The organism is Rhodococcoides fascians A25f, from assembly GCF_000760935.2.
Classification (GTDB): domain Bacteria; phylum Actinomycetota; class Actinomycetes; order Mycobacteriales; family Mycobacteriaceae; genus Rhodococcoides.
This window is the reverse complement of record NZ_CP049744.1, coordinates 1438202-1494480: the sequence shown is the minus strand read 5'-3', so window position 1 is coordinate 1494480 and position 56279 is coordinate 1438202. Positions and strand designations below refer to the sequence as shown.

Sequence of the window (56279 nt, the reverse complement as noted above, 5' to 3'; positions counted from 1 at the left end):
GTCGTACTCGGCGTCGACGCCTTTCGACCGAAACCCGCGGAGCCTTCTGCGGCGATCACCGGCCCACCGGGCACCCTCGGTGCCTACGAGCAGGTCGCCTTCACCACGAGCGTGCCGAACGTGGACATCGAGGGCGGCCTCGTCGCCCACACGTGGGGCACCGAGACCGTCCTCGACATGGACGGCATCTCCGATCGGGGCCCGTACGAGGTCGTTCTCGTCGATCGGTCGGGCACCGAACTGACGTCCGGCACGTTTCTCGGTAGCGACGTCACCATCGAGTGCCGCATGAACGCAGCCGTTCTTCGCGGCGACGTCACCGAGATCGAGATCCGCAGTTCCGACGGCTCCGTGTTGGCGTCGTCTCAGTTGCCGACCACCTGACGATCCCGCGAACCGGGCCACCAGTTTCGCGCGCCGAACAGCTTCATCATCGCGGGCACCATCATCATCCGAACCAACACGGCATCGAAGAGCACAGCCACGGCGAGCGCGAAGCCGAACTGTTGCAGCTCGAGTACGTCGGCCGTGAGAAAGCTAGCGAACACGGCGATCATGATCGCGGCTGCCGCGGTGATCGGCCTGGCAGTGTGTTCCAGCCCGTCGACGATCGCAGTGTCGTTGGCCCTGTCGGTGTCGGTGCCGGTTACGTCGTTGCGCACGAACACTTCTCGCATGCGTCCGATGAGGAACACCTCGTAGTCCATCGAGAGCCCGAAGACGACTGCGAAGACGGTGACCGGCAGGTACACCTGAATGTAGCCCGGGCTCTCGAATCCGAGGAGCGACGAACCCCACCCCCACTGGAACACCGCCACGGTGGCCCCCAACGCGGCACCGGTCACCAGCACGTTCATGGCCACTGCCTTCACCGGAATCACCACGCTTCGGAAGACGATGCCCAGATACACCAGAGAGAAGGCCAGGACTGCGGCGACGACCCAGAGAAATTTGCTCGATATCTCCGCAGAGGCGTCGACCACCAACGCGGTGGTCCCACCGACGGACACGTTCGTCCCGTCACGTTCCGCCGCCAGCAGCGCCTGCGATCTGATCGACGTGACCAGGTCGGAAGCGTCGGTCGAATCGATCGGCACCGACGGAACCACGATCAGCAGCGTCCGACCACCGTCCTGCTGGGCGAGTGCGTATTCGACGCGACCATCGGAGCGAACGTCGTCGGCGAACGACGCGACCGTTGCCGTCTGGACCGGATCGAGTGCGCGGTCGTCCTCGCCGGTGAACACGATGGTGATCGGCGAGATGGTGCCGGGAGCGAACTTGTCGGTCAGGACCGCGTTGGCTTTGCCACTCGGTTCGGCGCTCAGCGCGTCGGCTCCGAGGTCGACGCCGTACTGAATGGAACCGATCGGTGCGAGGCAGGCGAACAGGACGGCCGCGGTGACGGCGGTGTAGCGCCAGGGCCGTTCGATGACGTGCCGAGCCCATCTCGACCACCACGTGGGGACGGCTGCAGCGTGTTCGCCGACCGACGGTGGTTGAAACCGCTGTGGGAGCGACAATCCGGAGATTCTCGAACCCAGGACCGCCAGGATGGCGGGCAGCAGAGTCCACGCCACGACGACGACACACGCCACCGTGAGGGCGACCACGAACGAAATACTCTGCACCGCAGGAACATCGACGATAGCCAACGCGCCGAGAGCAATGAGTACCACCAAGCCCGAGATGACGATCGTGTGCCCGGCCGTTCCCATCGCGGCACCGACGGCCGCGTCCGTGCGGGCACGGCCATCGGGCTCACCCGGAACTGCTCGGTCCATCTCCTCGCGGAATCGGCTGACGATGAACAGCGCGTAGTCGATGCCGAGGCCGAGCCCGAACATCGACGCCACCGTCGTCACCAGCACGTCGAATGTCATGACGTTGGACAGGAGTGCAAAAACTCCGAAGGCGGCCAGCACTCCGATTCCGGTGGTGACGAGCGGAACGATGCCGGCGACCACCGAACCCAGAGCCAGGACCAGCAACACGAATGCGAGGGGCAGTCCGATGCTCTCGGCGCGCACGGCGTCGTCGGATTCGACCTTCGTCAGGTCCACCGTCATCGGGGAATAGCCGGTGACCGCCACCTCGATGTCGTCGCGGGATGCGCCGCCGATCAGCTCCTGGATTCGTTCGGCCACGGCGATGCGATCACGCGGATCGCCGCCGACGCCGACGAACGCCAGCGCCGACGTCCCGTCCGCGGAGATCGTCGGGACGAATCCGGCGCTCTCGTAAGGATCGACGACACGCAGTACATCCGGTGACTGCCGCAGCGAGGAGACGACCTCCCCCACCCGTTCGCGAAAGGCCGGGTTCCGGCTGTCGACCGTATCGGAGGTGAACGTGACGACGAGCTGTTCGGACCCGAAGGACGCGAAGTGCTGTTCGACGAGTCGGTCGGCGCGGCTGGATTCGGTTCCGGGTACGGAGAAGTTGGCGCCCACCAACGAGTTCTGCAGCGCGGGATACAGAATTGCGGACCCCACTGCGAGCAGCAGCCAGACGGCCAGCACCGCCCACCGATGACGCGCGACCGTTCGGCCCCAACGGTCGCCGATACTGCGCCGGCGTCGGCTGGATTCCAGCACTGCCGACCCGGTCATGTCTGCGGGAGCTCGCGGCTGAAGATTCGGTAGGTCCGGTGCGGTGATTGCTCCATCCGAGTGAGCACCGAACCTTTCATCCAGGGACTGTCGTCGAGTACCGGCGCGGCCTCGACCCTGGTGAATCCGAGATCGCGCATCCGCACCGACATCTCCATGATGAGCAGCGACGACACGGCTCGGTCGGGGCAATCGGGATCGACGAACAGCATGTCCACACGGACCCCGTCGATCACGTCGGTTCGACCGGGCCGTTTGACGTGCCAGAGCGTCACGAGGTCTCGCAGCCACCTGGACTTCAGGTGCGCCGCCTTGGCCGCGGCCTGATTCACGTCCGGAATGCCCATCAGGAATCCGACGGGCTTGCCGTTCAACTCCGCCAGGAGAGTGAGGCGGCGATCGAGGACGGGCAACATCATCTTCAACAGCTCGAACAGTTCGACGAACGACAGCGGCGAGTAGCCCCAGAAGTTCACGAACGTCTTGTTGTAGAGGTCCCGCACGATGCGTGCGTCGCGGCGCAGCGTCCGATACTTCATCGACCGGAACGTGACCTCGGACCGTGCCTTGATCTTCTCGAAAATCTGCATGTGCCTGGCGTATTCGGGACGGTTGTAGATGACGCACGGGTCGTCGAACAGGTAGCTGTAGAAGTCCTTGATGCCCACCAGACCCCACTTCTCGAAGTGAGCGGCGTAGTACAGCGGGTTGTGCGGCATTCCCACCAGCGGCAGGACGGGTACTTCGTCGACGACGATGCCCGCGCTGTAGAACATCGACGGCCCGAACGGCCCGGATACGGTGGCCAACCCGCGCGCGGACAACCATGCCGCTGCGGCATCGAGCAGACCTGCCGCGATCTCGTGGTCGTCGATCGCCTCGTAGAACCCGAAGAATCCGATCGACTCACCCGTGTACTCGGTGAAGCTCTTGTCGTGAATGGCCACCACCCGTCCGACAGCGACGCCGTCCTCACGGGCGACGAAGGCACACGTGTCTCGCGTTTGTGCGATGGCGGCGGGCGGCGAGATCAGGATGCGATCGAGATCCATCGGCTCGTCGGGCAGTCGGTGCGGGTCGCCCCGGTACACCAGATCGGCGACGGCCTCGAATTCTTTCCAGTCTTTTCCTGATACGACCTGTTCGACGGTGATCATCGTTCCTTCTCACGAGATGGTGTGCCGGACACGGAAATCGGCGAGCGAGCAACGACTGACTCCCCCGCGAACACGTACTGCCCCGGCCTGGCGGAGATGCTCTCGACGAGTGCGTCCGGCACGAACACGTCGCACTGAGAACCGAATTTGATCATCCCGTACTGCTCGCCGCGTTCGACGGTGTCGCCTACCGCGATGTGCGCGACGATGCGGTTCACCCACAGATCGGCAATCTGCGTCACCGTCACCACGGCTCCGGACGCGTGCTCGACCGACACGGTGAGACGCTCGTTGGTGAGCAGATAGTCGCAGCCCTCGTCGTACGGAGTTCGCCGCGTCAACAGATTGGCTCCGACCCTGGCCATCGACTTGTTGAACGGTGCCGCCGACCGGTGGCGGCGCATCCCGACGGTGCCCGAGATGGGAATTCGATTGCGGTGCACCGAGTATTCGGACATGTAGATGCCGATGAGATAGCCGCTGTCGGCTGCAGCGACACCGGCGATCTCGTCGAGGGCGATGGTTCGCCCCTTCTTGACTGCGAACGCGGTACTGCCTGCCTCCACCCGTTTCACGTACGTGACGAAGCCGTCTGCAGGAGCGACGACCGCCCGCGGATCGGCGGGCGGTACGCGATGCGGATCGCGAAAGAAGAACCGCGTGCGCCAGTAGACGAACACCGCGAACGGAAGAGCCGTCACCGTAGCGACACCGCCGACCCATCGAGCGACCGACATCAGGTGTGCCGCTGTTCGTCGATGCTTTCCGACCAGCCCACGAACGCGTCGGCCGCCCTCGTTCTCGCTGCGCCGGGCAAGAGTCCGATGAGACCGCAGACGACGTAGAAGCCGAGCGAGAGAACACCATTGGTCACCTCGCGGTGCATCGACACGTCTCGCAGACGTACCGAAGTCGGCTCGAATCCGTCCGCCACGTCAGTGAGCGACAGCGGGCGTGAGCGTCTTGAGCTGCGCCTTCTCGAAGTACAGCTCGAACAGTCGGCGGTGATCGCACCACGAGATGTCGTGATCGACAGGCAGAATGGCCTCGGGCTTGTGCACCAGGCGCATCAGCTGATCTATGTTGTCGGCCAGCATCGTCTCGGCGAATCGAGGCGAAATTCGAGAACTGACGCGCTCTTTGAACTCGTCCCAGCTCACCAGGTCGAGTCCGAGCAGCTCGGCGTAGAGGTCGTGTCCGTAACCGGTGGGGTTGCTCGGCAGTAGCCGCGTCAGAGGGTGACTGCGCAGCGCATTGCCGGCCATGACATCGCACATCACGTCCACCGGAACGTAGTTCATTCCCGGGCCGTCCCAGATGGCACCGGCGGCGATGGCCAGTTCGATGATGCGCCAGAAGCTGTACACCCGTCCGGGATCACGGCCGAGTTCGGTACTGCCGAGAATGTAGGGGGCCTCGCACAGGGTGACGGAGTAGGTGTCCGACATCGAGAGCCACCCGAGAAGCGTTGCGTTGACCCACTTCATCTGCGCATAGCCGGAGTACCACCACGAATCCGGTCGGCGGAAATCCTCGGGCTTCTGGTAGAGGTGAGCACCGATGCTGCCCACGTAGGTGAGGTGCTTGCGCGTGGAGGTGATGCTGAATTCGAGGATGCGTAGCACGCTGACGAACCAGTCGTCGCGCAGATCGGCATAACTCTCGGTGTAGTCGGTCGAGCTGGCGCAGTTGAAGATCTGCCCCACTCCCGCTGCCAGATCGAAGTAGGCAGCCTTGTCGAGACCGAAACGGAATGCCGTCGGGGTGCCTTCGACGATGCGAATCTTGTCGGTATCCACCGCGATCTCGTACTGGTCGAACGTGCGCTGAAGACGCTCGAGAGCAGACTCCTCCTCGGTGGGGCGCACCATCGCGTAGACGACCTCCACCGCCGCATCACGCGTCAGTCGACCGATCAGGTGGGCACCGAGAAAGCCGTTGGCACCGAACACCAGCGCGGTCTCGGTGACCGGAGGTGCCATCGCCGCTACCCGGCGGCGGGTTTCCTCGTCGATGTAGGGCCGAAGCGCAGTAGGGTCGCCGTTGCTCAGGGCGACGACGTCCGCGTACTTACCGCCGAAGCGAAGCCCCGGGCATTCATTGGTGATCAGTGCATCTGCGTGCGGCCAGATCGGACGCAAAGATCCGTCTCCGAACAGTGCTTCTACGTGCATTCGCGCTCCCCTGCAACGATCGGTGTCCCATGTCACTTCGGACGGGCTGACGTTAGCAATCGCGCGGGTCACTGACTCGATGACCAGAAAAGTCTGGTACGCCCCATAACGGCGCTCAACTTATGTTGAGAGGGTTCCCAACAAAACACAGGACCGCGCTCGTTTTGTTGGAGCTGATGACGACCGATCGGTGTTCCTCAGGACAAATGGGGTCGTTCGAGGGTCTAATCGACTTTCATGACTGCCGTGCAGCCCCACCCCCTCCTGCAACCCGTACGCGATCCCAGCGGCGGCGACGCAGCAGCGGCGTGGGCGGAAATAGTGCGCGAGCAACCGCGCTTTCCGAAGGTCTCCATCTCGGCGAACGTTCGTATCCCGATGAGCGACGGCACTGCGCTGCGTGCGTACGTCATCCGCCCCGCGGACGCCGCGGGGCAGGCGGTGGAGGGCAGTTTTCCCACCGTCCTGAACCTCACGCCCTACAACAAACTGCTGATCAAGGGAATCGACACGATCCTCGAGACACCTGTTCTCGGCCGTACCATCAGAGCCTTCTCGGCCGCATTCGATCTCACCGGAACGAGATTCGACGGCATCACCGAAATCACCCGAGTGGTCGCCGGCGGGGCGGCCGATCTGCTCTCGGTCAACCGCCACCTGGTGCGCAGCGGGTACGTGCAGATGATCGTCGACGTCCGCGGCACCGGTAGTTCCTCGGGCACCTGGGACGTGCTGGGCACCAGGGAACAACTCGACTCGCTCGAGGTGATCGAGTGGGCCCGACGCCAGCATTGGTGCAACGGCAGGGTGGGAATGGCCGGGATCTCGTACTCCGCGATCAATGCGCTGCAGGCCGCGGCCAAGCAACCCGCCGGGCTCGACGCGATCTTCGCCGTCGAGGGCTCGGTGGATATCGTGCGTGAAATCTTCGCCACCGGAGGGGCCACCTCGGCGTTCATCCCGCTGTGGCTCGCCGCCGTCAGCGGATTGAAATGGGCACCGGCCATCGGCGGAGTCGATACGTTCACCTGGCTCCGCGATCGCGCTCGATCCCCCGCCACCAACATGTTCGATCTGGCCAAAGGCTTTGTCACAGGCCAGGATCCGCGAATCTACGACAACGATTACTACGACACCATCGACGCCGTCATCGAGGACATCTCGGTACCGACCTTCCTGTACGGCTGCTGGCACGACATCTTCGGCGGATCCGCTCCCGACATCTACAACCGGCTCCCACTCGAACGTGGATCGAAGCAATTGCTCGTCGGCGACGGATACCACGGCAACCCCGGCATCGGGTTCGGCGAGCCCGGATTTCCACCACGCCTCGACGTGCTCGAGCGAGCCTGGTTCGACAAGTGGCTGCGCGACGTCGACAACGGGATCGAGAACTACGGTCCCGTGACACTGCGTCAACAGGGCGGCAATTGGACTGCGCACGGGCGCTTTCCGGCTCCGCAGGCGCAGCCCCGGAGGCTGTACCTGTCGGCTGAGCCCTCGGGCACCGCAGCCCATGCCGTCGCCGACGGCAGCCTCACCGCCGCACCCGCCACCACCCGCAACGTCCTGACGGTGCGGCCCTCGCTGCGGGCCGTCGTCTCGCGAGACACCACCCAGGTACTCGCCGGCGTGACGGCCGTGTTGGGTGGTGGATTCACCTACGACAACCGATTCGCCGAAGGCGCCGCCGTCACCTTCACCACTGGTCCGGCCGAGTCGGACGCCGTCGTGTCCGGTCCGATGAACCTGCATCTACGCGTGGTCTGCCACGCGCGGGAAGCGTTGTGGGCCATCATGATCTGCGACGTCGCTCCGGACGGGACTTCGACGGTGCTCAGCAACGGCGCACTTCTCGCCTCGCGCCGGGCCGTGGACGACGAGCGTTCGCTGTTCGCCCCGAACGGCGACTACACCCGGCCGTACCACCCGCTCACCGAGGCGGCGCTACTTCCGGTGCCCGTCGGCAAACCCATAGTTCTCGACATCGACATCCTCACCACCGAGGCCGTCATCGCCGCGCGGCACCGACTGCGGGTCGACGTATTCGCCACCGACACACCACGGTTCATCCCGATCTTGCCGGACCTACTGCGTACGCGGCTGCGCAAACAGGACATCGCCATCGACCCGGAGAGTCCGAGCTACCTGGTGGTGCCGATACTCGGTGAGCCGGGCTGGTAGGAACGACATCATGAGAATCGAACAAGGCATCGCGCCGGCGAACTCCGTCGAGATCGCGTACGAGGACATGGGTTCCGTCGAGGATCCCGCGGTCCTGCTCATCATGGGCCTGTCCGCTCAATTGACGTTGTGGCCCATGGACTTCTGTACCCGCCTCGTCGATGCGGGATACCGAGTGATCCGGATCGACAACCGCGACATCGGACTGTCCACGAAGATGACCGGGCAGAAGGTGCGGGGATCCCAGATCCTTCGGATGATCCGACACGAGCTCGGGATGTCCTCGGACGTGCCGTACACGATCGTCGACATGGCCTCCGACGCCGTCGGAGTACTCGATCACCTCGGCATCGACACCGTGCACGTCGTCGGTGCGTCGATGGGCGGGATGATCACTCAGGTCTTCGCCGGTAGCTACCCCGAACGAACGGAGTCGGTGGGCATTCTCTTCTCGAGTACCAACGAGCCATTCCTGCCTCCGCCGGACCCACGCGCCCTGCTGCCCCTGCTCGGTGGCGTCGGGAAGGACGCCACCAAGGAGCAGATCATCGCGCATTCGGCAAAGACGCTGTCCACCATCGGCTCTCCCGGATTTCGCACTCCACTCGAAGAGCAACTGGAGATCGCGCAGGTGATGTACGAGCGCAACTACAACCCGTCGGGCGTCGTACGTCAGATGGCTGCGATCACCGGCACCGGAAGCTTGCGGCCCTACGCGAAGAAGATCACCGCACCGACCACCGTCATCCACGGCACCGCCGACAGACTGGTCCGACCGTCCTGCGGCAAGGCCATCGCCCGCGCCGTCCCCGGTGCCGAACTGACGCTGATCGACGGCATGGCCCACGATCTACCGGCCGCGTTGCTCGACCGCATCAGCGGCATCATCCTGGCCAACTTCGCTCGCGCGAACGCGGCCTAGATCTTCGGCGAGACATACGACGAAGGCCGGCCTCCCACAGGGAGACCGGCCTTCGTTCGGAGCTGAAAGAATTACGCGTTAGCGTCGTCCTCGAGGAGGTTGCGCGTACGGTTCGGATCGACCTGGACGCCAGGTCCGGTGGTGGTCGAGACGGTGACCTTCTTGACGTAACGACCCTTGGCCGACGACGGCTTCGCACGCAGGATCTCGTCCAGCGCTGCGCCGTAGTTCTCCACCAGCTTGGTCTCGTCGAACGAGGCCTTGCCGATGACGAAGTGCAGGTTGGCCTGCTTGTCGACGCGGAAGTTGATCTTGCCGCCCTTGATGTCGTTGACAGCCTTGGTCACGTCGTTGGTGACCGTGCCCGTCTTCGGGTTCGGCATCAGGCCACGCGGTCCGAGGACACGGGCGATGCGGCCGACCTTGGCCATCTGATCGGGGGTGGCGATCGCAGCGTCGAAGTCCAGGAATCCGCCCTGGATGCGCTCGATCAGATCTTCTGCTCCGACGACGTCGGCTCCTGCTGCCTCGGCCTCTGCGGCCTTCTCACCAGCGGCGAAAACAATAACCCGAGCGGTCTTGCCGGTGCCGTGGGGAAGGTTGACGGTGCCGCGCACCATCTGATCCGCCTTGCGGGGATCGACGCCGAGTCGCACTGCAACCTCGACGGTGGGGTCGAACTTGCTCGACGCGGTCTCCTTGGCCAGCTTTGCGGCTTCGAGAGGCGAGTAGAGGTTGTCCTGGTCGATCTTTGCGGCCTGCTCGAGGTAGGCCTTGCTGCGCTTTGCCATGTCTTGCTGTCCTTCGTTCGAGTTCAGTGTGGTTGACGAGCCTGGCCGGCTCTCCCACGTGTATTGCTTGAGGGCTGAGAATCAGCCTTCGACGGTGATGCCCATCGAGCGAGCAGTGCCGGCGATGATCTTCGCGGCCTGATCGATGTCGTTGGCGTTGAGGTCTTCCTGCTTGGTCTTGGCGATCTCGCGCACCTGATCCATGGTCACCTTGGCGACCTTGGTCTTGTGCGGCTCGCCGGAGCCCTTTGCCACGCCTGCGGCCTTGAGCAGCAGCTTGGCAGCGGGAGGAGTCTTGAGCTTGAAGTCGAACGTGCGGTCTTCGTAGACCGAGATCTCGACCGGCACGACGTTGCCGCGCTGCGACTCCGTCGCGGCGTTGTACGCCTTGCAGAACTCCATGATGTTGACGCCGTGCTGGCCCAACGCGGGGCCGACGGGCGGTGCCGGGTTGGCGGCACCGGCCTGGATCTGAAGCTTGATGATCCCGGCTAGCTTCTTCTTCTTCGGGGGCATTTCTTTTTCCTTGTATTCGCTCGGGTTTCTTGCGGTTGCTACTGCAAGTCTGTGCGCGCGGCTTCTAGATCTTGGAGACCTGGGTGAAGCCGAGCTCGACCGGGGTTTCACGGCCGAAGATCGATACCAACACCTTGAGCTTCTGCTGCTCTGCGTTGACCTCGCTGATGCTGGCGGGGAGAGTCGCGAACGGGCCGTCCATGACGGTGACCGACTCGCCGACCTCGAAGTCGACCTCGATGGTCGGCTTCGACGTGGTGTCGCCGCTCTGGTCGCTTGCGCCCGCGGTCGCTTTCGCGTCCTTCTTGGCGCCTTCCTGCGGCATGAGGAACTTGACGACCTCGTTGATGGTCAACGGTGACGGACGCGACGTCGCGCCGACGAATCCGGTGACGCCGGGGGTGTTGCGCACCGCGCCCCAGGACTCGTCGTTGAGTTCCATGCGGACCAGGATGTAGCCGGGCAGAACCTTGCGGTTCACCTGCTTGCGCTGACCGTTCTTGATCTCGGTGACCTCTTCGGTGGGAACTTCCACCTGGAAGATGTAGTCGCCGACGTCGAGGTTCTGCACACGGGTCTCGAGGTTGGCCTTGACCTTGTTCTCGTATCCGGCGTACGAGTGGATGACGTACCAGTCGCCGGGAGCGCGGCGCAGAGCCGCCTTCATCTCGGCGACGGGATCCTCGGGCTCTGCCGTGACGTCGGCGTCAGCTGCGGCATCGGCCGCCTCGTCACCTTCGGCGGGAACGTCGTCCCCGGCGGCAGCGGCCACATCGGCCTTGATTGCTTCGTCGGTCTCGCGGTCCTGAGCGGCCTGCTCCGCTTCGAGGCCCTGCTTGGTCGCCTCGACATCGGCGTCGAATGCGGCCACTTCGGTGGCGTCGTTGTGCGGCGTGCTCACGTCAGCACCCTTTCTCTAGTTTCCTGCTCGGTTCGATCGTCGAAAAGTCAGCCGTGTCGGTCAGCCGAACAGCCAGCCGATGCCCTTGAGGAACAACACGTCGAGACCGCTGATGTACGCGACCATGAACGCCAGGAAGACGAGCACGACGGTGGTGTACGTGACCATCTGCTTCTTGTTCGGCCAGATGACCTTGCGCAGCTCGGCGACGACCTCGCGGAAGAACTGCAGCAGCCGCAGAAAAACGTTGGGACGCTTGTCTGCCTTGGTCTTGCCCGAACGTCCCTTGCCGGACTTGGCTTTTGCCGGCGTGGTGGGAGCCTTCGTGACAGACACACCCGCGGCACTGCCGCGTGACCTGCTCGACGATCGCTTACCGGTGGGCACCACTGCATCTGCAGCGGTTTCACCGGCGGACGTGTCAGCATCGGAGAGACGGCCCTCGGAGCCAGGTACGACGTCGTCTGGGGTCGAAGAGTCCTCGAACTCCCCCGATCGACCGTCGCGCTTACCGCGCTCCTCGCTCACGTCGTTCCTCTCAGTTGCTGACACCTTGGGCAGGGGCGACAGGACTTGAACCTGCAACCTACGGTTTTGGAGACCGTTGCTCTACCAATTGAGCTACGCCCCTTCGGCCGAAACTTCTCGGCCGCTCTGGTGTCCATCCGACTCACGCTCAGGCCCACGCACCCTCAGGAAGAGGACGCAGGCAGCGCAGAGCGCCGGATTACCCCAGAAATCTCAGTGTACTGCACACCCTTCGGAACAGATAAATCCCGTCGTCCCGGCCACGAACTGGCTCAGCCGGATCGACATGCTCAGGCCAAACGTACCGTTGCGGTCGCTCGCCCGAAAATCTTCTTGCCCGCGGACTTCGCGACGATGGCAACGGTCGCAGTTCGCGCGTCGGCGTCCATCGATTTGATCTTGCCGGTGAACTCGACCTTCGCTGCGGAATCTGCCGAGACGTATACCGGGGTGGAGAAGCGCACGTTGTACTCGGTGACCGCACCCGGGTCGCCGAGCCACGATGTGACGAAGCCTGCGCCGAGACCCATCGTGAGCATGCCGTGCGCGATCACGTTGTCCAGTCCGGCCATCTCGACTACTTCGTCGCTCCAGTGGATCGGGTTGGGATCGCCGGACACACCGGCATAGTTCACCAGGTCGCCGCGGGTCAGCGACACGATCCGCTCGGGCAGGTCGTCGCCCACCGAGACGTCGTCGAAGCTACGAAGCGCCATGCCTGATCACTTCCTTGACCGCGTGAGCGATGTTCTCGTCGATCTCTCCACCGGTACGAGCCACAATGGTCGTCCACGTGGTCTGCACGAGGTCGCCATTCTGGTCGGTGATGATGTTCTTGGTGGTCATGATGTCGCTGCCGCTCATCTGCCGGAACGACTCGAGATACACGTCGCAGAAGATCCGGTCGCCGACCTGGAGCGGGCGATGGAATTCCAGCCGCTGATCGGTCTGCAGAATCTGGCTGGGGTCGTAACCGGTGATGACCTCTTGCAACATCCGGGTCTGCGACATGATGCCGAGCAGCGAAACGAAGGTCAAGGGCGCGAGGAGACCGTCGTAACCGAGGCCCTTCGCTGCGTCCTCGTCGTGGTGCGCGGGATGAGAATCTTGGACGGCACGCGCATACTCACGAATCTTCTCGCGGCCGACCTCGTAGAAGTCGTCGACGCGGAAATGAGAACCGACCATGGACGCCGCGTGTGCGGACGCATCCATGGTCGGGACGACATGTGGAGCTTGTGACACGGTGGAGACCTTTTCTACCCTGGACGCAAGAGCCGTTAGGGTAAGAAAATGCGACCTAACGCCGGGCGCCGATTAGAGATCGGAACTGCGAACCAGCGAGCCGTGCAATCTAGCGAGATTCGCGGTGAGCCCGGTGTGTTCCGCAGTTGGAGCAGAACTTCTTCAGCTCGATACGGTCGGGATCGTTCCGACGGTTCTTCTTGGTGATGTAGTTGCGGTGCTTGCAAACCTCGCAGGCCAAGGTGATCTTGGGCCGCACATCGGTGGAGGAGGCCACTGGACGCCTACTTTCGGGTAAATCTGATCTGGGTCAATCAGGACTGTTCATGGGTGCTACTGGTCGTGCTTGCCTACTGTGTAGCGGTGACCGGACTTGAACCGGCGACGCAACGATTATGAGTCGTTTGCTCTACCAACTGAGCTACACCGCCTCAGGTGCTCATCGTCTACCATCCCACGTGAGGAACGCGACGTCGAGCAATCCAATCCAGCGAGCCCCCTAACGGAATCGAACCGTTGACCTTTTCCTTACCATGGAAACGCTCTACCGACTGAGCTAAGGGGGCAGGATCAGTTCACGTTGCCGTGCGCTGAAGCCTTCAAGAGGTTACACATTCCGAGCGCCCAGTACCAAATTGCGTGGTCAGCGACCCATCCATGTCCTCTTCACATGGAAACCCCAGCGAGAGAAACACTCGCCGGGGTTCCAGGTGTGGCAGATGTAGGATTCGAACCTACGTAGGCATAAGCCGACGGATTTACAGTCCGCTCCCATTGGCCGCTCGGGCAATCTGCCGTGCTGCGATCGAAGCTCGTACTGCTCTTCGGCGCGGTGAGAAGAATACAACGAACGTCCCCCCGGAACGCAAACCGGGTGGATACGGTCGGTAGCGGGCCGATAAAGTCCCTGCAGGATGTGGGCCGACACCATCGCCACATCAAATATTTCGATTCGACTGGAGAGTGTGAGAAGTGGCTGATTCGTCCTTCGACGTAGTGAGCAAAGTCGACCGCCAGGAAGTGGACAACGCTCTGGGACAGGCCGCGAAGGAGCTGGCGACCCGCTTCGACTTCCGCGGCTCCGACACCAGCATCGAATGGTCCGGCAGCGGCGAGTCCGAGACCATCGTCATCACGTCCGAATCCGAGGAGAAGGTCAAAGCTGCCCTGGACGTGTTCAAGGAGAAGCTGATTCGACGTGACGTCTCGCTCAAGGCCTTCGAGACCAACGATCCTGCCGCGTCGGGCAAGGTCTACAAGGTCACCGGCAAGCTCGTACAGGGCATCAGCACCGAGAACGCCAAGAAGATCTCGAAGAAGATCCGTGATGACGGCCCCAAGGGCGTCAAAGCGCAGATCCAGGGCGACGAGCTGCGCGTGAGCAGCAAGAAGCGCGACGACCTGCAGGCCATCCAACAGTTGCTCAAGAACGAGGACTTCGGCATCGCTCTGCAGTTCGTCAACTACCGCTAGAGCGGCTTTCCACCTGGGTCGTTCCGCAGGCTCCACTCCTGCGCCGCATGTGAGTGCTGAGCCTGCGGTCGTTCCGCAGGCTCCACTCCGGCCTTCGTAGCAGGGGTCGAAGTTTCGCTCACGTGCGCCGCTCAATACGGCCGGTGGCCGGCCATCCGCTCGAGCCGCTCGATGCGGTCGGCCATCGGCGGGTGGGTGGCGAAGAGCGCACCCGCCTTGTCACCGATCCGGAACGGATTGGCGATCATCAGATGTGACTCCGCCGCCAGCCGCGGCTCGGGCGGCAGCGGTGCCAGCTGCACACCCTGCTCGAGCTTGCGCAGCGCCGACGCCAGCGCCAGCGGATCTCCGGTCAGCTCGGCACCGGACTGGTCGGCCTGATACTCACGCGAGCGAGAGACCGCCAGGCGAACCAGGCTGGCCGCAATGGGCCCCAGCATCGACACCAGCAGCAGCGCGAACGGGTTCGCTCCCCCGTTGCCGCGTCCGCCGAAGACGTTGGCGAACAAGGCCAGGTTCGCCAGACCCGAGATGACCGACGCCATCGCACCGGCAACCGACGAGATCAGGATGTCGCGGTTGTAGACGTGCGACAGCTCGTGGCCGAGCACCGCACGTAGTTCCCGCTCGTCGAGGATCCGCAGAATGCCCTCGGTGCAGCACACGGCCGCGTTGCGCGGGTTTCGCCCGGTGGCGAAAGCGTTGGGATTGTTGGTCGGGCTCACGTACAACGCGGGCATCGGCTGATGAGCGGCCGTCGCCAACTCGCGCACGATGCGATACATCGCCGGCTGCTCGAGCTCGGTCACCGGCACCGCATGCATCGACCGCAAGGCCATCTTCGCGCTGTTGAAATACGCATAGCCGTTGACCCCGACGGCCAGGACGATCGAGCCGATCAGAATGGTCGCGTTACCGAACAGCGATCCGATGAAGACGATGAGTGCAGACATTCCGACCAGCAGGCCGAAAGTCTTCGCGCCGTTCGCATAACCGTTCATGTCTGAAGTGCCTCCTCGTACCGGGTGTTACTACCCGATTCAACGAAAAGACCCCGAGCTGCGGTTCCCGGGCCTTGCCCAGGTCGTCAGCCCACGCGTTCGACGGTGTAGTTCACCAACCGGCCGAGTGCATCGTTGGCCGGCCCCTGCGGCAGCTGCGCGAGCTCTGCGTGGGCCCGAGCTGCGTATTCACCCAGCGTCTTCTTGGCCGAGACCATTCCCGGCGAGCGCTGCAACAGCTCGAGGGCCTCGGTGACCAGCGCGTCCTCGGTGACCGGGCCGGCCAGGATTTCGCGCAGCCGGTCGCCGTCCGCACCCTCCTCGCGCAGCGCGAAGAGCACCGGGAGAGTGTGTACGCCCTCCCTCAGATCGGTGCCGGGGGTCTTGCCGGACTGCTCGGTGGCCGAGGAGATGTCGATGATGTCGTCGGAGATCTGGAAGGCGGTGCCGACTGCGTCACCGAGGCGCTCGAGGCGTCCCACGTGCTCGGCGTCGCCGCCGCTGAACGTTCCGCCGAAGCGTCCGCACGACGCGATCAGCGATCCGGTCTTCTCCCACACGACCTTCAGGTAGTGCGCGACGGGATCCTCGGTGCCCTTGGCTCCGATCGTCTCGCGCATCTGACCGGTGACGAGCTCGGCGAACGTCTCGGCGATGATGCGAACGGCGTCGGGACCGAGGGTGGACACCAGCCGCGACGCATGCGCGAACAGGTAGTCGCCCGCGAGAATCGCCACACTGTTGCCCCAGCGTGAGTTCGCGCTCTCCGCACCTCGGCGCATCGACGCCTCGTCCATGACGTCGTCGTGATAGAGCGTCGCGAGATGAACCAGTTCGACAACCGTGGCGGCGGTGACGATCGCGGGGTCTGTCGGTGACGGTCCCAGCTGGCCGGTGAGCACCGTGAACAGGGGCCGGAACCGCTTTCCGCCGGCCTTGGCCAGGTGCAGCGCGGCCTCGGTCAGGAACTCTTCTCCATCGGAGAGTTCGCTGATCATCAGCTCTTCGACGCGTGCGAGGCCGTCGGCGACGGATCGCGCGAGCTCCGGGTCACCCAGGTCGACTCCGGCAACGACCGTTGCTACGGCAGCGTCGTCTGTACTCACGATGTTGGTCCCTGTCCTGTCGTCGACATGCCGGCGGCAGCGGCTTCAGCGCCGCTGCTCGCCTTCTACCGTAGTGAACCTAGCGTGCACACCGGTGCGACGGTGTCACCGACCACAGGTGACGCTTCACTCACCGAGATTGCCGGAAATGACTTCGAGCGTGGCGGCCATCGCTGCGGACGCCTTGTCTCCCAACGCGTCGGTCAGCGCGGCCATCAGCCCCTCGAGCAGGATCACGTGCGGAATCCGGCTGGTGACAGCAAGTTCGCGCTGAAAACTGAGATCTCGCATGCCCACCACCAAGGCGATGTCCGACGCGGCCGCGAGGGTCGAGCGAGCGAACGACGTCACCGACACCACGGTGGCTCCCCGCTCCCGGGCGGCCTGAGCGGCTTTGGTCGATGCACTCGTCGCGCCGGACCCGCTGATGATCAGGGCGACATCACGGTCGGTGAGAAGCCGGACGGCAACCTGCTGGGCGATGGAGTCGGTGGGAGCGTGCGAGCGCAGACCCAGCGAGCGCATCCGGGCGTCGGTATCGGCGGCCAGCGCAGCCGAGAGTCCGTTCCCGATGACCACGATGGACTCGGCACCGGCGAGGGTGGACACGGCCCGCGTGACGTCCTCGGTGGTGAGTAGGGCCGTCATCGCCGCGATGGACTCACCGACGTGGGCGAATGTCTCCGTGACGATCGCGAAGGGGCCGTCGGCCGAACGCTCCTGGGTGGGCAGCGCGCGCGCCGCGTCACGCGCGAGCAGCACCCGCAACTGCTGATACCCGCCGAAGCCGAGACTCTGGCAGGTACGCACCACCGAGGCCCGCGAAGCGCCCGCCGCGTCGGCGACCTGCTGCGAGGACATCTCGACGATGTCGGCGGGACGTTCGAGAAAGACCTCGGCGACTGCCCGCTCGGCCGGCAGCAACGACGGAATGATCGATCGGATGTGCGGGACGACTCCACCCGGCGCGAGATCCATGCTCATATCTTGCTCATACTTTTCCCTGCCGGCCCCAGTGTCCGTCGATGATGCGGCGACGCACCCGTCCGGAGATCTGATCGATGATCACGGTGATGACCACAACGACGATCAGCAGCATGCCCACAGCACCCCACTGCCGGTACTGCACGTTGTCGACCAGCATGCTGCCGATACCACCTGCACCGATCAAACCCAGGATGGCCGACGCACGAACATTGATCTCGAAGCGATAGAGCCAGAACGCGAACACCTCGGGGGCGACATCGGTCCACAGTCCCCACCGCACGATCTGCGCCGTCGAACCACCCGCAGCCCGGGCTGCTTCGATCGGCCCCTTCTCGGCACCTTCGATGGCCTCGTATCCCCATTTGCCGAGCGTGCCCACCGAACCGATGGCAATGGCGAGCGCTCCGGTAAACGCGGTGAGCCCGGTGACCGACAGGATGAGAATCGCGATGACCACCTCGGGCACCGCCCTGATGACGGCGAACACCACGCGCAGCGGCCACCGCAGCCAGAGCGGCCCGATGTTCGCGGCCGCGAGGAAGCTGAGCGGAAACGACACGACTATGCCGAGCACCGTTCCGAACCACGCCATCTGCACCGACTCGATGGTGGCCGAGACGGCCTTGCCCAGCGCGGAGACGTCCGGCGGGACGAACATCAGCCCCGCGTAACGCACCAGGTTCTGCGGTAGCTCCAGCAGCCTGTCCCAGCGAATCTCTATGCCGTACAACGACAGTGCGAACAGTGCGACGATGCCGACCCACACCGCGGTGCGTAGGGGGTTGCGTGGTTTCCGCGGCCGAGCCGGGGTGACGCGGGCGGTGCGGTCGATGACGCTCATCCGACCAACTTTCGACGGGCCCAGGAAGAGATCAGTTCCAGCGCCAGGACGATGACGAGAATCTCGAGGATGATGAGGCTGAGCTGGTGATACTTGTAGAAGGTGCGGACGTTGTCGATGAGCATGCCGAGGCCACCTGCGCCGACGAGTCCGATGACCGCCGAGGCTCGGACGTTCAGCTCCAACGTGTAGAGACTCTGCGAGACGAACGCCGGAAAGATCTGCGGCGCAACAGCACTGCGATCGGCCGCGATCCAGGTTCCTCCGGCAGCGAGGGCGGCTTCCTGCGGACCGCGATCGACGGAGTCGAGTGCCTCGGAGACGAGCTTGACGATGATGCCGACGTTGAACACGATCAGCGCCAGAATTCCCGACAGCGCGCCGGTGCCGACCACCGCGACCAACACCGCCGCGTACAGCAAATCTGGCACTGCGCGAACGACATTCATGATTCCGCGCACGACCGTCAACAACGGTCGATTCGGATTGGTGACATGTGAGGCCGCAAAACTGAGTGGAAAGGAGATCGCGGCTCCGATCGCCGTCGCGATGACGGCCATCTGCAGCGTCTCGAGGATCGCGTCGACGGTGTCGGGGAAGAACCAGTAGTCGGGCTGCATCAGCTGCACGAGTTTGCCGGTCGCGTTGCCCCAGTTGTCGATGATGTCGCCCACGTCGGCACCGACACCGATCCCGGCCCAGACCGTGATGCCGGCGATAATGGCGAATGCCACAACGGTTTTCCAGGCCGACCGCGGCTTGACCGGGCGAGTTGCCAGCGGCGCACTCACAGTTCGGCCTTGGCTTCCAGCACGTCCTCGGCGGTCAGCGACCGGCCGTAGATACTCTCGAACACCGCCTCGTCGGCGTCGCGGCCATGGCCGTCGAACACGACCTTCCCGTCGCGCAGTCCGATCAACCGGTCGCCGTAGCGCCTGGCCAGATCGAGGAAGTGCAGGTTGACGACGACGGTGATGCCGAGCTCTGCGTTGATGCGCTGCAGATCCCGCATGACGACGTGCGAGGTCGGCGGATCGAGCGAGGCCACCGGTTCATCCGCGAGGATCACCCGCGGTTGCTGTGCCAGTGCTCGCGCGATGGCGACCCGTTGCTGCTGACCACCGGAGAGGGACGACGCCTTCTGGTACGCCTTGCCGACGATCTCGACTCGTTCGAGCGCCTGCATTCCCAATTCGGTGTCTTCGGCGGACCACGCACCGAGCAGTGTTCGCCACATCGGCGAGCTGTGCAGCCGGCCCATCATCACGTTGTTCAACACGCTGGTGCGCTTGGCGAGGTTGAAGCCCTGGAAGATCATGCCGATGTCGCCGCGCAGATCCCGTAAACCTTTGCTGCTCAAGCTGTTCACAGCGCGATCACCGACGGTCACGGCGCCGGAGGTGACCGGAACGAGGCCGTTGATGGTGCGGATCAGCGTGGACTTTCCTGCGCCCGACAACCCGACGACGGCAACCATCTGTCCCGCCGGAATCTCCAGCGTCACGCCGTCGAGCGCGGTATGGCCGCCCGCATAGGTGACCGAGACGTCGTCGAATGCGATGCTGTCGCCGCTCATCCGAATCAGTTCCCCAGGCCGATGGAGTCCGCCTCGGTCTGCGCCTGCTGGAGCGCAGCGGGATCGGCCTTGTCGAGTCCGGTGATCTGGTAGATCGCCGTCAGAGCCTCGACGCCTTCGGGGGTGGACGCGTAATCCTCCATCGCGTCCGAGATGCGCTGCTGCAGATCAGGGCTGAGCGAACTGCTGATCGAGACACCGTCGTTGGGGATCTCGTTGGTCAGCGCGAAGACCACCAGATTCTTCGCCACATCAGGGGTGTCCTTGACGACGGTTTCGCGGGCGTCCCAGAACGACACACCCACCTCGTCGTCGCCGTTGTTCACCGACAGCACCGCCGCCGGGTGCGAGGTGACCTGCGTCAGGTCGAGGTCGGTGGTGGAGTCGATGCCCACCGCCTTCAGCGCGGCGGAGGGGAAGACGAATCCGGCCGAGGACGCGGACTGCAGCATGACGGTCTTGGCATCCTTCATCTTGCTCAGCGAGTCGAGTCCTGCTGGGCCCGTGCCACCTTCGGTTCCGTTGCAGTACAGCAGGCCGTTGGCTCCCGTAACGGGTGCGTCGTCGCAGTACTTGTCGGGGTTGTTGGTGTAGAACTGCGCCGCGTACGTGGTCTTGCCCTTACGCACCGTCTGCAGAGCCGGCTCGGCACCGTACTTGTTGCAGGCCTGCACCATCTGCAGCGGTGGCAGCATGCCGATCTGCGCCTGGTTCGCGCCGATGGCCTCCACCGCCGCCTGGTAGTCCTGGGTGATGACGCCGCGGACGGGGATGCCGAGGCGCTCGGTCAGTGCGTCCTGCAGGGGCTTGACGGTTTCGACGAGCTTGTTGGCATCCCCCGAGGGGACGAGTGCGAGCGTCAGCTCGGACGGGTCGGCAGCGTCTGCAGCGCTGGACCCGGTGCAGGGCGACGCAGCCGAGGACTCGGTGGTGGACTCGTCGCGGGCACCGCACCCGGCGAGCGAGGCAGTGAGCAGTCCGGTGGCAACCACCGCGAGCAAGGGCGTACGAATTCTCATGACTGTCCTTCATGGGTGAGTGCGAATGCTGCTGGATCGGTGGACCATTCGAGGAGTTCGTCGTACATCGCCTGAAACGTCGTGGCGCAGAACGTCGCCTCCGGCCGGGGATGACCGTGGCGGTCGATGTAGGCGGTGACGGCGCCGCGACGATGCGGCGCGTCGAGATCGTTGCGCCAGATGTCGCCGACACTGGCCAGCAGGTGCGGTGGCCGCGTGTCCAGTAGCGACTCCACCAGCTCGGGCATTTTCTCGGGCTTACCTGCATCGGTGAACACACGGTCCATGAGCCCGGTCAGACCGAGACGCTCGAGGGTTTCCAGCACGCCGCGCTGTGGGGCATTGGTAGCCAGCACGACCTCGGCGGACACTCGGCCGAGGAATGCCGCGAGCCCGGCGGGAGCCCACACCTCGAGCTCGCCCGCCGCCAGGCGTTCGCGGGAGTGCGCGTACGCCGCGGCAAGGGTGGCAGCATCGACGCCCATCGACAGGTGCTGGACGGCGGAGTAGCCGTCGAGGTACTCCCCCGCACCGGTCTCGAGGAAGGCCGTCAACCCGGCGCGCAGTGTTTCGGCAGAGGCCCTGTCGAGGCCGTCGGCGACAGCGTCGGCGTACGCCCGCACGGGGTCGTCGCCGAGGCAGACGGTGCCGTCGAAGTCGAGTAGGAGGATCGGTCGTTGCACGTGAGAGACGCTAGACCCGTCATGAACGATCCGTCCATAGATTCTGAATCTATGAAACAAGCGTTCACACGGCGTTAACCGGAGGCCCTCGACACACCCGGTCGTGTAAATCCGGATACTGGAGCACGTGAGCACTCCCCAGCCGGCCCCTCCCACCTCGACCGATGTTCTGGTCGTGGGCGCGGGCCCTGCAGGATCGTCCGCGGCGGCATGGGCAGCACGATCGGGCCGCGATGTCGTCCTCGTCGACGCAGCCGTCTTTCCTCGCGACAAGACCTGCGGCGACGGCCTGACGCCTCGCGCCGTCGCCGAACTCGATCAGCTCGGCCTGGGTGATTGGGTGCGCGGCAAAGCACGCAATCGCGGTCTGCGGTTGAGCGGATTCGGCCAGGAACTGCAGCTCGAGTGGCCGAGCAAATCCCTGCCCACTGTCGGAAGTGCCGTTCCCCGAACCGAATTGGACGACCGGATTCGCGCGGTTGCCGTCGAATCCGGGGCGGTCATGGCCGAGGGAGCCAAGGCTGTCGCCGTCACCCGCGAGGGCAACTCGGTGCGCTCGGTGACCCTGCAGACCGCGGCAGGGACCCACGAGATCTCCTGCCGCACACTGATCGTCGCCGACGGTGTGCGCTCCACCCTGGGCAAGCAACTCGGGCGGCAGTGGCATCGGGACACCGCATTCGGCGTCGCGGCTCGCGCGTACATCACCTCGGGACGCAGCGACGACGAGTGGATCAGCTCGCACCTCGAATTACGTGATGCCGCAGGCACTCTGCAGCCCGGCTACGGCTGGGTCTTCCCGCTGAACGACGGGAACATCAACATCGGCGTCGGCACCCTGGCCACCGCCAAGAAACCGGCACCCGGAGCCTTGCGTCCATTACTCGACCTCTACACCCAGCAGCGGCGTCCGGAATGGGCGCTGACGGGCGAACTGCGTGCGGTGGCGTCGGCGCTGCTGCCGATGGGCGGCGCAGTCTCCGGAGTCGCCGGCACCAACTGGGCCATCATCGGCGACGCCGCAGCATGCGTGAACCCACTCAACGGCGAGGGCATCGACTACGGACTCGAGGGCGGCCGCATGGTGATCGACCTGCTCGATCACCCCGACCTCACCGACGCCTGGCCGACCCTGCTGCGCGAGCACTACGGACAGGCGTTCTCCATCGCGCGACGCCTCGCCGGACTGTTGACCGTGCCGAGATTCCTGCCCGCAGCGGGACCGGTGGGCATGCGCTCGCGGGCACTGATGAAAGTCGCCGTCCGCTGCATGGGCAACCTGATCACCGAAGCCGACAGCGACCTCATCGCCCGCACCTGGCGGGCATCGGGAACCGGGTCACTCAAAATCGATTCTCGGCCGCCGTTCACATGAGTCCAGTCAGGGGCGAATCGCCTTGTGCAGCGCGACGATTCCACCGGTGAGGTTGCGCCACTGCACGTCGGTCCAGCCGGCGTCGGCGATGCGCTGTGCCAATTGTTCCTGCGTGGGCCAGGCACGGATGGACTCGGCGAGGTAAACGTACGCGTCGGGGTTACTGCTCACGGCGCGAGCGACTTTCGGCAACGCCTTCATCAGGTACTCCATGTACACGGTGCGGAACGGGCCGAACACCGGGGTGGAGAACTCCGACACCACAAGGCGTCCACCAGGTTTGGTGACGCGGGCGATCTCGCGCAGTCCGGCATCGAAATCCGAGACGTTCCGGAGGCCGAAAGAGATGGTGGCGGCATCGAAGCTGGCGTCGGCGTAGGGCAGGGCCATCGCGTCACCTGCGACCATCGGAACGCCCCGTTGCAGTCCCGCCTGCAACATGCCCTTGGAGAAGTCGGTGGCCACGCACCACGCTCCGCTGCGTCCGAGCTCGACGGTCGAGACGCCGGTGCCCGCGGCGAGGTCGAGCACCCGCTCGCCGGGTTCGAGAGCCAACGCTCGACGAGTGAGCTTGCGCCAACTGCGGTCCTGCCCGAACGACAGAACCGTATTGGTGATGTCGTAGCGGCGGGCGACGCCGTCGAACATCGACGCCACCTCGTGGGGCTCTTTTTCCAGGGTTGCGCGTGATGTCTGGGCCACGAGGTCCAGACTACTCAAGCAACGTTCGCTGCCTGCGGCGCTGTGATGCCTTGCACGTCGTAGTAATGGGAGATCAGCTCGTCGCAGATGGCCGGCCAGGTGCGGTGCAGTACCGACTTGCGGGCGGCGTCGCCGAAGCGGGCGCGAGTGGTGGGTTCGGCGAGAGCTCCGACGGCGCTGGGCAGCAATTCGGTGAACTTGTCCACCGGCAGCAGGTAGCCGTTGCGGCAGTGCGAGACCAGATCGCGCGGGCCGCCGGCATCGGGCCCGATGACGGGGACGCCGCTGGCGAGTGCTTCCTGTACTGCCTGGCAGAAGGTTTCGTGTTCGCCGGGATGGACGAAGATGTCGAAGCTGGCGTAGGTCTGCGCGAGTTCGGCTCCGCCGAGTTGGCCGGTGAAGATGGCGTTCGGCATCAGCGCCTGCAAAGCTGCCGTGTCGGGTCCGCCGCCGACGATCACCAGCTGGATCGACGGATCCGTGGCCAGGACTGCAAGCCGCTCGACGTGCTTCTCGGGGGCGAGCCTGCCGACGAAGCCGACGATCAGCTTCTCGTCTGCTCCCCACTGGCTTCTGAGCGTCTGCGACTTGGCAGAGGGTGCGAAGCGGACGGCGTCCACTCCCCTGGCCCACCGGTGCACACGCGGAATTCCGTGCAGCTCCAGTGCGTCGACGGCCGACGTCGACGGCGCCAGAGTGCGGGCCGCGCCGCGGTGCAGTCTCCTGGTCCAGCGCCACGCAGCCTTGGACGTCAGGCCCAGGCCGTAACTCGCGGCGAAACCGGCGACATCGGTCTGATAGACGGCAACAGCAGGCACGTCCAATCGGTTGGCGGCGGCCAGGCCGCCTGCCCCGAGCAGGAACGGCGAGGCCAGATGGACGACGTCGGGGGCGAACGCGCGCAACGCCGACACCATCCCGAGCCCCGGCACACCGACGGGCAACGAGCTCACCTTCGGAACCATCACGGACGGCACCCGGTGCACCGGAACGTCGTCGTGCCACGTCGCGGCCTTCGGGCCGGACGGATTGTCCGGGGCGATGACGATGGCCTCGTGCCCGGTCTTGTCGAGGTGTTCGAGGACACGGATCACCGAGTGGGTGACGCCGTTCATGTTGGGTAAGAACGATTCCGCAACGATGGCTACTCGCACGATCCTCAGTGTGGGTGGCCTCGCCGTCGATCAGATGTGGACAGCGTTACGTGTGGGCCAACGTCACACGAATGGTCGGCGGTAGTCGACCAACTCGATCATCTCCGACGTTTCCTGGGTGTTGCCCAGAATGTGGCTGGCTCCAGGGAGGTACGGCAGAACGCGGAGGAGGCTGTTTCTGAGGCCGATTCCTGCCCGCGTTGCGGGCAGGAATCCCGCCATCGCCGCGAACGGCCGGACACTGTTGCGATCGACATACGCCTGCAGGGTTTGTCGATAGCTGCGAAATGCTTTCTCGTGCGGGTCTCGCGAGAGCTCACCGGCCAACACATAGGCCTGCACCAGCGCCATGGAAGTGCCCATACCGAGCGAGCCGCCGGAGAGTGCGTCGCCCACCAGCGCGACGCGGCCGATCGACCAGTCGTCCACACGTACGCCTGCTACTCGCGCGAAGAACAGCCGGTCGGTTTGTTCGAGTTGATCCATCAACTCGTCGACCTGCCAACCTGCGCCATCGAACACCTCTGAGAGCAGTGCCTTCTGAGCACGAACATCGTGCCGGTGTATGCCGACGTCGGGGCCGGCGAAGTTCAGCATGACCCGCACCTCACCGGTGCCGCGAATCGGATACACCATCACGGACCTGCCACGCATTCCGTTCCCCGCCGGCAGGTTGTAGGCGACCTCCCACCCGTCCATCCCGATATCCGATCGGGCGGTGAAATAAGCCGAGTAGTAGCCGAGATCCCGCACGCTCGAGCTCGTATCACCCACGGTGGCAGCTCGTACGGTCGACCGGACCCCATCGGCACCGACCACCAGGTCGAAATCGCGGTCCGGTCCGTGCTCGAACGTCACCCGCACCGAGTCGGGACCGTTGTCGAGCTCGGTGATGGTGTTGCCCCACACGAACTCGACGTTCGACCCGGCGGCCTCGACGAGAATGTCGACGAGGTCGTCCCGCAGGATCTCCAGGTCCGCAACGACACCGCCAGAATGCCCGAACATGTTGCTGCTCAATCGAGCTCGCACTCTGCCACGATCATCGACGTAGGCGATTCCGTGTACACCGGTGTGTGCTGCGCGCACGCGCTCCAGCACCCCCATTCGATCGAGCACCTCGCGTGCGGCACCGCGTACATCGACAGCTTGGCCTCCGGTGCGCAGGTCGCTCGCCCGTTCGACGACGGTCACCCTGAACCCGTATCGAGTCAACCAGTACGCGAGCGCCGGTCCCGCGACACCCGCCCCCGAAACCAGTATTCGTTGTCCGGACATCTGACCTCCCGCGTCGACTACAGTGCGTACACGGTAAGCAAACTGGACCCGAGTGCGCCAGATGCACTAGCGCAGTCCTGATCGAAGGACGACACCAATGGACGTAGCGGGTAGAGCGCACTACCTCCGAATCGCATCGGACATTCGCGACCGAATCTCCGGCGGTGACCTAGGTCCGGGTGACCGAGTCCCCTCGACTCGCGCGATCATGCGCGACTGGGGCGTTGCGATGGCCACTGCGACGAAGGTGATAGCGATCCTCAACAGCGAGGGCCTCATCAGTACGCGCCCCGGCTACGGCAGTGTCGTCCTGCCGACCTCGGCAACGCGGCCGCTCGGGCTGGATCTCGACCGAATAGTCACCACCGCGATCCATCTCGCCGACAACGAGGGACTGCCGTCTCTGACCATGCGCCGCGTGGCAGTCGAACTGGACGTCGCGACGATGTCTCTCTACCGGCATGTCAGCGGCAAGGATGCACTGGTCGAGGCAATGGTCGACCGCGTGCTGCGCGAGCATTCCCTGCCGAGAACCACAGGCCACTCGTGGAGAGCCGATCTGGAAGCAATTGCTCGAAGTATGTGGTCGACGTGCCGTCGCCACCCATGGGTCGCGTCGAGCATCTCCCTCACGCGTCCTCAGCTCGTACCGAGCCTCCTGCTGTACGCAGACCGAACGCTGGCCGTCCTCCGTCCGCTCACAGGCGACGTCGATGCGGCGATGAATGCGCACCTCACGCTGTTCGCGTATATCCGATCTGCCGCTAGCGGATTGGAGGCCGAGGCTGCGGCATTTCGCGATACAGGAATGACCAACGAGGAATGGCTGAACAGTCGGGACCGCGCCGTGAACGCGGTGGTGGCTACGGGCCGTTATCCCGCCTTCGCCTGGGTAGTCCGCGAAGGCTACGACTACGACGCCGCCGCATTGTTCACTTTCGGCCTACGGAGCCTGCTGGACGGCTTTGCCGTCGGACTCGCTACGCGCGCGGCCGATCACGCTGCTCTATCGGGGGAACTGCCCGATCACCCATGACGGATTCGGGTTGGTGCGGTGCTCGGACGCGGCGAACACCGTCGGAACCGTTTCGTTGCCGTCGTTGACCGACCGAACCCGCGCTGCCGCAGCCGGATCCTCGCGGATGCTCGTCCACACCGCCTTCTTCCCACGCAGCAGCAGCGCCACTCGCAGCCGAAGGCAGAAGATGCATCCCGGACGCCAGTAGACCAACGGCACCGAATTCTGGGCCGCGAGCACTCGCGAGGCGTCGTCGGACAGAGAACGCGGATACAGCACCGGAGTCGTCAGAACGAGAAGGAACACCACGGCAAGCACGATCACGACAATCGACGACGCGATGTTGCCGAAATTCACCAACGCGAACCCGGCCACCGCGGCGAGAGCGGCGATGCCCCACTGCTTGGCGTTACGCATACTTCGCCTCCTTGCGACGGAGCCAGAACAACACAGGCCCGGCTATCAACCACGTGACGACGATGACCGATCCGGCCGGAACGACGGCGACGGTGGCGTCACGGCCTGCGACCCGCACCAGCAATTCGACGTCGTCGGGGTCGGCCTTGTAGTACTCGACCTCGATGCGTTGGCCCGCGACGAGGTTGGTGGGATACAGGACGCCGAGCGCCGGGTTGTGCGTAACGCCGTCCGGCGTGATGAAACTGACGGCCGACCGCAGCTTGCCTGCCGACAGTACTTCGGCGGTGGCGGTGCCCTTGTCGGAATCGATGGTGACGTCGTTTCGCCAGGCTCCGACCACCAGCAACACCGCCAGCACCGAAATCGACGTGGCGACCACGAGCACGACGAGCCGGGTCCTGCGCAGGGTTCGGCTGCCTCGGGCTGTGTCGGTCACTTCGACAGATTACTTCGCAGCCGATCGGGCTCGGCTCGGGTAGCGTCTGCTCTCATGTCTCGCAGCTTCGAATTCACCGTCGAATCGCCCAATCCTCCCGCTGAAGTGCACGCCGCACTCACCAGCGAGGACCAGTGGGCAGCCCGCTTCGCCAAGGCGAAGAAGACGGACGGGTACGAGATGACCAAGCACGCCGACGGCGGTCTGACGGTCGACATCACCGAAGAGGTCGGCACCTCCGAACTCCCCGGATTCGTCACGAAGGTCATCAAGGGCAAGCTGATCGTCTCCCGCACCGATCACTGGGGTCCGCTCGAGGGCGACCACGCCGAGGGAACGCTGATCGGCGGCACCACCGGTCTACCGGCGAAGGTGAACGGCACGCTGTCTCTTCGACCCGACGGAACCGGTGCGAAGTTGATCGTCAAGGGCGAATCGACGGTGAAGATTCCACTCGTCGGCGGCAAGATCGAGGACCTGATCAACAAGATGATCAAGGACATGATCGATCAGGAAACCGGCGAAACTCTCGAATGGGTTGCGGCGCAGAAGGGTTAGCAAGTCCGGCGGCCTCGGCCTGCAATTCACGCTCCACTTCAGGACCCGAAACCGAGGAACCCCCGGGCCGCAATCTGGAGTGGAGCATGCGCTGCGACAGGACGTCGGCGCATTCGGACCGCCGTATACTTGGATGACCTCGGCTGTCGCGGCCAAAACCGATCCCGGCGTCATCTATCGATCCAGGTCCACCGAAACCCTCAGGACTGAGGTGGCTCAGGCTGCTCTGCGACTCGTTTCCACTCCGCAGCCGTGATCTCGTAGAGCGCCTCGCCACGGTCCGCGCCGGGCAGCGGGTCAGTCCATTCGCGGACTTCCGTACGGACGTGACGCATCCCGATCCTGCGCATCACCCCTCGTGACGCGAGGTTGACCGCCATCGTCTCCGCCCAAATATGCTGCAGCCCAATTGTATTGAATCCGTGGTCCAGAAGTAGCAACGCACCTTCGGTCGCCAGAACCTGCCTCCAGCGTCGGCGCATCACCCGCCAGCCGATCTCGGCCTGATCATCGCCGGTGAGCGCACCAGCAGTCGACGGATCACGGCCGAGCATCCACCAGCCGAGAAATTCGTCGCCGTCGAAGCCGACCCACCAACCGAGGCCCGCCGCGTCTGCCGCAGTGTCTGCGCAACGGGGTCCCCAGAATTCATCGACCTCGGCGGACGTCCGGGCTCTACCGAGAAGAAACTCCATCACCACGGGGTCCGAGTCCAGGCCATGCATCAGGGGCAGGTGATGCGCTGCCATCGGGTGAAGCGCGATCCTGATAGATCTCAGCACGGAGCGCGATACCACCGTCACGACAAGGACTTTCGAAACACGATCGCGCCCCGGATATGTCCGGGCGGAGTCTCATCGACATCGACGATCCGGTAGCCGGCTCGCTGGTACAAATCGATGTTCCGGCTGCTTCGCGCGCCAGTGAACAACTCGAAGGTCGATGCTTCCGCGGGCGCGAGTCGCTCGCACTCGTCGAGGAGTCGCCGACCGAGGCCGCGCCCCGCGAGGTCCGGTGCCACCATGACTCGGCCGATCTCCCAGGTGTGGCCAACCAATCGGCCTCGAACAGCGCCGACCAACCGATGGCCGTCACGCACGATCGAGACGTTCCATTCGTCGATCCACAGCTTCACTTCGTCGAGGGTCTCGCGAAGCGGCGGGATGTCGAGGGTCTCGTTCGCAAACGCTTCCTGAACCCAACAACAACGCTGCAGAACAAGCAGTTCGGCCGCATCTCCCCCAGTGGCGACACTTACCGGCAGCGAACGAATCGGTGCATTCACAACGCTATTGGAACAGATCGACTCGACACCCGTCGACTGGACCGGTGACGCCGGCCAGTTACTCGGCGTAGGAAGGACAACGCTCAGCGAGAACCATCAGCCACTGCTGCCCACCGCCGGACATCTCGGATGTAATCGATACCGACTCCCACACAGTCGGATCGAGGCGTGCGCGAACGTCCGGTTCCCGCCAGTACTTGAAGTAGCGCGGAAGATCGAGCTTTTCGTTACTCCATTCCTCGCCGTCGCCTTCTTTGAGGGTGAAAGCAAGCATCCCGCCGGGACGCAATGCCGCGGCTGCCTTGGCGATAACGGCATCGAACTGAAGCGAATTCAAATGCAGGAGGACAGCGTTGGCGAAGATTCCGTCGTACATCCCACCGAAAACGTCCGTGACGATGTCGAGCTTGCGAGCCGAGTAACCGTCCCTCTCCATCATGTCGACGAAAGCCGCCGCCCCGTCGCTCCGCTCGACCCGAAGACCACTGCGCTCGAGCTCGGCTGCGTGCCAACCGGGTCCACTTCCGAGTTCGAGCACCAGGCCCTCATCGACCTGTGCAACGAACTCATCGATGAATGGCTGCCACGCCCGCGTCGAATCGCGTCTCGTTCGCTGAACGTACAAATCAGCAGCCGATTCGTAACTCGTAAGGGTTCTATTCACTCGTCAGCTCCTTCGTTCGGTCGACCGAGCTCTGTGATCAGGCCGCGAGAATCTGTTCGCGAAGGATGTCGGCGTGGCCGCAGTGGTGGGCCAATTCCCTCAGCACCTGAAGGTATACCCAGTGCACCGTACGAGGCCCGCCACGATGACTCGTCACGACGGCATGGAGTGGCACGTCGGCTACAACCGCTCGAGCAGTCGCGCACGCCCGCCTGTGCGCTGCGATGACGACGACGATGGTGTCGTCGTCGTCGTCGTCGATGGCGAAGGACTCTTCAGGACTGCGCACCAGACCGAGCGCAACCCTCGACCCACCCCCGATGCATTCCTCGAACCACACTCGCTGCATCCATGTCACATGCTTGAGCAACCCGAGAAGTGTTGTGGCCGAAGGAACCAACCGTTCCCGCGCCTGCTCCTCGGTGACACCATCGAGAGTTGCCTCGATCGCGATCCGGTAGTCCTCGATGAACGCCTCGAGCTGAGTACGGTCATCGTCCACCAGTACCTCGAATGCACCCGTCACAGGCTTCCCTTCACAGCGAATACTCGGTCGGGCACGTACACACGCCCCTACTACAACCGGGCGCGAATTGCCGCGTGCAGATCCCGCAATCCCGATCGCTCCGTGGTCACTTCCAACACCCTGATTCCCGCGGCATGCGCGGTGAGTTCGGTTGCCAGTTCCGACAACTCGACCAAGCGGTGCTCCACGCGGTAGGCCCCGCACAGCGCTCCGAGATCCATTCCGTGTGGCGTACCGAATACTCGCTCGAACACGCCCGCATACTGCGGATCCCCCTGCTCGAGCAGCTCGAAGATACCGCCGCCGTCGTCGTTGGCGACGACGATCGTCAGATCGTCGGGACGCGGCTCGCCGGTTCCGATCAGCATGCCCGCTGCGTCGTGCAGAAACGTCAGGTCCCCGAGAAGCGCTATGGTGCGCCGCTTTCCGGCCATCGCGGCACCGATGGCCGTCGAGACGGTGCCGTCGATGCCGGCAACGCCGCGATTGGAGAGGACCTTCACGCCCGGGATCGGAGTCGAGACGAGTGCTGCGTCGCGCACGGGGTTGGACGCTCCGAGCACCAGCTGATCGCCGGGCTGCAGCGCAGACATCACGACGTCGGCCACATGTAGCCCCGTCGGCTTGGGGTGCTCTCGAAGTTGTTCGTGCACAGCCAGTTCCGCCCTGTCGGACAGAACAGCGCAACGAGCGATCCAGGCGGGATCGGGCGCACCGGTGGTGACCGCACGGGTGCCGGTGGCCAACACGTTGCCCGAGACGTCGGGCCAACGCGGCCCGGTGGTGAGCGCGATGACGTCGACGGCGGGGTCGGCCAGCAGCGCCGAGACCTGACGGTGCAGTGTCGGACGACCGGTGATGACGGCCTGACGCGGCGTCAACTGCGCCAGAGCCAAGGGATGCAACGCAATTCCGTGCAGCGGCGCGGTCGGCTCGGCGACGGTCGGCAAGCCCGCGAGCTCGGGACGAACGGCACCGCCGTGCCCGGAGACGACCACGGTGTCGATTGTCAGGTCCAGCTCGACCGGCACGTCCAGCGTCGCCTGGGTGGTCGACGTCCACGGCATCCCGTCGGGACGCCCTTCGGGCCGCGCCCCCGGATCGCCGAGGGCGGGAACCAGAGGTTCACGCAATGGAATATCGAAGTGCACGGGCCCGGCGTTGCCCGAGCGAGCCCCGCGCGCCGCAGCGATGACGCGCGAGACCGCGCTGCGCCACTGACTGTTCTGTTTCGGCCCCTCTTCGGCGAGCCCGAGGCTGATGGTTGCGCGAACCTGGGATCCGAACAGGCCGAGCTGCTCGATGGTCTGGTTGGCACCGGTACCGAGCATCTCGTACGGCCGGTTGGCACTGATGACGATCAACGGGATGCGGGCGTAGTTCGCTTCGAGTACGGCCGGCCCGAGGTTGGCCACCGCCGTTCCCGACGTCATCACCACCGGGACGGGTTGGCCGCTGCCCAGGCTCAGTCCGATGGCCAGAAATCCGGCGGTTCGCTCGTCGATACGCATGTGCAACCGCAGACGTCCGGCCGCATCGGCTTCCTGCAGCGCGAACGCCAACGGGGCATTACGCGAGCCGGGACAGAGCACGACGTCTTCGATCCCGCTGCGCGCCAGTTCGTCGACGACAGCAGTGGCCTGGGCGGTGGACGGGTTCACGGTTTCCAGAGTGTCAGATGCTCCGGTCGGCCGCCGCAACCGGGCTTTGACAGTATTGAGGGGTGCGTACAGTCTTCCGACCCGATGAGGTCACCCCACGTCGCTTCTACCAGCTCCTGACTGCATCGGTGGTGCCCAGGCCCATCGCGTGGGTGTCCACCGTGTCCGCCGACGGTGTGGCGAACCTCGCGCCCTACAGCTTCTTCACGGTCTCCTCGGTGGAGCCGCCGGTCGTGCAGTTCACGTCGGTGAGCCGAAAGGACAGCCTGCGCAACATCGAGGCCACCGGTGAGTTCGTCGTCAATCTGGCGACGGCACCGTTGGTCGATCAGGTCAACGACAGCTCGGCGAGCTTCGATCACGGCGTCAGCGAGTTCGAGGCGGTCGGCATCGAGAGCGAGCCCAGTGCGATCGTGACACCGCCGCGAGTGGCGGCCGCACCGATCGCCATCGAGGCGACGCTGCATCGCGTCGTCGAGGTGGGCAACTGCTTCGTCGTCATGGGCACCGTCGTCGCGCTGTCGGTACGACCCGAATTCCTCGCCGAGGACGGACTCCCCGAGTTCGAGTCCATTGCCCCGCTCAGTCGCCTCGGCCGTACCGAGTGGGGATTGCCACCCGCGGTTCGTGAGATCGAGCGACCTTCTTGATTCGCTGGCTGCTGCTGATAGCCGTCACGGTCGGACTGACCGTCGGAGCCGATGCGCTCGGTGTGCCGTCGGCGGCATTGTTCGTTGCGTTGTTGGTGGCCGTGGTGTTCGCACTCGCCGGTTGGGCTCCGACAACGGGCACCGAACGGGCCCCGCTGCCGCGCCGACTCGGGATGGCGGCGCAGGCGATACTCGGCGTCGAAATCGGAACACTGGTGCAGCGTGAGACCCTGAGCTCGCTGGGCGATACGTGGCTGCCGGTACTGCTGGCGTGCATCGGCACCCTGCTGCTGTCGATCGCGGCAGGAGCACTGCTCGGACTTCGCAAAGATATCGATTCGCTGACCGGTTCTCTGGCCCTGGTCGCGGGCGGAGCGTCGGGACTGGTGGCGATCACGCAGGAGCTCGGCGGCGACGAACGAGTCGTGGCGGTGGTGCAGTACCTCCGCGTCGTGCTGGTGACCACTACGTTGCCACTGGTCGCGACCCTGGTGTTTCGCGCCCAGCCCGGACAATCGACGGTCACCGCCGACGTGCACGAGGCGCTCTGGATCGATCTCACATTCGTCGTGATCTGCGGCATCATCGGCGTGGTGCTGGCTCGCGCGATCCGGCTGCCCGCCCCCGCCCTGCTCGGCCCCCTGATCATGGCGACGCTCGCCGATGTACTCGGCGTCTCGTTCGACGCATCCGTCCCGACGCTGTTGCTGTGGGCGGCGTACATCGTGATCGGCTGGCAGGCCGGACTGCGCTTCACCGTCGCCAGCCTCAAGTCGATCTCACGGGTGCTGCCCGCATCGCTGATGTTGATCATCGCCGTCACGGTCGGCTGCGCGATGCTCGGATTGTGGTTGGCGTCGGCAACCGGAACGAGCGGGTACGAGGGGTACCTCGCGACCACTCCGGGCGGGGTCTACGCGGTACTTGCCATCGCGGCCTCGACCGGCGCGAACGTGACGTTCGTCGTGGCTGCCCAGGTCATCCGGGTGTTCATGATGTTGTTCGCAGTGCCCGTCGGAGCCAAGGTGGTCCAGCGCTATCGCCGCGGCCGGCCCGACTGAGACATCGACGCAACCCCATCGGTGATTAGGGTCGGCTAACCTCTGCGACATGAGCAAGTACCTCAAGCCGGACAAGCCCGCTTTCTACCGCCTCACCGTGCTCGAGAGCGACCGAATCAGCCCCAGCTTCATCCGGGTCACCCTCGGCGGCGATTCGTTGTCGAACTTCCGATACATGGGCTACGACCACTGGTTTCGCCTGTTTCTGCCGCAGCCGGGCCAGGACGAGCCGCGCATCCCCAGCACCACCTCGATGCTCTGGTACGCGCAGTATCTGGCGTTCTCCAAGGACACCAAGCCGGTGGTTCGCAACTACACCATCAGCCGGTACCGGGCTGCGGGACAGGGCAAGCACGGCGACGGCCCGGAGCTGGACGTGGACTTCGTGGTGCACGGGAGTGGAGCCGGCGGAACGACCCAGAAAGACGGGAGTGGAGCCGGCCACAGTGGCCCGGCGTCGGTGTGGGCGCAGAAGGCCGCGCCAGGCGACCGTGTCGCGATCCTCGACGAAGGGCGCATCTACACCGACGACGGACGGTCGAGCTGGCAGTTGCTCGTCGGCGACGAGAGTGCGGCCCCGGCCGTTCTCGGCATTCTGCGGTCGTCATCGGAGGACGTTCGAGTCAAGGCCTTCATCGAAGTTCCTACCGAGGCCGATATCCAGAAACAGAACGTGCAGGCAGGCGTCGAGATCCAATGGATCGTGCGCCCCAACGACCTTGCCAAGCCGGGCGAGGCCGCGTTGGCCGCGGTGCAGAAGGCCGAGCTGCCGGACGGCGATCCCCACGTCTACGTGGCAGGGGAACAGGGACTGGCGACGGGCCTGCGCCGATACCTGGTGAACGAGCGTTCCGTGCCCAAGTCGCAGATCTGCTTCACCGGATACTGGAAGTTCGGTAAAGCCGCCCCGTAGCGCTCGATTAGTGTGATCTCACATGTCCGGCTCCGTAAAAGGTCACACCGTCGTCACCGACTCGGTAGGGGTCGACGGCGCACCGTACGCATCACTGCGCGCTCGGCCACTCCCCCGGGCCGAGCGGTACGAATTGGGCCGACGCCTGCGCGAGAAGGTGCCGATCGCCTCGCTCGGGGAGTGGACAGCGCCGCCGGATCGCCCCGACCCGGTCAAGCAGATCGAGTACTCGCACCAGGGCCGAATCGAATGGTTGATTCCCACGCGCCTCGAGCGGATGGTCGAATCCCCGTACGGATTTCTGCGCGGAACGGCCATCGTCATGGCCCGGGACGTCGCGATGCTGCCCTCGACCGGGATCAACCCGGTGATCAGCGGCGACGCCCACCTCGGCAATTTCGGCTTCTACGCCTCGCCGGAACGTGACCTCGTCATCGACCTCAACGATTTCGACGAGGCGCATCCGGGAGCCTGGGAGTGGGATCTACGACGCCTCGCTGCCAGCATCTGGGTGGCCGGGCGGCAGAACGGACGCAGCGAGGATCAGTGCCGCGACGCCGTCACCGCCTGTGTGTCCTCGTATCGGATCGAGGTGGCCAGGCTTGCGGACGAGCCGCTGATGTCGCGTTCGTTCCAGCGTCTGACGGCGGAGAAACTGCAGCGGGACGCCACCGCCGGATCGTTGCGCAAGGAGATCAAGCGCGCCACCAAGAAAGCGCGTCGGCGCACCAGTGACCGCGTGTTACCTCGATTCACCGAGGAGCACGAGGGGACGCGCAGGATCGTCGAGGAGCCGCCGATCACCACACGCATCTCGGCGAAGGACGAAGAGCTCCTCGCCGTCGGGCTGGACGAATACCTGCTCACCCTCACCCCGCATTGGCGTCGGGTGCTGGGGGGATACACGTTGATCGACGTCGCGCACCGAGTCGTCGGAGTCGGCAGTGTCGGGCTTCGGGCGTACGTCGCGCTACTCGAGGGCACCAGCGAGGACGATGTGGTGTTTCTGCAGCTCAAGCAGGCCAGACGGTCGGTGCTCGCACCGTACGTGCACGGTGAATCGGCGTGGCACGACCATCAGGGACAGCGCGTCGTGGAGTACCAACAGGATCTGCAGACGGTGAGCGATCCGCTGCTGGGCTGGACCACCATCGCCGGACGGCAGTACTACGTGCGGCAGTTCCGCAACATGAAGGGGACGATCGATCTCTCGTCGATCGATGCACCGGCCCTGGTGGACTACGCGCGGGTGGTGGGGCGCCTCCTGGCCAAGGGACATGCCCGCACCAGCGGCGCGTCGATGATCTCGGGATACACGGGCGATTCCGATGAGCTCGACGTCGCTCTCGGCCGATTCGCGCGGCTGTACGCAGATCAGACCGAGGCCGATTGGGAGCGGTTGAGCGCTACGCGCATGTGAGCGGAAACTCGTAGCAGGGTACGAGTTTCCGGTCACATGCGGCGAAGCCGCTCAGGCGTGCTTGGTGACGAGGTCACCCACCCGAGGCAGTGCCTCGGTGACGTTCTTCTTGGCCGAGCCACGCAGGCTGCCGTAGAACTTCTTGACGACGGACTTGTCGGTTTCCTCGATGCGCGCATCGGTGACCGAGAGCAGTGCGTCGGACGCGGCGTCGCCGTTCGCGGCGAGGTACTCACCGAACGTGCCCTGCGGGGCAGCGTTGTACGACTGCCAGAACGGGTCGAGCTTGTCCACGAAATCGGGCCACAGAGCCGAGACCGCACTGTCGATGTACGACGGCCCGACCTTCTTCACTGCGCCGTATCCCCCCTTGACCGCGAGCCCGCTCGCGCCCTTCTTGTCCGCAACCTCGGCGTCGATCAGCGCCAGGACATCGACGCGCAGCGCGTCGGCCTTCGACTCGTCGAGCAGCGAATCCTTCAGTGCAGCAACCACTTCGAAGTTCCTCCCAGATGTGTAGCGGCCCAACGCGGACCGGGCGCAAGACTACCGCAGAAGGGCGTGGCAGCGCCGAACTCGATCGATCCACCACTGCGTGCGCTCGGCGTCGGCACCGAGTTCGATCAAGGCCTGCGCATCCGGTTCGGCGCGCGCGGCCGGATACGTTCCGTCGACCACGTCCGGTGCCGGGGCGACGTCACGGACGAACAGGCTGCCCGTCCCCAATCCGCACGCGAATTCGAGATGCGGCAGCGCAGCGGCTGCGGCCAACCCGGCCGAGATACCGACCGCGGAATCGAGTGCACTCGACACCACCACCGGCACGCCGTACTCCCCCAGTTCACCGGCCAGTTCGAGCACCGCCCGCATCCCGCCCAGCGGAGCGACCTTCAGTACCGCGATGTCGGCTCCGCCTGCCCGCACGACCTTCATCGGGTCCTCGGCTCGGCGGATGCTCTCGTCGGCGGCCACCCGTATCCCCGGTGTTCGACGCCGCAGTTCGACGAGCTCGGCAACGGTGGCGCACGGTTGCTCGGCGTACTCGAGCGGACCGTCGGCTGTCAGGGCTGCCAGCGCCGTCACCGCTTCGTCGACGGTCCAGCCGCCGTTGGCGTCGATTCGGACCCGCGGCACCAGCTCGCGCACTGCGCGGACGCGAGCGACGTCGTCGGCGAGGGTCTGCCCTTTCTCGGCCACCTTCACCTTCGCCGTCTCGGCCCCGGGAGACCGACTCAGCACCGACGCCACCTCGGAGGCAGGCACCGCAGGAACCGTCGCGTTCACCGGGATGCGTCGACGCAGTGGGCTCGGCGGGCCCTCCCACGCAGCCTCGATCGCCGACGCCAACCACGGAGCCGATTCGCCGTCGTCGTACTCGGTGAACGGCGAGAACTCACCCCATCCGGCGGGCCCCTGAATCAACATCACCTCGCGGGTGGTGATGCCACGGAATTTCGTCCGCATCGGCATCGAGAGCACGTGTGCGCCGTCGAGCAGATCGTCGGCCGCCGGGATCATTGCTGCCCCGGAAGCAACTGCACCATCAACGCCTCGCAGTCGGCCAACAGGTTGCCGTCCAGATCGGTGAGCCGAGCGTTGATGAACGTCTTACGTCCTTCCACCCTGTCCACTGCACCCTCGACGACCAGCTCGGTGTTGAGCGGCGTCACCTTGCGGTAGTTGATGTGCAGGTACGCCGTGCGGCTGATGGGCCTTCCGTAGGCGTGCTGGATCAGGCCGAAGAGGTCGTCGAACAGCAGTGGCAGCGTGCCGCCGTGCGCGGCGGAGTTACCACCGAGATGGAAACGCCGGAACATGCCCCGGCTGCGGACGCCGTCGGCGTCGATCTTTTCGATGATCCAGGGCATCAGCAACAGCGAGCCGCGCCCCGGCAGACGCGGAACTCGCCCGGCCGTCTGACGGCCCTCGGCCACCACGTGCGGCGTCAACAGCTCGACCAATTCTCGGGCCTTGCCTGCGGCTGTCTCGGCGACCTCGGCAGGCAGCGAGGTGGACACCGCGAGGTCCTGCACCGTGCGCAAGGCCTCGAGCAGCTGCCCGTATTCCGGGCCCACCTTCGCCGGCACGAAACGCGGGAAGCCCCCTCGGGTCGTTCCGCGGGCTCCACTCCTGTCTCCGTGATGGCCGTAATCGCGGTCGAGCTGCTTCGGATCGGTCATGACTGCACGCTAGCTGCACCGACCGGTCGGCACGGATGCAACCCCGACCACCGTTAAGCTGACGCCCGTGACCTTCACTCCCGAGCTGTGGCTCCCCGTTCCCGGTTTCGAAGATCTGACCGACATCACGTATCACCGGCACGTGTCCGACGCGACCGTGCGAGTTGCGTTCGATCGTCCCGAGATTCGCAACGCGTTTCGGCCGCACACCGTCGACGAGCTCTACCGCGCGCTCGAGCACGCACGGGTGAGCTCCGACGTGGGAACGGTGCTGCTCACCGGAAACGGGCCGAGCAGCAAGGACGGCGGCTGGGCCTTCTGCTCCGGCGGCGATCAGCGCATTCGTGGACGAAGTGGCTACCAGTATGCGGACGGTGAAACGGCCGAGACGGTCGACAAGGCTCGCGCCGGCCGCCTGCACATCCTGGAAGTGCAGCGGTTGATCAGATTCATGCCCAAGGTCGTCATCTGCCTGGTCAACGGCTGGGCAGCGGGCGGAGGCCACAGCCTGCACGTGGTGTGCGATCTGACGCTGGCGAGCCGCGAACACGCTCGGTTCAAGCAGACCGACGCCGATGTCGGCAGCTTCGACGGTGGCTACGGCAGCGCGTACCTGGCCAAGATGGTCGGTCAGAAGTTCGCCCGAGAGATCTTCTTCCTCGGCGAGACGTACTCGGCCGAGGAGATGCACCGCATGGGCGCGGTGAACAAGGTGGTCGATCACGCCGAGCTCGAGAACACGGCCATCGAGTGGGCCGCGAAGATCAACGCGAAGTCCCCTCAGGCGCAACGGATGCTCAAGTATGCGTTCAACCTGCAGGACGACGGCCTGGTGGGCCAGCAGCTGTTCGCCGGTGAAGCGACTCGCCTGGCGTACATGACGGACGAGGCCGTGGAGGGGCGCGACGCCTTCCTGGACAAGCGCGAGCCCGACTGGTCGCCGTTCCCTCGATATTTCTGACCCGCTCGTGAACTCCCCAGGCGGTGCTGTGAAGGCGGTCCGAGCCTGGTTCACCCAGCCCTTCGACTACCGCTGGATGGCGGACTTTCAGAACTCGCGTCCCACCGGACGACTCATCCGCTGGGTGATGGCCGTCCTGACGCTCAACTACGGCGCTCTAGCGGTGGTGTCCCTCTTTTCCGTCGACACCTCGCGGAGCATCGTCGCGATCGGCTGGAAAGCCGTCTTGCTCGTCATGGTCGTGGTGGTCGCGGCCGCGTGGATCACCAGGCCGTTCCCCGGCCGATTGGGGGTGGTGGCATTCGCCGTGTTCGCCGACCTGGGCACAGCATCCACACTTCTGATCAACCCGATTGTGGACGCGATTCTCACCTGCGCCCTGTTCGCCGTGATCGGCACCTTCTGCACGTTCTTCCTCAGCCCGCGCTGGCTGGTGGCCCATTTGTTCTTCGCAGTGGCGTGCACTGTCGCGGCCGCAGTGGCGACCCACGCCGCTGACGACGTGGACATCGCATCGTTGATCTTCCGGACCAACGTGGTGCTGTTGGCGATTGCCGGGGTTCCGCTGACCTCGCACCTGCTGGTGGCCGTCCTGACCGAGGACGCTCGAAGTTCGTTTCTCGATCCGCTCACCGGGTTGCTGAATCGACGCGGACTCGACGCGGCCGTGGACGACGTGTGGCTGCTCGGGCGGGACCAGGATCGATGCGTGGGTGTACTGGTGGTGGACATCGACCGCTTCAAAGCCGTCAACGACCGCTACGGGCACGAGGAAGGAGACGCGGTCATCGTGCGCGTCGCCGAGCGGCTCGGATCCCACCTCGGCGAGTACGGGGTGCTCGCCCGCACCGGCGGTGAGGAGTACCTCGCCGTGGTGTCGACGTCGCGATTGCACATCGACGCGCTGATCCACGGAGTGCGCCGAGCCCTACGCGACCCGGCCGACTCCGTCTCGGTGACCGTCAGCATCGGGGCAGCCATCGTGTACTGGGATTCGGCGCTGTGGGACCAGGACGTCGACATCGTCACGCGCGCAACACGGGTGGCGGACTCGATGATGTACGAGGCCAAGGCTGCGGGCGGCGATCGGGTGATCAAGAGCGTCCTGTGAGTCGAACCCGCCGAGTGGAGCCCGCGGAACGACCATGATCCGGAACGACCACGCGTGAGCGTGGTATCCATGCGGGGTGGACATCCTCGCTTCTCGGACAATTCTGCGGCCGGCCGACTATCGGAAGACCCTCGAGTTCTATCGCGATGGCCTCTCTCTTGCCGTGTTTCGGGAGTATCCCGGCGGCACGGTGTTGTTCGTGGGCCAGGGTTTGCTCGAGATCGCGTCGCATCATCGCGGCGACGAGCCAGGAACGTTCTCCGGCGCGCTGTGGCTGCAGGTACGCGACATCGTTTCGGCAACCGAAGAATTGGAATCAGCGGGGATTCCGATCGTGCGCGAGGCGCGAACGGAGCCGTGGGGCCTGATCGAGATGTGGATCGAGGATCCGGACGGGATTCGGATCGTGCTGGTGCAGATCCCGCAGGATCACCCGCTCCGACGAGACAACCGCTAACCACTGCCCACGCTGTCGGCGATCGTACGCAGTACCGACTGCGCCGACTGCGGCCGCGACCACAGATACCCCTGTGCCAGGGTGCACCCGAGTTCGAGTGCGGCGTCGGCCTGTTCGCGGCTTTCGATGCCTTCGACGATCATCGTCAGATCGAGGTCCTTCGCCACTCCGGCCAGCGACCTGATCATCGCGCGCCCGGCGACGGTATCGACGAACCGCGTCAGGTGACCGTCGATCTTGATGCCGTCGGGCTGCAATGTCACCAACCGTTCGAGCGAGGACCAGCCCGAACCGAAATCGTCGAGCAGCACCCGGAAGCCCAGTCGGTGCACGTCGTCGATGTGCCTGCGCAGCAGCGGGCCAGGTGTCACGGCGGTGGTTTCGGTGAGTTCGAGCGAGATCGACGACGGGGACACTCCGGACGAGGCGATGGCGCGTTCGAGGTGGCTGACGCCGTCGGGGTGTGCGAGGTGGCGTCCGGAAATGTTGACTGTCAGCCGAAGGTCGGGACGGTGGACGTGCCACTTCTTCATCTCGGCGGCGGCCTGGGTGAGCACGCTGAGGTCGACGTCGATGATCAGTTCGCTGGCCTCGGCGAACGGGACGAAATCCGCCGGTACCACCATCCCGCGGGTGGGGTGGTGCCAGCGCGCCAACGCCTCGAAGCCGACGATCTCCTCGGTCCGCAGATCCACGATCGACTGGAACCAGGGCACGATGTGACCGTCGGCGATGGAGTCGGCGATGTCGTTGTCGCTGCCCAGGCGGATGACCCCGGATCCGACGCGGCGATGCAGATCGAGTTGCTCCTCCAGCACCGACGCGAACTGTTCGAGTTCCTGCATCTGCTCACCCGAGAGCGATCGCGGCGTGCGATCGAGCAGGCACAGGGTGCCGATGACCAGACCTTCTCGACCGCGCAAGGGAACGGAGGCGTAGGACGCGATGCCGTTGTCGTCGAGGATGGCGCGCTGCCGGGTGGTGGCGTGCACGCGCCCCAGCGCGACGACTGCGGGGTCCCCGGTTCGCACCACGTCGTCGCACAGCGTGTCGGCTCGGTCGACGGTGGACACCGGCGGCCCGCCGACGTTGACCAGCGTGTACTGAGTGTCTTCGTCGAGCACGTTGAGCTGGGCGATGGCGAATCCGACGCTGCGAGCGGCGAATTCGACCGTCGAACGCAGCGCTGGAGTGGTCGCCTCGAAATCGAGATATCGACGAGCGGAGTCGCTCTGTCGGCGGGACTGGGAGCGCGCGGTGTCCGCGACCTCACCGTCCACCGGCATCTCCTCACCCAAGACCGGGCCCGTTCTGGAACCGGATCCACGTGAGCTTAACCGGGCGAGTTCGGCAGATTCGACCGATAGCCCAACTCGGAGTGGTCACAACGACGGATAGCGCGTGTGGAGAAGCCGGTGCCGCAGCACTGCAGCTGCGAGCCGCTTGCCTTCTTCGGTCGCGACCGCTCCGGCAGTGTGCGACCCGGACGTACGATCGCCTTCCGAGAACTCGACTGCTCCGAGTGCACTCAGCTCGGCCACCAAGGTCCTGGCCAGGGGTTCGGCATGCTCGGGAGACGGAGCCTTGCCTGCGTGGGTCCATCCTTCGGCACGCAACAGTCGCGCCAGGTCGTCGGCGCTCGTCTCCACGTCGGCGACGTCCTGACCGACGATCATGCGAGCAAGAATCACCTCCGCGGCAATCGTGTCCGGGTGATATCCAGTGCCGACGATGCCGCCGGTGAGTACGCGCCACAGCCCGTCGGAGCTCAGCTGCCGGGTGCGGGCCGTGGGCACCAACCGCCCGGCGGATCGACGCAGCAGACGCACCCGCATGAGCAGGCGTCGGAGCACGAGAATCTTCTCCGTGTCGAGTTCACGACCGACATGGGAGGGACGCTCGTTCGGGGGGAAAACGGTGGACGCGATGGTTGCCACGAGCTCGTCGGGCAAGTAGCCGGCATCGGTCAAGGCGACACCGTCGCCGATGCATCGGATGAAGGTCTCCAGCCTGCGCACGCAGCCGTACATCGGCTCGACGGCATCGTGCAGCGCGTCGCGCAGCCCCAGATAGAGCTCGGCCCGCGGTGCGCTGTAACCACTCCAGAGTTCGATGCGGTGGTCGAGTAGTTGCTCCAGCAGAACGGCCTCGGAGTGGTCCCTCCCGCGATCGGAGGTCAGCACCGCGTCGGTGACGCCGCGTCGTCGCATGGCCCGCGCGTTGGCACCGAGAGGTCTACCACCCGGCCTCGACGGTTCGAACTCGCCGGCGATGGTCGCCACTTCCAGTGTCTCGCCGATCTTTTCGACGATGACCCGCTCGATGCCGGTGGGGGCGTCCTGCCAGGTCACCAGTTCGGTGTCGAGGGCACCGATGCCCGACTGATCGGTGGCCGCGCGGTACTTCTGCAACCAGGCCGCATCGTCGAGCGTTCGGACGAGCTCCTCGGTGACCGCGCTGCGCGCGATGTCCGCGTATCCGACGCGGCCGAGGCGGTCGAGCAACTCGCCGAGCGCGCGAGCGATGTCGACGCCGCGATCGGGACCCTCCGCGGCGTGCCGCAGATAGACCCAGAGAAAGGACTGCACAGAATGTTGCGTGGGGCCCGCAGGCGGAGACACGCCGATCAGACCGTCCCACCCCAGACGCGCATCGGCAGCGAGCGCGGGATCGACGGAATCGAAATACGACAGAGCGGCCGACACCGCGTCGTCCATGCTCGATCCCTTCACGGTTTCCACTGTTCCACAACGGCTCGGTTCGAGGCGACGACCGCCGTGTGCTGCGACACAGCAAAATTGGACATATAAGGCAAAAAGGTGAACGGAAGATGAACTGCGGGCGACTTCACAGCGCCCAAGAAGAACACTTCGCAAGAAATTTCCGCGAAACAACGTTCATGTCCCACACTTTCCACCGTGAGCGCTGAATTCCTCGTACTTCTCGTGGTGGTCGTGACGGCATTGGCCTTCGACTTCACCAACGGTTTCCACGACACCGCCAACGCCATGGCGACGTCGATCGCGACAGGGGCACTGAAGCCCAAGGTCGCGGTCACCCTGTCTGCCGTCCTCAACCTGGTCGGCGCCTTCCTGTCCGTAGAGGTGGCTGCCACCGTCGCGAAAGGCATCGTCAACCTCGGCGACACCGGCGGCCAAGCCCTGCTCACCATCATCTTCGCCGGCCTCGTAGGCGGCATCCTGTGGAACCTCGCCACCTGGCTGCTCGGCATCCCGTCGAGCAGCTCGCACGCTCTGTTCGGCGGCCTCATCGGTGCCACCATGGCGGGGCTGGGAACCAGCGGTGTCGTATGGGACGGGGTGTGGAGCAAGATCGTCTTGCCCGCCGTGCTCGCCCCCATCGTCGCCGGCCTCGTGGCCACCGTCGGAACCTGGATCATCTACCGCATCACCGACGCAGTTCCCGAGAAGTCGAAGGAGCGCGGATTCCGCTGGGGCCAGATCGGTTCGGCCTCGCTCGTCTCGCTCGCGCACGGCACCAACGACGCCCAGAAGACGATGGGCGTGATCTTCCTGGCGCTCGTTGCCTACGGCACCGTCTCACCCGATGCCGAGATGCCCCTGTGGGTCAAGGTCACCTGTGCACTCGCCATCGCGTTGGGCACCTACCTCGGTGGCTGGCGCGTCATCCGCACCCTGGGCAAGGGCCTGGTCGAGATCGCATCTCCGCAGGGCATGGCCGCCGAATCATCTTCTGCAGCAATCATTCTGACGTCGAGCCACCTCGGCCTCCCGCTCTCGACCACCCAGGTTGCCACCGGCTCCATCCTCGGATCGGGACTCGGCAAGCCCGGTGCCGCAGTGCGATGGAACGTCGCAGGCCGCATGGCCGTCGCCTGGGTCATCACCCTGCCGCTCGCCGGAGTGGTCGGTGCCGCGTGCTGGCTGCTCGCACACACGATCGGCGGTCTGCCCGGCATCCTCGTGGTCTTCGCCATCCTCGTCGGCCTGGCCACAGTCATGTACATCCGCTCGCGCCGCGAACCCGTCGATCCGGACAACGTGAACGCCGAGTGGGACGGCGGACTCGTTCCCGCCGCCACCGAAGCCGACTCCCCCGCGAAGGTCTGAAGACACCATGGAAACCCTCAAGCACACGCTCGATTCGCTCTGGCAGGTAGTTCTCGTCGGACTCCTGCTCGGTGCCGGACTGCCCGCGATCTTCGCTTTCGGACTCAAGGCACTCTCGGTCGGTGAACCCTCGGACGAGGCCACCGCCGCAGGCACCACCCGGGTGGCCCGGCCGGCCGTCGCCACTGCCGCGGCCGTCCTCTGTTTCGCAGTAGTCGTCGTCGCGATCGTGGCCGGAATCCTCTTCATCATGAAGAACTTCCTCGACAGCACATTCGGCATCTCCGTCTTCTGACACCCGAGAAGGGGTACAGCTCTCATGACAGACTCCACCAAGACCGCATTTCCGGCCTCGGTGCTCGAATGGCTCCGAGCCGGATATCCCGAGGGCGTTCCGCCCAAGGACCGCTTCCCGCTCGTCGCGCTCCTGCGCCGCGCCGCACTCACCGACGCTCAGGTGCAGGAGATAGTTCTCGAACTCGTCTCTCCCGCCAACGGCGCACTCGACGACGGTGCCATTTCGACCGACGAGATCGCGACGTACATCCGCGAACAGATCGACGCCGAGCCGACGGCCGAGGACATCTCTCGTGTCTCGGCGCGGCTGGCAGCCGGTGGTTGGCCGCTCGCGGATCCGGCGGCCCTGTAAGTCCATGTCGGTCCCGTCGTTCCTCCACTCGATAGTCGGGTGGCTTCGCGGTGGGTATCCCGACGGGGTACCCGAAGCGGATTACGTTCCCCTCCTTGCTCTTCTGAATCGGCGACTGTCCGACGACGAAGTGCAGTCGGTGATGGACGCCCTCATCGCCGACGGTCAGCTGCCCGCCGACAAAGCAGGTATTTCCGTCACCATCACCAAGGTCACCAACGAGATGCCCCGGGAAGAGGACGTCAACCGGGTACGCGCGAACCTCGCCGCCGGTGGCTGGCCACTGGCCGACCCGTTCACGCTGCGCCGCGAGGACTAACCTCGTACGTGTGCTCGAGAGCGTTCCCATTCCGACCGGACCGGCCGCGGCAGACATCCTGCCGCGGCTGAGCCGTGTGCTGGCCGGTGACGGACCGGCCCTACTTCCTGTTCCCGCCGACGACCCGCGCGAGATCCGACGCCTGCACGACGCCCTGGCACCCGGCACTCCTGTCGACGACGGCGTCGCACTGGTCGTCGCAACGTCCGGCACAACGGGAATACCCAAGGGTGCCATGCTGTCTGCGTCCGCTCTGGTCGCGTCGGCGACGGCCACCGAGGAGCGGCTCGGCGGGCCCGGCTCGTGGTTGCTGGCGCTGCCCGCACACCACATCGCCGGGATGCAGGTCTTGCTGCGCAGCGTGCTCGCCGGAACCTCGCCGGTGATCATGGATGTGTCCCACGGATTCGACCCGGTCGCCCTGATCGAGTCCGTGGGCCGAATGTCGGGTCCCCTGCGCTACACGTCACTGGTTCCCGGCCAGTTGGTGAAGGCATTCGAGAACCCCGAGGCCGTGGCTGCGTTGGCCTCGCTCGACGCGGTGCTACTGGGCGGGGCTGTCACGCCAATTCCGTTGCGGGAGAAGGCACATGCGGCAGGGATCCGCTTGGTTCGAACGTACGGCATGAGCGAAACCGCAGGCGGCTGCGTGTACGACGGAGTTCCGCTGCGCAACACGGTGGTACGCATCGACGCGGGCCGGGTCGTGTTGGGCGGAAGAACCCTGGCCTCGGGATATCGCGGATTACCCGAGCACCCGGCGTTCGCCGAGCCGGGATGGTTCCGCACGGACGACGCGGGAACGCTGGTCGACGGGGTATTGAGCATTACCGGCCGACTCGACGAGGCCATCTCGACGGGTGGCTTGACCGTCGTACCGCAGGTCGTCGAAGCGGCGCTGGCAACGCATCCCGCAGTCCAAGAGTGCGCGGTCGTCGGACTGCCGGACGAGCGCCTCGGCCAGAAAGTGGTGGTCGCGGTGGTCGCCTCTGCGCCGGTGACGTTGGCGGAGTTACGCTCTCACGTCGCATCGTCGTTGGACATCACGGCCGCGCCACGTGAATTGTTTCTGGTCGAATCACTGCCGACCCGAGGCCCGGGAAAACTGAATCGAGCAGAATTGCGGGCAATGCTGGGGAAGCGGTGAGCGGGCCGCTGCTCGGCTCGTTCGGGCGCAAACGCGAGCGCGTTTGTCAGGTGCGCGCGAGATAGTCGGCGAACCCGCGCGCGTTCGGCAAACGCGAGCGCGTTGCGGCGGTCAGTTCAGCGGCGTGCCTTGATGGTGCGCCAATTCCCAGCCGGATTCGGTGCGACGCCACAGCGAGGTTCGACGCGCTCGCATTTCGTAAGTCTTCGAAATCCAATGCACCAGAACCAAATCCGTACTGATTGCTCGCCCACTCAGTTCGAGCACCTCGATCTCCACAGAATCTTCGCCGCCTAGTAGGTCGAGGATCGACGCCTTGTCCCACACCGCGCCCGAGGCTCCCACTTCGGTGAAGTCCTCGGCGAGCAGACTGACCAGCCGCCCGCGGTTGCGTCGACATTCCGGGGTCTGCAACTCTCGCTCGAGCTCCAGAACAGTCGCCAGGTCGGTGCCTGAACAGGGCTCATCGTTGGGCGACATGAGTCACTGTCTCACGCACGAACGCGAGCGCATTCGCCAGGTGCGCGCGAAATAGATGGCGCAGAGGTAGCGAACTCGCGCACGTCCGGCAAACGCGCGCGCGTTTGCGCTCGATCAGGGGCCGGGGCAGGGGCAGGGCAGGGGCCGCGGCAGCGGCAGCGGCAGCGGCAGCGGACGATCAGCTCAACCCGCCATTTTCTCGTACAGTCGCTCCACGTCGGCGTCCGTCCAGCCGGGCGGATCGAGGATGTCGGCCCACATCCGCACCGCGTCGGCTCCGTAGCTGTGGCCGTGACCGTCGTCGACGTCGGTGGAGAAAACCTGATCGAAGGTCAACTGCCAGAACGTGACGAACGGGAACCATTGCACTCCCGGGTCGACGTCGGTGCCACGCGGTTCGTTCAGCCAGTCGGGTCGGCCCAGGATCAGATCGGGTGACCACCACACGATTGGGTCGGATGCGTGCTGCCAGTAAACGATTCGCGGCTCCTCCCACGGTCCGCCGATGTCGAGGTCACCGGAAGACCCGGCGAAACGGACGTGTTCGCCGCCGTCGATGACAGGCAGGATCTCGCGGGAACCGGCGTCGCGTCCACCGGTGATGCGGGCCCATTGAGGAGTGAAGTTCGGGTTGCCGACCCACAGGGCACCGTCGATGCGGGCGATCATGTCCTGGGCACCGCTGAATGCATCCTGCCCGCCGTAGGCACCGAGGCTCTCACCGAACAGCACCAACTTGGGTCGTGAATCTTCCGGAAGTTCGCTCCACACCGCGTAGATCGCCTCGAAGAGTGCTCGTCCGGCATCCTGCGGGGTCTGCCGGTCGGCCAGAAATGCCATCGGGCTCGGCAGGAACGAGTACTGCATCGACGCTATTGCCGAATCACCGTCGTACAGATACTCGAGGGGGCCGGCCACGGATTCGTTGACCCACCCACGTCCGGTGGTGGTCGCGACACCGAGCACGGCCCGCGAGAATGCGCCGGTACGTTCGAGTTCGGCCACCACCCGATCTGCGACGCCCTCGACGGTGTCGGCCGACTCGACTCCGGCGTACGAGCGGATCGGTTGCACTGCAGGTCTTCCGGTGAAGTCGCTGATCTCGTCGGGCGATGCTCCCGAGACGACGAACCGTCGACCCTCCTGCCCCAGCGAATCCCATTCCTCGTTCGAGGCATCCGAACCCGAAAGCTCCTCCGCCGTGGGCTTTTCCACTCCATCGTGGTTGCCGCGGTCGGCAGTCGATGCGGACTTCTCCGCGACGGCCACGATTCCCCGAATCAATGCGCCATTGACAGCGAACACCACCAGCAGCGCAACCACGATCACGCTGGCGATCCTCGCCACCGGCCTCGGTACGTACTGCTTGCCCCAGCGCGTCAGTGCCCGAGTCGCTCTGCGCAGAAGGCGTCCGAGAGCAAGCACGGCCACCGCTACCACCAACGAGAGCACCAGCACCGCGACATACAGCGGCCGGCCGGGGTCTTCCACACCGACCAGCTTGCGGACGATCTGCTGCCACCACGATCCGAGGATCAGGAACAGCGGAATCACCACCACCGCAGCCGCGGCCAGCGCCCACCACCCACGTCGACGCCACTGCTGCGACCAGTCCGGTGACACTCCGCAGAGCCGGACCACCCAGGCAATGAGGCATCCCACGCCGTAACCGATCGCGACACTGATACCGGTGGCCACCGCCTGCAGATACCACGCACGGGGCAACAGAGAAGGAGTCATCGACAGCGCGTAGAACACGAGAGCGAAGAAGATCCCGACGGGATGTAGTGCGCGGCAGTACCGATCCGCTCGTGAATCCCGCCAGTACGAACGTATCGAGGACGACCGCTGTGTGGTCACCCGACGATCGTATTGGCCCGCCGACTGGGCCGCACCCACTTCGACGTGCAAGCATTCAACGCATGAGTGTTCTGGTCTGCTTCCATGCACATCCCGACGACGAAGTGTTCGGCACCGGCGGGGTGATGCGTCTGGCTGCCGATGCCGGCCATCGCGTCGTACTCGTCACGGCAACCGACGGTGCCCTCGGAGAGTTTCCGGACGGAATCCTCACCGACGGCGAGACCCTGGCAGAGCGCCGACGCACCGAGCTGGATCGTTCGGCCGCCGTTCTGGGAGTGGACCGCATCGTTCGGTTGCACTACGCCGATTCCGGCCTGGCGGGCACTCCGGAAAATGCCAATCCGGAGGCCTTCTGCAACGTCGACGTCGACACCGCGGCGGGGCGATTGGCCGACGTGCTGCTCGAAGAGCAGGCCGACGTCGTCACCATCTACGACCCGAACGGTGGATACGGCCACCCCGACCACATTCAGGTGCACGTGGTCGGCAAGCGCGCCACCGAGATCGCCGAGACCAGGTACGTGTACGAAACCACGACCAACCGCGATCACATGCGCCGACTGATGGAGGCAAATCCGCACTGGGGCGAGGAGGCGTCACCGCCGGACATGGAGACGTTCGGACTGCCGGAAACCGAGATCACCACGGTGGTCGACGTGTCCAGCGTGATCGCGGCGAAGCGGGCCGCCATGGAAGCGCACGAGACCCAGGTCGGCGATTTCGGTCCGTTTCTGCAGATGCCCATCGAACAACTCACCACCGCCTTCGGCACCGAATGGTTCAGGAAGTTGCGCGGGACCGGTGGCGTCGGCCTGACGGAGACCTCGCTGCCACTGTGACACCACGCAAGAGGTGACACCACGCGGCACATGAAAGGTGACGCAAGCGCGACGTACGCGTCGTGCAAGCGGTCGGGGCGATCGTTGTCCCATGACCACACCAGCTATCGAGGCCGACGGCCTCGTCAAGACATTCGGTAAGCAACGCGCGGTCGACGGTGTCAGCCTGACCGTTCCCACCGGGGCGGTCTACGGAGTCCTCGGCCCCAACGGCGCGGGCAAGACCACAACGGTCCGCATGCTCGCCACCCTCCTTCGACCCGACGGCGGCTCGGCCCGAGTTTTCGGCCGAGACGTCGTCGCCGACGCCACCGCGGTCCGGTCGCTAGTCGGCGTCACCGGCCAGTACGCATCGGTGGACGAGGATCTCACCGCAACCGAGAATCTCGTCATCTTCTCCCGGCTTCTCGGCCTGAGTCGACGCGACAGCAAAGCCAAAGCCGTCGAGCTCCTCGAGGAATTCGGGTTGACGGACGCGGCGTCGCGACCGTTGAAGTTGTTCTCCGGTGGGATGCGGCGACGCCTCGATCTGGCCGCGAGCCTGATCTCGGCACCGCCGCTGCTGTTCCTCGACGAGCCGACCACCGGGCTCGACCCCCGCACCCGAGCCCAGATGTGGGACACCATCCGTCGGCTCGTCGCGGCGGGCTCGACCGTTCTACTGACCACTCAGTACCTCGACGAGGCCGACCAACTGTGCGATCACATCGCCGTCATCGATCACGGCCGCGTGATCGCCGACGACACCGCCGACGGGCTCAAGTCCTCGGTGGGCACCTCCGCACTGTCACTGACTCTCACGGACCGAAACCAGATCGACGACGCCCGAGCTTTGGTTGCGAAGCAACTGGGCACCGACGTGTCGGTCAGCCCCGAGTCCGCTCGTCTGACTGCACCCATGACCGACACATCGATGACCCCCGACATCTTGATTCGCTTGCGCGACTTCGGCATCGACGTCAGCGAAATCACCGTCACCAAACCCAGCCTGGACGAGGTATTCCTGACCCTCACCGGCAAGAGCGCAGACGAGGACGCAGCATGACCACCACTCTCACTCCGCAGACGTCGACGTACATCGACCCCGCCGACCGTCCGGTCGTCCGACACATCGGCCTGGCCCGCACCGCCGCCCAGTCCGCCACCATGGGATATCGCGGGCTGCTCAAGCTCCGACACAACCCCGAACAACTCACCGACGTGGTGCTGCTACCGGTGATCTTCACCCTGATGTTCAGCTACATCTTCGGCGGTGCGGTTGCCGGCGACGTCACGTCCTACCTGCCGATGATCGTGCCCGGAATCCTGGTGCAAACGGTGATCACCGGTTCCGTCGTCACCGGCACACAGCTGCGAGAAGACATGGACAAGGGTGTCTTCGACCGATTCCGATCTCTGCCGATCGCCCGAATCTCGCCACTTGCAGGAGCATTGATGGCCGACGTCATCCGCTACCTGATCGCCGCGGTCGTCTGTTTCCTCACCGGGTTCGCGATGGGCTACCACCCCGCAGGTGGAGCACTCGGCCTCGTCGGAGCCGTCCTGCTGGTGATGTTCTGCGCCTGGGCGATCAGCTGGATCTTTGCGCTCCTCGGCACCGTGATGAACAAAGCCTCTTCGGTGCAGGGCATCTCGATGCTGGTGCTGTTCCCGCTGACGTTCCTGTCCAACGCCTTCGTCGACACCTCCACGATGCCGAGCTGGCTGCGAGCGTTTGCCGACATCAACCCCGTCTCACACCTGGTGACGGCGGTCCGAGAGCTGGCGAACAACGGGCACTTCGGTATTCACGTCGTGTACTCACTCGTCGGAGCCGTGGTCATCGTCGCCATCTTCGCCCCACTGACCGTGAAGTCGTACATGCGCAAGGCCTAGGACACGGGAAGCGAACTCAAGATCTCTTGCAGTGCAGCATGTCTGGTGATACCAGCAGCCCGCGCGATACCGGCGTCGACCGTAGGGTCACCGACAATCACGCGGGCTGCGGCCACGTGCCGATCGATGCGCATCGACGGAAAATCCTGGCGACCTATCGCCCGGTCCGACGCGGCGAGCAACCGAACTCCACGTTCGCGGTCCCCGCACTGCACCTCGAACGAACCCACTGCGCACGCAACAGCACCGAGCATCGGAATATCGTAGAAACCGCCAGGCACCAACGCATTCCACGGCGTGCGCACCAGCTCCCCCACCGCTTCGCGCATCTCCGCCGCACGACCGTGCAATACATGCGCTCCGACAGCCGCGCACACCAGAATCGTCATGAACGGATCGCTCGCGTCCTGTGACGGCCAGCCCCCGATGGCCAGTGCTTCCCGAAATTGCGCCAAACCTCGTTCGACGTGACCGTCTTCCACATCCGCCGCTGCCCGTGCCGCAGTCAGCGACGCAGACGTCGACTGCTGCTGCGCACGATCCCACCGAGCGCCGGAATCGTGGGCAGGCCCCCGATCAGCGGTGTCACCGGAATTGCCCGGACTCCAGTCCTGAGCCATACCTCCCGACGCCAATTCCTCCACCAGCGCCCGCCCCTCGTCCACCCGACCCGCGCCGATCAGGGCCAGTGCCAGGAAGGTTCGGGTTTGCATGCTCTCCTCGTAGGCATGCATCGTCCACATCACATCGGCGGAGGTTCGGTAGTACTCGGCGGCCGTGGCTTGATCGCCTGCCAGACCGTAGGAGCTGGCAAGTGTTTGCGAGGTGGACCCCACTGCCCACAGATCACCACGACTACGCGCGATGCCGAGAGCGCGCTCACCGTCTCGAATCGACTCGTGCAATCGCCCCGAATTCTGAGCGAGCATCGCGCGAACCACGTACGCGTTGCAGCGAACGTCGCCGTATTCGGAGCGAGTGGCGAGAGCCAGTTTTCTGGCCAACCCCCGCCCTCCGATGTGGTGCACGAGCACCTCGGCATTGAACCGCAACCCCGGTGCGATGTCGGTTCTGTAACGCAACAGATTTCGTAGATCGACTCGAACTCGGGCTACCCGGCGCAGTTGTCGTCCGTAGGCGAAATGCGCCGCAAGAACCAGCATGCACATGACGGCGTTGTCGTCGGGTGTTTCTGCGATCCCGCGGCGGATACTGCTCTGCACCCTGTCGGCCCAGTTCAGCACCTCGGAATGCGCGCCGCGCATGGCCCAGAAGTAGCCCAGTACCGAGAAGAGCGTGCAGACGTGCTCCGAAACGTCATGTGCGAAAGAATGTCTCATCATGGAGAGCAGGTTGTCGTGCTCCGCCTCGAGCAGCAGAACCATCTCGGCCGGACGCCCACCGGCATAGCCTGCGGAAATCCTCGTCGACACTGCAGTCGACCAGGCTCGCAGGCGTAGTGCGACCTGCTCTTCCTCCCCGCTCGCGTCCAATTGCTCCTCGCCGTACTCGCGGACGGTCTCGAGCATGTGGTACCGCACGCCCGTAGACGTCTCGGCAACTGTGAGCATGGACTGGTTCACCAGACCGTCGAGCGCAAACGACACATCCTCGACCTCGGACCATTCCGCCACCGTTCGCGCCGCGTCGAGATCGAAGCCCGCGGGAAAGCGACAGAGCCGGCGAAGAGTTGCCTGCTCTGTGCCGTCGAGCAGATTCCAACTCCAGTCGATGACCGCGTGCAAGGTTCGATGTCGTTCCGGACGGGTTCGGTCCGTCGATCGCAGCAGCGCGAATCGTTTGTGCAACCGAGTGCCGATGTCCTCCACACTCATCGATTTCACTCGCGCTGCTGCCAACTCGATGGCAAGGGGCAGGCCGTCCAAGGTGTGGCACAGGGCCGCGACTGCGTCGGGATCGAGTCGCACGGACGGGCGAACTGCGCGGGCTCTGACGCAAAAAAGTTCTGTCGCAGGCGAATTCGGTCCGAGCATGCCGAGAGAGGGCAGCGGAAACACCGATTCGGCCGTCGACCCTATCGGCGAACGGGAGGTCGCCAATACCGTCACCAGATCCGTCGCAGCCACGAGCTCGTCCACGACTGCAGCCACCTCGTCGATCACGTGCTCGCAGTTGTCGAGGATCAACAAACCTCGGCGAGTCGAGAAGACGTCGACCAGACGCTCGTGAATCGAGTGCACCCGGGCGACCTGAAGACTGCCGACAGTGAAATCCGCCTCGGTCAATCCGAGGGTGGCACCGATCGCCGAGGCGACGTCCTCACCACTGCGCAGCGATGCCAGTTCGACGAACGCCACCGGCATCGAATCGGCAGCTCGATGACCCAGGGCGTGTGCGATGCGTGTCTTGCCCGCGCCGCCAGGACCGAGGACGGTGGTGACGCGAGAGGTGTGCAGCAGCTCCTCGATAGCCTCGATGTCGTCGCCTCGACCGATCAAGGCATTCGGCGCGGCACGAAGCCCGATGGTCTGCAGCACCTTCGGCGCGTCGTGACCGAGAATCTCGGCATTCAGTGCAGTAGTCGCGGGCGAGGGATCCGTTCCCAACCGCTGGGCCAGATCGCTGCGCAAGTCCGCGAACACCGTGAGCGCGTCGTTGGGTCGGCCCACACCGTGCAGCGCGCGCATGAGGTCGGCGGCAGCACGCTCGTCGGCTGGATCCTCGGCCGCGCGGGCCTGCGCATACGGCAGAGCGTCGCCGTATCTCCTCAGACCGAGGAGGGCCGCGACCTGCAGCGACTTCAGAGCCGTCCCAACCGCGTCGGCCTCGGCCCGAACGGAGTCGATGGGCTCACCGCGCCACAGACCGAGGGCTTCGACGACCAGGTCGAGTGCATCCTGGAAGTGCCCCTGAGCGAGGCGACCCTCCGCGCCGCGGGTCAGAGCACGGGCCCGGCCGAGATCGATGTCCTCGGCATTCAGAACCAACCGATATCCCCCGGGCCCACTCTCGAGAGCGCCGCTGGGCAGCGCCGATCGCAGCCGAGAGATCTGTGTCTGCAGAGCATTCTTCGGTGATCGGGGAGGCTCGCCGGGCCACACCTCCTCGATGAGCCGTTGCGAGGACCGCGCCCGCCCCGGATCCAGCGCCAACGCCACGAGCAGGGCCTGCGCCCGCGTACCCGATACCGGCACGGGACTGCCGTCGACCACGGTCGTCACGACGCCGAGCATCCCCACCACCGGAAGTTCGGCCGTGAGGTGCGTCGTCTCGGGATCCGCGATGTCGTGGGGCACTGTCCTCAGATCGTAGGCCGCGGGGCCGAACGCTTCGAATTGACGTTTGGATTGTTTTGAGACCCTAACCAAACCGTGAGACGGTAGAGTGGCCTCGTCGCCTGACTCGAGGGCGCGCAATTTACACATGAATCCCGTCATCGAATCGGAGAGGCCGGAGAAGCGATGCGTTCGTCCGTGGGTGTGTCACTGGGCACGTGCGGCATCCGCACG

At 65.0% G+C, this 56279-nt stretch carries 60 protein-coding genes, 4 tRNA genes and 1 pseudogene (2 of these 65 running past the window's edge); 23 read left to right on the top strand and 42 right to left on the bottom strand.

The genetic code is table 11. The annotated features are described in order from the left end of the window. Nucleotides 1-384, top strand: the 3' portion of a protein-coding gene (locus tag BH93_RS07260) for a hypothetical protein (protein ID WP_037171743.1). It extends 351 nt beyond the left edge of the window; the window shows 384 of its 735 coding nt (coding positions 352-735); the start codon falls outside the window, past its left edge; the stop codon is at nucleotides 382-384. Here BH93_RS07260 and BH93_RS07255 read toward each other — a convergent pair. From BH93_RS07255 to BH93_RS07235, 5 genes are read right to left on the bottom strand one after another with little or no spacing between them, the layout of a single operon-like run. Continuing rightward, on the bottom strand, nucleotides 366-2612 hold the full coding sequence (locus BH93_RS07255; protein ID WP_037171746.1) for an MMPL family transporter: 2247 nt from the start codon (nucleotides 2610-2612) through the stop codon (nucleotides 366-368). The genes BH93_RS07260 and BH93_RS07255 overlap by 19 nt on opposite strands. Further along, nucleotides 2609-3769, bottom strand: coding sequence for a hypothetical protein (locus BH93_RS07250; protein WP_037171749.1), 1161 nt, complete (start codon nucleotides 3767-3769; stop codon nucleotides 2609-2611). The genes BH93_RS07255 and BH93_RS07250 overlap by 4 nt, the downstream gene beginning before the upstream one ends. Continuing rightward, nucleotides 3766-4470 carry a phosphatidylserine decarboxylase gene (locus BH93_RS07245; protein WP_242459144.1) on the bottom strand — a complete coding sequence of 235 codons (705 nt, stop codon included), beginning with the start codon at nucleotides 4468-4470 and terminating at the stop codon, nucleotides 3766-3768. Before BH93_RS07245 ends, BH93_RS07250 begins: the two co-directional genes overlap by 4 nt. Before the next feature lie 35 nt (nucleotides 4471-4505). Beyond that, complete coding sequence (locus BH93_RS07240) at nucleotides 4506-4703, bottom strand: hypothetical protein (RefSeq protein WP_032380451.1); 198 nt, start codon at nucleotides 4701-4703, stop codon at nucleotides 4506-4508. Nucleotide 4704: 1 nt separating this feature from the next. Beyond that, nucleotides 4705-5943: an SDR family oxidoreductase gene (locus tag BH93_RS07235; RefSeq protein ID WP_037171751.1), complete on the bottom strand. Its 1239-nt coding sequence runs from the start codon at nucleotides 5941-5943 to the stop codon at nucleotides 4705-4707. A 237-nt stretch (nucleotides 5944-6180) separates the two neighbouring features. Here BH93_RS07235 and BH93_RS07230 point away from each other — a divergent pair, with 237 nt between their 5' ends. Further along, the gene (locus tag BH93_RS07230; protein WP_037171752.1) at nucleotides 6181-8127 is read left to right on the top strand and encodes a CocE/NonD family hydrolase; all 1947 of its coding nucleotides are present in this window, start codon (nucleotides 6181-6183) and stop codon (nucleotides 8125-8127) included. Between the two features lie 10 nt (nucleotides 8128-8137). Continuing rightward, nucleotides 8138-9049, top strand: coding sequence for an alpha/beta fold hydrolase (locus tag BH93_RS07225; protein WP_032380448.1), 912 nt, complete (start codon nucleotides 8138-8140; stop codon nucleotides 9047-9049). A gap of 71 nt (nucleotides 9050-9120) precedes the next feature. Here BH93_RS07225 and rplA read toward each other — a convergent pair whose 3' ends face one another. From rplA to BH93_RS07170, 11 genes are all read right to left on the bottom strand, one after another. Next, the gene (gene rplA, locus BH93_RS07220; RefSeq protein WP_027498276.1) at nucleotides 9121-9840 is read right to left on the bottom strand and encodes a 50S ribosomal protein L1; all 720 of its coding nucleotides are present in this window, start codon (nucleotides 9838-9840) and stop codon (nucleotides 9121-9123) included. Between the two features lie 81 nt (nucleotides 9841-9921). Beyond that, the gene (rplK, locus tag BH93_RS07215) at nucleotides 9922-10356 is read right to left on the bottom strand and encodes a 50S ribosomal protein L11 (protein WP_008713829.1); all 435 of its coding nucleotides are present in this window, start codon (nucleotides 10354-10356) and stop codon (nucleotides 9922-9924) included. A 64-nt stretch (nucleotides 10357-10420) separates the two neighbouring features. Beyond that, on the bottom strand, nucleotides 10421-11257 hold the full coding sequence (nusG, locus tag BH93_RS07210; RefSeq protein ID WP_032380447.1) for a transcription termination/antitermination protein NusG: 837 nt from the start codon (nucleotides 11255-11257) through the stop codon (nucleotides 10421-10423). Between the two features lie 60 nt (nucleotides 11258-11317). Further along, nucleotides 11318-11785 carry a preprotein translocase subunit SecE gene (secE, locus tag BH93_RS07205; protein WP_037172183.1) on the bottom strand — a complete coding sequence of 156 codons (468 nt, stop codon included), beginning with the start codon at nucleotides 11783-11785 and terminating at the stop codon, nucleotides 11318-11320. Nucleotides 11786-11815: 30 nt separating this feature from the next. Then, nucleotides 11816-11888: transfer RNA gene (locus BH93_RS07200), tRNA-Trp, on the bottom strand. Nucleotides 11889-12075: 187 nt separating this feature from the next. Then, on the bottom strand, nucleotides 12076-12501 hold the full coding sequence (hadB, locus tag BH93_RS07195) for a (3R)-hydroxyacyl-ACP dehydratase subunit HadB (RefSeq protein ID WP_037171753.1): 426 nt from the start codon (nucleotides 12499-12501) through the stop codon (nucleotides 12076-12078). Further along, the gene (gene hadA / locus BH93_RS07190) at nucleotides 12488-13000 is read right to left on the bottom strand and encodes a (3R)-hydroxyacyl-ACP dehydratase subunit HadA (protein WP_052058666.1); all 513 of its coding nucleotides are present in this window, start codon (nucleotides 12998-13000) and stop codon (nucleotides 12488-12490) included. The genes hadB and hadA overlap by 14 nt, the downstream gene beginning before the upstream one ends. Before the next feature lie 139 nt (nucleotides 13001-13139). Beyond that, the gene (gene rpmG, locus BH93_RS07185) at nucleotides 13140-13307 is read right to left on the bottom strand and encodes a 50S ribosomal protein L33 (protein ID WP_027498281.1); all 168 of its coding nucleotides are present in this window, start codon (nucleotides 13305-13307) and stop codon (nucleotides 13140-13142) included. An 81-nt stretch (nucleotides 13308-13388) separates the two neighbouring features. Beyond that, nucleotides 13389-13461 (bottom strand) — tRNA-Met (locus BH93_RS07180). A gap of 62 nt (nucleotides 13462-13523) precedes the next feature. Then, nucleotides 13524-13596, bottom strand: a tRNA-Thr gene (locus BH93_RS07175). Between the two features lie 147 nt (nucleotides 13597-13743). Next, nucleotides 13744-13826 (bottom strand) — tRNA-Tyr (locus tag BH93_RS07170). Nucleotides 13827-14002: 176 nt separating this feature from the next. Between BH93_RS07170 and BH93_RS07165 the strand changes: the two genes are divergently transcribed. Further along, nucleotides 14003-14503, top strand: coding sequence for a YajQ family cyclic di-GMP-binding protein (locus BH93_RS07165; protein WP_027498282.1), 501 nt, complete (start codon nucleotides 14003-14005; stop codon nucleotides 14501-14503). Nucleotides 14504-14634: 131 nt separating this feature from the next. Here BH93_RS07165 and htpX read toward each other — a convergent pair whose 3' ends face one another. The 8 genes from htpX to BH93_RS07125 all read right to left on the bottom strand — a co-directional run bounded on the left by htpX (nucleotide 14635) and on the right by BH93_RS07125 (nucleotide 21716). Continuing rightward, a complete protein-coding gene (gene htpX / locus BH93_RS07160; protein ID WP_037171756.1) occupies nucleotides 14635-15504 on the bottom strand; it encodes a zinc metalloprotease HtpX in 870 nt (289 codons plus the stop codon). An 86-nt stretch (nucleotides 15505-15590) separates the two neighbouring features. Further along, nucleotides 15591-16610, bottom strand: a complete 1020-nt coding sequence (locus BH93_RS07155) for a polyprenyl synthetase family protein (RefSeq protein ID WP_032380443.1) — start codon at nucleotides 16608-16610, stop codon at nucleotides 15591-15593. A 126-nt stretch (nucleotides 16611-16736) separates the two neighbouring features. Then, complete coding sequence (locus tag BH93_RS07150; protein WP_037171758.1) at nucleotides 16737-17594, bottom strand: MurR/RpiR family transcriptional regulator; 858 nt, start codon at nucleotides 17592-17594, stop codon at nucleotides 16737-16739. Between the two features lie 7 nt (nucleotides 17595-17601). Beyond that, complete coding sequence (gene phnE, locus BH93_RS07145) at nucleotides 17602-18438, bottom strand: phosphonate ABC transporter, permease protein PhnE (protein ID WP_037171760.1); 837 nt, start codon at nucleotides 18436-18438, stop codon at nucleotides 17602-17604. Next, on the bottom strand, nucleotides 18435-19229 hold the full coding sequence (gene phnE, locus BH93_RS07140; RefSeq protein ID WP_197914562.1) for a phosphonate ABC transporter, permease protein PhnE: 795 nt from the start codon (nucleotides 19227-19229) through the stop codon (nucleotides 18435-18437). Before phnE (BH93_RS07140) ends, phnE (BH93_RS07145) begins: the two co-directional genes overlap by 4 nt. Further along, nucleotides 19226-20014 carry a phosphonate ABC transporter ATP-binding protein gene (gene phnC / locus BH93_RS07135; RefSeq protein ID WP_052064846.1) on the bottom strand — a complete coding sequence of 263 codons (789 nt, stop codon included), beginning with the start codon at nucleotides 20012-20014 and terminating at the stop codon, nucleotides 19226-19228. The genes phnE (BH93_RS07140) and phnC overlap by 4 nt, the downstream gene beginning before the upstream one ends. A gap of 5 nt (nucleotides 20015-20019) precedes the next feature. After that, nucleotides 20020-21033, bottom strand: a complete 1014-nt coding sequence (gene phnD / locus BH93_RS07130; RefSeq protein ID WP_032401918.1) for a phosphate/phosphite/phosphonate ABC transporter substrate-binding protein — start codon at nucleotides 21031-21033, stop codon at nucleotides 20020-20022. Then, complete coding sequence (locus BH93_RS07125) at nucleotides 21030-21716, bottom strand: HAD family hydrolase (RefSeq protein WP_052064847.1); 687 nt, start codon at nucleotides 21714-21716, stop codon at nucleotides 21030-21032. The genes phnD and BH93_RS07125 overlap by 4 nt, the downstream gene beginning before the upstream one ends. A 127-nt stretch (nucleotides 21717-21843) precedes the next feature. Here BH93_RS07125 and BH93_RS07120 point away from each other — a divergent pair, with 127 nt between their 5' ends. Further along, nucleotides 21844-23091, top strand: coding sequence for a geranylgeranyl reductase family protein (locus BH93_RS07120; protein ID WP_037171765.1), 1248 nt, complete (start codon nucleotides 21844-21846; stop codon nucleotides 23089-23091). Between the two features lie 6 nt (nucleotides 23092-23097). Here the strand turns inward: BH93_RS07120 and BH93_RS07115 are convergent, their stop codons facing one another. The 3 genes from BH93_RS07115 to BH93_RS07105 all read right to left on the bottom strand — a co-directional run bounded on the left by BH93_RS07115 (nucleotide 23098) and on the right by BH93_RS07105 (nucleotide 26225). Further along, nucleotides 23098-23793 carry a demethylmenaquinone methyltransferase gene (locus BH93_RS07115; protein WP_052064849.1) on the bottom strand — a complete coding sequence of 232 codons (696 nt, stop codon included), beginning with the start codon at nucleotides 23791-23793 and terminating at the stop codon, nucleotides 23098-23100. A 14-nt stretch (nucleotides 23794-23807) separates the two neighbouring features. After that, nucleotides 23808-24947 (bottom strand): glycosyltransferase family 4 protein, encoded by a 1140-nt coding sequence (locus BH93_RS07110; protein ID WP_037171766.1) that lies wholly within the window; start codon nucleotides 24945-24947, stop codon nucleotides 23808-23810. A 63-nt stretch (nucleotides 24948-25010) separates the two neighbouring features. Then, complete coding sequence (locus tag BH93_RS07105; RefSeq protein ID WP_037171767.1) at nucleotides 25011-26225, bottom strand: FAD-dependent monooxygenase; 1215 nt, start codon at nucleotides 26223-26225, stop codon at nucleotides 25011-25013. Between the two features lie 97 nt (nucleotides 26226-26322). Here BH93_RS07105 and BH93_RS07100 point away from each other — a divergent pair, with 97 nt between their 5' ends. Then, nucleotides 26323-27261 carry a TetR/AcrR family transcriptional regulator C-terminal domain-containing protein gene (locus BH93_RS07100; protein WP_052064850.1) on the top strand — a complete coding sequence of 313 codons (939 nt, stop codon included), beginning with the start codon at nucleotides 26323-26325 and terminating at the stop codon, nucleotides 27259-27261. On the opposite strand, the gene BH93_RS07095 is transcribed toward BH93_RS07100, so the two are convergent. Beyond that, the gene (locus BH93_RS07095) at nucleotides 27232-27660 is read right to left on the bottom strand and encodes a glutaredoxin domain-containing protein (protein ID WP_037171768.1); all 429 of its coding nucleotides are present in this window, start codon (nucleotides 27658-27660) and stop codon (nucleotides 27232-27234) included. The two genes, BH93_RS07100 and BH93_RS07095, sit on opposite strands and share 30 nt — an antisense overlap. Then, complete coding sequence (locus tag BH93_RS07090) at nucleotides 27653-28099, bottom strand: hypothetical protein (protein ID WP_052064851.1); 447 nt, start codon at nucleotides 28097-28099, stop codon at nucleotides 27653-27655. Before BH93_RS07090 ends, BH93_RS07095 begins: the two co-directional genes overlap by 8 nt. Nucleotides 28100-28153: 54 nt before the next feature. Here BH93_RS07090 and BH93_RS07085 point away from each other — a divergent pair, with 54 nt between their 5' ends. Then, nucleotides 28154-28657, top strand: a complete 504-nt coding sequence (locus BH93_RS07085; RefSeq protein ID WP_037171775.1) for a DUF2505 domain-containing protein — start codon at nucleotides 28154-28156, stop codon at nucleotides 28655-28657. A gap of 200 nt (nucleotides 28658-28857) precedes the next feature. On the opposite strand, the gene BH93_RS07080 is transcribed toward BH93_RS07085, so the two are convergent. Genes BH93_RS07080 through menD form a run of 5 tightly spaced genes read right to left on the bottom strand, consistent with a single transcriptional unit; the run spans nucleotide 28858 to nucleotide 32793 of the window. After that, nucleotides 28858-29406 (bottom strand): GNAT family N-acetyltransferase, encoded by a 549-nt coding sequence (locus BH93_RS07080; protein ID WP_197914561.1) that lies wholly within the window; start codon nucleotides 29404-29406, stop codon nucleotides 28858-28860. Nucleotides 29407-29456: 50 nt separating this feature from the next. Then, nucleotides 29457-29942 (bottom strand): GNAT family N-acetyltransferase, encoded by a 486-nt coding sequence (locus BH93_RS07075; protein ID WP_242459143.1) that lies wholly within the window; start codon nucleotides 29940-29942, stop codon nucleotides 29457-29459. Between the two features lie 58 nt (nucleotides 29943-30000). Then, nucleotides 30001-30606 (bottom strand): class I SAM-dependent methyltransferase, encoded by a 606-nt coding sequence (locus tag BH93_RS07070; protein ID WP_080738913.1) that lies wholly within the window; start codon nucleotides 30604-30606, stop codon nucleotides 30001-30003. A 37-nt stretch (nucleotides 30607-30643) separates the two neighbouring features. Then, complete coding sequence (locus BH93_RS07065) at nucleotides 30644-31132, bottom strand: DinB family protein (protein WP_037171777.1); 489 nt, start codon at nucleotides 31130-31132, stop codon at nucleotides 30644-30646. 50 nt (nucleotides 31133-31182) lie between these two features. Beyond that, nucleotides 31183-32793, bottom strand: coding sequence for a 2-succinyl-5-enolpyruvyl-6-hydroxy-3-cyclohexene-1-carboxylic-acid synthase (menD, locus tag BH93_RS07060; protein WP_037171778.1), 1611 nt, complete (start codon nucleotides 32791-32793; stop codon nucleotides 31183-31185). 62 nt (nucleotides 32794-32855) lie between these two features. Between menD and BH93_RS07055 the strand changes: the two genes are divergently transcribed. From BH93_RS07055 to BH93_RS07040, 4 genes are read left to right on the top strand one after another with little or no spacing between them, the layout of a single operon-like run. Next, complete coding sequence (locus tag BH93_RS07055; protein ID WP_037171779.1) at nucleotides 32856-33443, top strand: flavin reductase family protein; 588 nt, start codon at nucleotides 32856-32858, stop codon at nucleotides 33441-33443. Beyond that, nucleotides 33440-34504: an AbrB family transcriptional regulator gene (locus BH93_RS07050; RefSeq protein WP_037171780.1), complete on the top strand. Its 1065-nt coding sequence runs from the start codon at nucleotides 33440-33442 to the stop codon at nucleotides 34502-34504. Before BH93_RS07055 ends, BH93_RS07050 begins: the two co-directional genes overlap by 4 nt. Before the next feature lie 49 nt (nucleotides 34505-34553). After that, nucleotides 34554-35417, top strand: a complete 864-nt coding sequence (locus BH93_RS07045) for a siderophore-interacting protein (RefSeq protein WP_037171782.1) — start codon at nucleotides 34554-34556, stop codon at nucleotides 35415-35417. A gap of 22 nt (nucleotides 35418-35439) precedes the next feature. After that, entirely contained in the window at nucleotides 35440-36837 is a 1398-nt protein-coding gene (locus tag BH93_RS07040; protein WP_037171784.1) for a DUF2252 domain-containing protein, read from the top strand. A 51-nt stretch (nucleotides 36838-36888) separates the two neighbouring features. Here BH93_RS07040 and BH93_RS07035 read toward each other — a convergent pair whose 3' ends face one another. Genes BH93_RS07035 through BH93_RS07025 form a run of 3 tightly spaced genes read right to left on the bottom strand, consistent with a single transcriptional unit; the run spans nucleotide 36889 to nucleotide 39017 of the window. Further along, nucleotides 36889-37332 (bottom strand): DUF6918 family protein, encoded by a 444-nt coding sequence (locus tag BH93_RS07035; protein WP_032380429.1) that lies wholly within the window; start codon nucleotides 37330-37332, stop codon nucleotides 36889-36891. 51 nt (nucleotides 37333-37383) lie between these two features. Beyond that, entirely contained in the window at nucleotides 37384-38355 is a 972-nt protein-coding gene (locus tag BH93_RS07030; protein WP_037171785.1) for an o-succinylbenzoate synthase, read from the bottom strand. Then, nucleotides 38352-39017, bottom strand: a complete 666-nt coding sequence (locus tag BH93_RS07025) for a PaaI family thioesterase (protein ID WP_037171786.1) — start codon at nucleotides 39015-39017, stop codon at nucleotides 38352-38354. The genes BH93_RS07030 and BH93_RS07025 overlap by 4 nt, the downstream gene beginning before the upstream one ends. Before the next feature lie 67 nt (nucleotides 39018-39084). Here BH93_RS07025 and BH93_RS07020 point away from each other — a divergent pair, with 67 nt between their 5' ends. From BH93_RS07020 to BH93_RS07010, 3 genes are all read left to right on the top strand, one after another. Next, entirely contained in the window at nucleotides 39085-39978 is an 894-nt protein-coding gene (locus tag BH93_RS07020) for a 1,4-dihydroxy-2-naphthoyl-CoA synthase (protein ID WP_037171788.1), read from the top strand. A 28-nt stretch (nucleotides 39979-40006) separates the two neighbouring features. Beyond that, nucleotides 40007-41089: a GGDEF domain-containing protein gene (locus BH93_RS07015; protein ID WP_242459142.1), complete on the top strand. Its 1083-nt coding sequence runs from the start codon at nucleotides 40007-40009 to the stop codon at nucleotides 41087-41089. Between the two features lie 76 nt (nucleotides 41090-41165). Next, on the top strand, nucleotides 41166-41546 hold the full coding sequence (locus BH93_RS07010; protein WP_037171790.1) for a VOC family protein: 381 nt from the start codon (nucleotides 41166-41168) through the stop codon (nucleotides 41544-41546). Here the strand turns inward: BH93_RS07010 and BH93_RS07005 are convergent. Continuing rightward, on the bottom strand, nucleotides 41543-42826 hold the full coding sequence (locus BH93_RS07005; RefSeq protein ID WP_242459141.1) for a sensor domain-containing phosphodiesterase: 1284 nt from the start codon (nucleotides 42824-42826) through the stop codon (nucleotides 41543-41545). The two genes, BH93_RS07010 and BH93_RS07005, sit on opposite strands and share 4 nt — an antisense overlap. Before the next feature lie 102 nt (nucleotides 42827-42928). Beyond that, entirely contained in the window at nucleotides 42929-44278 is a 1350-nt protein-coding gene (locus BH93_RS07000; protein WP_037172195.1) for a hypothetical protein, read from the bottom strand. Between the two features lie 186 nt (nucleotides 44279-44464). Between BH93_RS07000 and BH93_RS06995 the strand changes: the two genes are divergently transcribed. From BH93_RS06995 to menE, 5 genes are read left to right on the top strand one after another with little or no spacing between them, the layout of a single operon-like run. Beyond that, on the top strand, nucleotides 44465-45637 hold the full coding sequence (locus BH93_RS06995; protein ID WP_032380423.1) for an inorganic phosphate transporter: 1173 nt from the start codon (nucleotides 44465-44467) through the stop codon (nucleotides 45635-45637). Nucleotides 45638-45644: 7 nt separating this feature from the next. Next, nucleotides 45645-45932 (top strand): hypothetical protein, encoded by a 288-nt coding sequence (locus tag BH93_RS06990; RefSeq protein WP_032380422.1) that lies wholly within the window; start codon nucleotides 45645-45647, stop codon nucleotides 45930-45932. Between the two features lie 24 nt (nucleotides 45933-45956). Further along, nucleotides 45957-46286 (top strand): DUF3349 domain-containing protein, encoded by a 330-nt coding sequence (locus BH93_RS06985; protein ID WP_037171792.1) that lies wholly within the window; start codon nucleotides 45957-45959, stop codon nucleotides 46284-46286. A 4-nt stretch (nucleotides 46287-46290) separates the two neighbouring features. Beyond that, entirely contained in the window at nucleotides 46291-46605 is a 315-nt protein-coding gene (locus BH93_RS06980) for a DUF3349 domain-containing protein (protein ID WP_032380420.1), read from the top strand. Between the two features lie 10 nt (nucleotides 46606-46615). Then, complete coding sequence (menE, locus tag BH93_RS06975; protein WP_037171794.1) at nucleotides 46616-47752, top strand: o-succinylbenzoate--CoA ligase; 1137 nt, start codon at nucleotides 46616-46618, stop codon at nucleotides 47750-47752. Between the two features lie 111 nt (nucleotides 47753-47863). Here menE and BH93_RS06970 read toward each other — a convergent pair whose 3' ends face one another. Further along, on the bottom strand, nucleotides 47864-48232 hold the full coding sequence (locus BH93_RS06970) for a nuclear transport factor 2 family protein (protein ID WP_037171796.1): 369 nt from the start codon (nucleotides 48230-48232) through the stop codon (nucleotides 47864-47866). A 183-nt stretch (nucleotides 48233-48415) separates the two neighbouring features. Continuing rightward, entirely contained in the window at nucleotides 48416-50092 is a 1677-nt protein-coding gene (locus BH93_RS06965) for an alpha/beta hydrolase (protein WP_242459140.1), read from the bottom strand. Between the two features lie 62 nt (nucleotides 50093-50154). Between BH93_RS06965 and BH93_RS06960 the strand changes: the two genes are divergently transcribed. From BH93_RS06960 to BH93_RS06950, 3 genes and pseudogenes are all read left to right on the top strand, one after another. Beyond that, nucleotides 50155-50934 (top strand): PIG-L family deacetylase, encoded by a 780-nt coding sequence (locus BH93_RS06960; RefSeq protein ID WP_037171798.1) that lies wholly within the window; start codon nucleotides 50155-50157, stop codon nucleotides 50932-50934. A 148-nt stretch (nucleotides 50935-51082) separates the two neighbouring features. Next, nucleotides 51083-51979, top strand: a pseudogene (locus BH93_RS06955) (ATP-binding cassette domain-containing protein); the annotation flags it as partial. Beyond that, complete coding sequence (locus tag BH93_RS06950) at nucleotides 51976-52809, top strand: ABC transporter permease (protein ID WP_032380416.1); 834 nt, start codon at nucleotides 51976-51978, stop codon at nucleotides 52807-52809. The pseudogene BH93_RS06955 and the gene BH93_RS06950, both read left to right, overlap by 4 nt. On the opposite strand, the gene BH93_RS06945 is transcribed toward BH93_RS06950, so the two are convergent. Beyond that, nucleotides 52806-56066, bottom strand: coding sequence for a BTAD domain-containing putative transcriptional regulator (locus tag BH93_RS06945; RefSeq protein WP_242459139.1), 3261 nt, complete (start codon nucleotides 56064-56066; stop codon nucleotides 52806-52808). The two genes, BH93_RS06950 and BH93_RS06945, sit on opposite strands and share 4 nt — an antisense overlap. Before the next feature lie 165 nt (nucleotides 56067-56231). Between BH93_RS06945 and BH93_RS06940 the strand changes: the two genes are divergently transcribed. Continuing rightward, nucleotides 56232-56279, top strand: the 5' portion of a protein-coding gene (locus tag BH93_RS06940; RefSeq protein ID WP_037171802.1) for an Hsp70 family protein. 1206 nt of this gene lie beyond the right edge of the window; only the first 48 of its 1254 coding nucleotides appear in the window; it begins with the start codon at nucleotides 56232-56234; its stop codon lies beyond the right edge, outside the window.

What these genes read in the sequence shown, in the direction of transcription:
- BH93_RS07255 (WP_037171746.1), bottom strand. Translation starts at nt 2,612, where the DNA reads ATGACCGGGTCGGCAGTGCTGGAATCCAGCCGACGCCGGCGCAGTATC.
- BH93_RS07250 (WP_037171749.1), bottom strand. Translation starts at nt 3,769, where the DNA reads ATGATCACCGTCGAACAGGTCGTATCAGGAAAAGACTGGAAAGAATTC.
- BH93_RS07235 (WP_037171751.1), bottom strand. Translation starts at nt 5,943, where the DNA reads ATGCACGTAGAAGCACTGTTCGGAGACGGATCTTTGCGTCCGATCTGG.
- BH93_RS07230 (WP_037171752.1), top strand. Translation starts at nt 6,181, where the DNA reads ATGACTGCCGTGCAGCCCCACCCCCTCCTGCAACCCGTACGCGATCCC.
- BH93_RS07225 (WP_032380448.1), top strand. Translation starts at nt 8,138, where the DNA reads ATGAGAATCGAACAAGGCATCGCGCCGGCGAACTCCGTCGAGATCGCG.
- rplA (WP_027498276.1), bottom strand. Translation starts at nt 9,840, where the DNA reads ATGGCAAAGCGCAGCAAGGCCTACCTCGAGCAGGCCGCAAAGATCGAC.
- rplK (WP_008713829.1), bottom strand. Translation starts at nt 10,356, where the DNA reads ATGCCCCCGAAGAAGAAGAAGCTAGCCGGGATCATCAAGCTTCAGATC.
- hadB (WP_037171753.1), bottom strand. Translation starts at nt 12,501, where the DNA reads ATGGCGCTTCGTAGCTTCGACGACGTCTCGGTGGGCGACGACCTGCCC.
- hadA (WP_052058666.1), bottom strand. Translation starts at nt 13,000, where the DNA reads ATGGATGCGTCCGCACACGCGGCGTCCATGGTCGGTTCTCATTTCCGC.
- htpX (WP_037171756.1), bottom strand. Translation starts at nt 15,504, where the DNA reads ATGAACGGTTATGCGAACGGCGCGAAGACTTTCGGCCTGCTGGTCGGA.
- BH93_RS07150 (WP_037171758.1), bottom strand. Translation starts at nt 17,594, where the DNA reads ATGAGCATGGATCTCGCGCCGGGTGGAGTCGTCCCGCACATCCGATCG.
- phnE (WP_037171760.1), bottom strand. Translation starts at nt 18,438, where the DNA reads ATGAGCGTCATCGACCGCACCGCCCGCGTCACCCCGGCTCGGCCGCGG.
- phnC (WP_052064846.1), bottom strand. Translation starts at nt 20,014, where the DNA reads ATGAGCGGCGACAGCATCGCATTCGACGACGTCTCGGTCACCTATGCG.
- phnD (WP_032401918.1), bottom strand. Translation starts at nt 21,033, where the DNA reads ATGAGAATTCGTACGCCCTTGCTCGCGGTGGTTGCCACCGGACTGCTC.
- BH93_RS07105 (WP_037171767.1), bottom strand. Translation starts at nt 26,225, where the DNA reads ATGTCCGGACAACGAATACTGGTTTCGGGGGCGGGTGTCGCGGGACCG.
- BH93_RS07100 (WP_052064850.1), top strand. Translation starts at nt 26,323, where the DNA reads ATGGACGTAGCGGGTAGAGCGCACTACCTCCGAATCGCATCGGACATT.
- BH93_RS07095 (WP_037171768.1), bottom strand. Translation starts at nt 27,660, where the DNA reads ATGCGTAACGCCAAGCAGTGGGGCATCGCCGCTCTCGCCGCGGTGGCC.
- BH93_RS07085 (WP_037171775.1), top strand. Translation starts at nt 28,154, where the DNA reads ATGTCTCGCAGCTTCGAATTCACCGTCGAATCGCCCAATCCTCCCGCT.
- BH93_RS07080 (WP_197914561.1), bottom strand. Translation starts at nt 29,406, where the DNA reads ATGGCAGCGCATCACCTGCCCCTGATGCATGGCCTGGACTCGGACCCC.
- BH93_RS07045 (WP_037171782.1), top strand. Translation starts at nt 34,554, where the DNA reads ATGAGCAAGTACCTCAAGCCGGACAAGCCCGCTTTCTACCGCCTCACC.
- BH93_RS07040 (WP_037171784.1), top strand. Translation starts at nt 35,440, where the DNA reads ATGTCCGGCTCCGTAAAAGGTCACACCGTCGTCACCGACTCGGTAGGG.
- BH93_RS07030 (WP_037171785.1), bottom strand. Translation starts at nt 38,355, where the DNA reads ATGATCCCGGCGGCCGACGATCTGCTCGACGGCGCACACGTGCTCTCG.
- BH93_RS07025 (WP_037171786.1), bottom strand. Translation starts at nt 39,017, where the DNA reads ATGACCGATCCGAAGCAGCTCGACCGCGATTACGGCCATCACGGAGAC.
- BH93_RS06990 (WP_032380422.1), top strand. Translation starts at nt 45,645, where the DNA reads ATGGAAACCCTCAAGCACACGCTCGATTCGCTCTGGCAGGTAGTTCTC.
- BH93_RS06985 (WP_037171792.1), top strand. Translation starts at nt 45,957, where the DNA reads ATGACAGACTCCACCAAGACCGCATTTCCGGCCTCGGTGCTCGAATGG.
- BH93_RS06980 (WP_032380420.1), top strand. Translation starts at nt 46,291, where the DNA reads ATGTCGGTCCCGTCGTTCCTCCACTCGATAGTCGGGTGGCTTCGCGGT.
- BH93_RS06970 (WP_037171796.1), bottom strand. Translation starts at nt 48,232, where the DNA reads ATGTCGCCCAACGATGAGCCCTGTTCAGGCACCGACCTGGCGACTGTT.
- BH93_RS06960 (WP_037171798.1), top strand. Translation starts at nt 50,155, where the DNA reads ATGAGTGTTCTGGTCTGCTTCCATGCACATCCCGACGACGAAGTGTTC.
- BH93_RS06950 (WP_032380416.1), top strand. Translation starts at nt 51,976, where the DNA reads ATGACCACCACTCTCACTCCGCAGACGTCGACGTACATCGACCCCGCC.